The sequence below is a fragment of the Syntrophobacterales bacterium genome, assembly GCA_031274925.1.
GTDB lineage: Bacteria > Desulfobacterota > Syntrophorhabdia > Syntrophorhabdales > Syntrophorhabdaceae > PNOM01.
In genome coordinates, this window is sequence record JAISPL010000015.1 from 1 (window position 1) to 54,672 (window position 54,672).

At 46.8% G+C, this 54,672-nt stretch carries 41 protein-coding genes, 1 tRNA gene and 1 pseudogene; 19 read left to right on the top strand and 24 right to left on the bottom strand.

Annotation, left to right across the window (positions count from 1 at the left end; all coding sequences use genetic code 11):
- The first annotated feature begins 659 nt into the window (after positions 1-659).
- On the top strand, positions 660-1,007 hold the full coding sequence (locus tag LBQ00_02785; GenBank protein ID MDR2017792.1) for a hypothetical protein: 348 nt from the start codon (positions 660-662) through the stop codon (positions 1,005-1,007).
- A gap of 692 nt (positions 1,008-1,699) precedes the next feature.
- Here the strand turns inward: LBQ00_02785 and LBQ00_02790 are convergent.
- Both LBQ00_02790 and LBQ00_02795 read right to left on the bottom strand, forming a co-directional pair.
- Positions 1,700-2,191, bottom strand: a complete 492-nt coding sequence (locus LBQ00_02790) for a hypothetical protein (protein MDR2017793.1) — start codon at positions 2,189-2,191, stop codon at positions 1,700-1,702.
- A gap of 15 nt (positions 2,192-2,206) precedes the next feature.
- Complete coding sequence (locus LBQ00_02795; GenBank protein ID MDR2017794.1) at positions 2,207-3,352, bottom strand: sodium ion-translocating decarboxylase subunit beta; 1,146 nt, start codon at positions 3,350-3,352, stop codon at positions 2,207-2,209.
- A 521-nt stretch (positions 3,353-3,873) separates the two neighbouring features.
- Here LBQ00_02795 and LBQ00_02800 point away from each other — a divergent pair.
- Positions 3,874-4,212 carry a hypothetical protein gene (locus LBQ00_02800; protein MDR2017795.1) on the top strand — a complete coding sequence of 113 codons (339 nt, stop codon included), beginning with the start codon at positions 3,874-3,876 and terminating at the stop codon, positions 4,210-4,212.
- A gap of 85 nt (positions 4,213-4,297) precedes the next feature.
- Here LBQ00_02800 and dusB read toward each other — a convergent pair whose 3' ends face one another.
- The 4 genes from dusB to LBQ00_02820 all read right to left on the bottom strand — a co-directional run bounded on the left by dusB (position 4,298) and on the right by LBQ00_02820 (position 8,169).
- Positions 4,298-5,263, bottom strand: coding sequence for a tRNA dihydrouridine synthase DusB (gene dusB, locus LBQ00_02805; GenBank protein MDR2017796.1), 966 nt, complete (start codon positions 5,261-5,263; stop codon positions 4,298-4,300).
- A 115-nt stretch (positions 5,264-5,378) separates the two neighbouring features.
- A complete protein-coding gene (locus tag LBQ00_02810) occupies positions 5,379-5,678 on the bottom strand; it encodes a hypothetical protein (protein ID MDR2017797.1) in 300 nt (99 codons plus the stop codon).
- 315 nt (positions 5,679-5,993) lie between these two features.
- Complete coding sequence (locus LBQ00_02815) at positions 5,994-7,430, bottom strand: 4-hydroxybutyryl-CoA dehydratase (protein ID MDR2017798.1); 1,437 nt, start codon at positions 7,428-7,430, stop codon at positions 5,994-5,996.
- Between the two features lie 37 nt (positions 7,431-7,467).
- Positions 7,468-8,169, bottom strand: a complete 702-nt coding sequence (locus LBQ00_02820; GenBank protein ID MDR2017799.1) for a GntR family transcriptional regulator — start codon at positions 8,167-8,169, stop codon at positions 7,468-7,470.
- 394 nt (positions 8,170-8,563) lie between these two features.
- Here LBQ00_02820 and LBQ00_02825 point away from each other — a divergent pair, with 394 nt between their 5' ends.
- The 3 genes from LBQ00_02825 to LBQ00_02835 all read left to right on the top strand — a co-directional run bounded on the left by LBQ00_02825 (position 8,564) and on the right by LBQ00_02835 (position 11,036).
- Positions 8,564-9,703, top strand: coding sequence for a succinate--CoA ligase subunit beta (locus LBQ00_02825; protein MDR2017800.1), 1,140 nt, complete (start codon positions 8,564-8,566; stop codon positions 9,701-9,703).
- 71 nt (positions 9,704-9,774) lie between these two features.
- Positions 9,775-10,647, top strand: coding sequence for a succinate--CoA ligase subunit alpha (gene sucD / locus LBQ00_02830; protein MDR2017801.1), 873 nt, complete (start codon positions 9,775-9,777; stop codon positions 10,645-10,647).
- A gap of 80 nt (positions 10,648-10,727) precedes the next feature.
- Positions 10,728-11,036, top strand: a complete 309-nt coding sequence (locus tag LBQ00_02835; protein ID MDR2017802.1) for a GIY-YIG nuclease family protein — start codon at positions 10,728-10,730, stop codon at positions 11,034-11,036.
- 223 nt (positions 11,037-11,259) lie between these two features.
- On the opposite strand, the gene LBQ00_02840 is transcribed toward LBQ00_02835, so the two are convergent.
- The 3 genes from LBQ00_02840 to LBQ00_02850 form a co-directional block, all read right to left on the bottom strand.
- Positions 11,260-14,835 carry a DEAD/DEAH box helicase gene (locus LBQ00_02840; protein ID MDR2017803.1) on the bottom strand — a complete coding sequence of 1,192 codons (3,576 nt, stop codon included), beginning with the start codon at positions 14,833-14,835 and terminating at the stop codon, positions 11,260-11,262.
- Positions 14,836-15,878: 1,043 nt separating this feature from the next.
- Complete coding sequence (locus LBQ00_02845; protein ID MDR2017804.1) at positions 15,879-17,243, bottom strand: HD domain-containing protein; 1,365 nt, start codon at positions 17,241-17,243, stop codon at positions 15,879-15,881.
- A gap of 10 nt (positions 17,244-17,253) precedes the next feature.
- The gene (locus LBQ00_02850; protein ID MDR2017805.1) at positions 17,254-17,556 is read right to left on the bottom strand and encodes a hypothetical protein; all 303 of its coding nucleotides are present in this window, start codon (positions 17,554-17,556) and stop codon (positions 17,254-17,256) included.
- Between the two features lie 536 nt (positions 17,557-18,092).
- Between LBQ00_02850 and mnmG the strand changes: the two genes are divergently transcribed.
- From mnmG to carB, 4 genes are read left to right on the top strand one after another with little or no spacing between them, the layout of a single operon-like run.
- Positions 18,093-19,955: a tRNA uridine-5-carboxymethylaminomethyl(34) synthesis enzyme MnmG gene (gene mnmG, locus LBQ00_02855; protein MDR2017806.1), complete on the top strand. Its 1,863-nt coding sequence runs from the start codon at positions 18,093-18,095 to the stop codon at positions 19,953-19,955.
- Positions 19,956-19,957: 2 nt separating this feature from the next.
- Entirely contained in the window at positions 19,958-20,629 is a 672-nt protein-coding gene (locus LBQ00_02860; GenBank protein MDR2017807.1) for a hypothetical protein, read from the top strand.
- The gene (gene carA / locus LBQ00_02865) at positions 20,626-21,723 is read left to right on the top strand and encodes a glutamine-hydrolyzing carbamoyl-phosphate synthase small subunit (protein ID MDR2017808.1); all 1,098 of its coding nucleotides are present in this window, start codon (positions 20,626-20,628) and stop codon (positions 21,721-21,723) included. The genes LBQ00_02860 and carA overlap by 4 nt, the downstream gene beginning before the upstream one ends.
- Positions 21,716-24,952 carry a carbamoyl-phosphate synthase large subunit gene (gene carB / locus LBQ00_02870; protein ID MDR2017809.1) on the top strand — a complete coding sequence of 1,079 codons (3,237 nt, stop codon included), beginning with the start codon at positions 21,716-21,718 and terminating at the stop codon, positions 24,950-24,952. Before carA ends, carB begins: the two co-directional genes overlap by 8 nt.
- A gap of 73 nt (positions 24,953-25,025) precedes the next feature.
- On the opposite strand, the gene LBQ00_02875 is transcribed toward carB, so the two are convergent.
- The 6 genes from LBQ00_02875 to LBQ00_02900 form a co-directional block, all read right to left on the bottom strand.
- A complete protein-coding gene (locus LBQ00_02875) occupies positions 25,026-26,795 on the bottom strand; it encodes a phosphoenolpyruvate carboxykinase (GTP) (GenBank protein MDR2017810.1) in 1,770 nt (589 codons plus the stop codon).
- Between the two features lie 189 nt (positions 26,796-26,984).
- A complete protein-coding gene (locus tag LBQ00_02880) occupies positions 26,985-27,809 on the bottom strand; it encodes an ATP-binding cassette domain-containing protein (GenBank protein MDR2017811.1) in 825 nt (274 codons plus the stop codon).
- 18 nt (positions 27,810-27,827) lie between these two features.
- Positions 27,828-28,772, bottom strand: a complete 945-nt coding sequence (locus tag LBQ00_02885) for a ketoacyl-ACP synthase III (protein MDR2017812.1) — start codon at positions 28,770-28,772, stop codon at positions 27,828-27,830.
- Positions 28,773-29,749: 977 nt separating this feature from the next.
- Positions 29,750-29,914, bottom strand: a complete 165-nt coding sequence (locus LBQ00_02890; GenBank protein MDR2017813.1) for a hypothetical protein — start codon at positions 29,912-29,914, stop codon at positions 29,750-29,752.
- Positions 29,915-30,260: 346 nt separating this feature from the next.
- Positions 30,261-30,350, bottom strand: a tRNA-Ser gene (locus LBQ00_02895).
- Between the two features lie 47 nt (positions 30,351-30,397).
- On the bottom strand, positions 30,398-31,384 hold the full coding sequence (locus tag LBQ00_02900) for a ketoacyl-ACP synthase III (protein ID MDR2017814.1): 987 nt from the start codon (positions 31,382-31,384) through the stop codon (positions 30,398-30,400).
- A 232-nt stretch (positions 31,385-31,616) separates the two neighbouring features.
- Here LBQ00_02900 and LBQ00_02905 point away from each other — a divergent pair, with 232 nt between their 5' ends.
- Positions 31,617-32,594, top strand: a complete 978-nt coding sequence (locus tag LBQ00_02905; protein MDR2017815.1) for a flippase-like domain-containing protein — start codon at positions 31,617-31,619, stop codon at positions 32,592-32,594.
- A gap of 239 nt (positions 32,595-32,833) precedes the next feature.
- Here LBQ00_02905 and LBQ00_02910 read toward each other — a convergent pair whose 3' ends face one another.
- From LBQ00_02910 to accD, 8 genes are read right to left on the bottom strand one after another with little or no spacing between them, the layout of a single operon-like run.
- A complete protein-coding gene (locus LBQ00_02910) occupies positions 32,834-33,547 on the bottom strand; it encodes a UDP-2,3-diacylglucosamine diphosphatase (protein ID MDR2017816.1) in 714 nt (237 codons plus the stop codon).
- Positions 33,544-34,383 carry a dTDP-4-dehydrorhamnose reductase gene (gene rfbD, locus LBQ00_02915; GenBank protein ID MDR2017817.1) on the bottom strand — a complete coding sequence of 280 codons (840 nt, stop codon included), beginning with the start codon at positions 34,381-34,383 and terminating at the stop codon, positions 33,544-33,546. The genes LBQ00_02910 and rfbD overlap by 4 nt, the downstream gene beginning before the upstream one ends.
- Positions 34,384-34,385: 2 nt before the next feature.
- A complete protein-coding gene (gene rfbB / locus LBQ00_02920) occupies positions 34,386-35,399 on the bottom strand; it encodes a dTDP-glucose 4,6-dehydratase (GenBank protein MDR2017818.1) in 1,014 nt (337 codons plus the stop codon).
- Positions 35,392-35,847, bottom strand: coding sequence for a dTDP-4-dehydrorhamnose 3,5-epimerase family protein (locus LBQ00_02925; protein MDR2017819.1), 456 nt, complete (start codon positions 35,845-35,847; stop codon positions 35,392-35,394). Before LBQ00_02925 ends, rfbB begins: the two co-directional genes overlap by 8 nt.
- A 13-nt stretch (positions 35,848-35,860) precedes the next feature.
- Positions 35,861-36,592, bottom strand: a complete 732-nt coding sequence (locus LBQ00_02930; GenBank protein MDR2017820.1) for an NTP transferase domain-containing protein — start codon at positions 36,590-36,592, stop codon at positions 35,861-35,863.
- Positions 36,589-38,733 (bottom strand): LPS assembly protein LptD, encoded by a 2,145-nt coding sequence (lptD, locus tag LBQ00_02935; protein ID MDR2017821.1) that lies wholly within the window; start codon positions 38,731-38,733, stop codon positions 36,589-36,591. The genes LBQ00_02930 and lptD overlap by 4 nt, the downstream gene beginning before the upstream one ends.
- Positions 38,717-39,982 (bottom strand): bifunctional folylpolyglutamate synthase/dihydrofolate synthase, encoded by a 1,266-nt coding sequence (locus LBQ00_02940; GenBank protein ID MDR2017822.1) that lies wholly within the window; start codon positions 39,980-39,982, stop codon positions 38,717-38,719. The genes lptD and LBQ00_02940 overlap by 17 nt, the downstream gene beginning before the upstream one ends.
- Positions 39,979-40,842 carry an acetyl-CoA carboxylase, carboxyltransferase subunit beta gene (gene accD, locus LBQ00_02945; protein ID MDR2017823.1) on the bottom strand — a complete coding sequence of 288 codons (864 nt, stop codon included), beginning with the start codon at positions 40,840-40,842 and terminating at the stop codon, positions 39,979-39,981. Before accD ends, LBQ00_02940 begins: the two co-directional genes overlap by 4 nt.
- A 52-nt stretch (positions 40,843-40,894) precedes the next feature.
- On the opposite strand from accD, the gene LBQ00_02950 reads away from it, so the two are divergent.
- The 9 genes and pseudogenes from LBQ00_02950 (at position 40,895) to LBQ00_02990 (ending at position 54,009) form a co-directional block, all read left to right on the top strand.
- Positions 40,895-41,533: a hypothetical protein gene (locus tag LBQ00_02950; protein MDR2017824.1), complete on the top strand. Its 639-nt coding sequence runs from the start codon at positions 40,895-40,897 to the stop codon at positions 41,531-41,533.
- A 702-nt stretch (positions 41,534-42,235) separates the two neighbouring features.
- Complete coding sequence (locus LBQ00_02955; GenBank protein MDR2017825.1) at positions 42,236-42,847, top strand: lytic transglycosylase domain-containing protein; 612 nt, start codon at positions 42,236-42,238, stop codon at positions 42,845-42,847.
- 278 nt (positions 42,848-43,125) lie between these two features.
- Positions 43,126-46,293, top strand: a complete 3,168-nt coding sequence (gene mfd / locus LBQ00_02960) for a transcription-repair coupling factor (GenBank protein MDR2017826.1) — start codon at positions 43,126-43,128, stop codon at positions 46,291-46,293.
- 117 nt (positions 46,294-46,410) lie between these two features.
- A complete protein-coding gene (locus tag LBQ00_02965) occupies positions 46,411-47,433 on the top strand; it encodes a peptidylprolyl isomerase (protein MDR2017827.1) in 1,023 nt (340 codons plus the stop codon).
- Positions 47,430-48,356, top strand: coding sequence for a peptidylprolyl isomerase (locus LBQ00_02970; GenBank protein ID MDR2017828.1), 927 nt, complete (start codon positions 47,430-47,432; stop codon positions 48,354-48,356). The genes LBQ00_02965 and LBQ00_02970 overlap by 4 nt, the downstream gene beginning before the upstream one ends.
- A 17-nt stretch (positions 48,357-48,373) precedes the next feature.
- A complete protein-coding gene (pdxA, locus tag LBQ00_02975) occupies positions 48,374-49,312 on the top strand; it encodes a 4-hydroxythreonine-4-phosphate dehydrogenase PdxA (GenBank protein ID MDR2017829.1) in 939 nt (312 codons plus the stop codon).
- Between the two features lie 9 nt (positions 49,313-49,321).
- A complete protein-coding gene (locus tag LBQ00_02980) occupies positions 49,322-50,629 on the top strand; it encodes a replication-associated recombination protein A (protein ID MDR2017830.1) in 1,308 nt (435 codons plus the stop codon).
- A gap of 509 nt (positions 50,630-51,138) precedes the next feature.
- Positions 51,139-51,718, top strand: a pseudogene (locus LBQ00_02985) (histone deacetylase family protein).
- Positions 51,709-54,009 (top strand): DNA internalization-related competence protein ComEC/Rec2, encoded by a 2,301-nt coding sequence (locus LBQ00_02990; protein MDR2017831.1) that lies wholly within the window; start codon positions 51,709-51,711, stop codon positions 54,007-54,009. The pseudogene LBQ00_02985 and the gene LBQ00_02990 overlap by 10 nt, the downstream one beginning before the upstream one ends.
- 183 nt (positions 54,010-54,192) lie before the next feature.
- Here LBQ00_02990 and LBQ00_02995 read toward each other — a convergent pair whose 3' ends face one another.
- Positions 54,193-54,438 carry a hypothetical protein gene (locus LBQ00_02995; GenBank protein ID MDR2017832.1) on the bottom strand — a complete coding sequence of 82 codons (246 nt, stop codon included), beginning with the start codon at positions 54,436-54,438 and terminating at the stop codon, positions 54,193-54,195.
- Between the last annotated feature and the right edge of the window lie 234 nt (positions 54,439-54,672).

Consider the following 54,672-nt stretch of genomic DNA (forward strand, 5'->3'; position numbering starts at 1 on the left):
TGATTTATGCACTATTCCATTGGGATACGCTGATTGACAGCCAATAAACACCAATGTTACAATAATTGAAAGTGTAAAAATTGCACGGCGAGTTTAGATAAATTTTCTACAAATTGCCCAAATGGGCTTCTACCGAGGAGGTAGAATTATTCACAACAAAATATTTTACGGCTTAGGTCATTAAAAATACCTGTGCAATTTTGGACAGGTATCGACCCCAACCCACCGCGGGGCACCGAATATCTCTCGTCTGAGAGTCGTGCAATTTTGGACACTTGTTTACCAATTTTCACTCTTGTGAACTTTTTACATTCTAAATCGTTTTAGTATAAGTGCGGAGATGTTGCCTGTGAAGAAAATTATTTTTAGTTAATATTTATAGCCCATGTATTTGCCGAGAAGGTTGAATATCGTAGCAATGGGCAAGTTAGCTCCATAAGCAATGAACAGGTTGAATACCATTCAAATGGTCAAAATACGTTCAATCGGCAAGTAATTTTTCGTGCTAAATATAGAAAAAAGTTTGGTAAAGATGAATGCATCGCCAACAGGAGGCAAGCCCGCGATGTCAATTTCCCGAAACGGGCAGAATTCCTACCCCAGGACCACCCGTAAAAAACCCCCCGAATTTCTCTGGACTATGCTATACTGATCTCCTGATGGACAATCGAAAAAAGACTGGCATAATCTTCATAATAATAGGTGTTTGTATTCCATTGCTGGCCTTACCGTTCGTTTCTGGATATTCGAAGGATAAGGGTTTTATCGACAACTTTTACAAAATAGGGATTCAAATCAGGGGAGATGCAGAAAGCAACATCGGTAACAAAGGATTCGCAAACCTTGAGAACATTAAAGGAAAGCGGCCAAAATTCTCCAAGCTCATTCCAAAGAGAATACCTCTCAGGCTTTTTTTTGTTATCACGCTGATCTTTCTGTACATGGGTATTACACGTATCGCGCCCCCTGGCCGGGAACACGACGAAGAACCGACAAAAAAGGGATAGATCGGCAACATCTCTCAAAAACGCTCCCGGACGTTCGGCATGTAAGTCTAAAAGGGACGAAGATAACCAGGCAAGTATCCTACTATATCTAGCTTAAGAACCCCCTGCAGCAAGCTGCAGGGGGTTCTTGTTTTGTATTAATGTGGGATGGACAAGAGCACTGTTAGAATAAGGATACCACTAGGGCATGGCAGATTCATTACCATATAGTGTGTTCCAGGTAAAGTACAAGGAAATCTTTTTCTGGATGACAAGGTTGGTATAGATAAGAAAAAGAAACTGCCGCGGGCGCAGAAGAAAGAGATGGAGTGGGGGTTTGTAATTTCAGGCTACGCATCACACCACACGTAGAAAGCCTTAAAAGCGCTTTTAAGGTGGTAAATTCTGGACGGATGAATACTCTTATGTGGCAACGGTCGGAAAAGAGAGCTTAATGGAAGAGTACGTTGAAAAACAAGGGGCACCAAAGAGAGGACTTTAAGCATGCTTTTTAATACCCTGCAAGCTTGCAGGGTGCATTCTCCTGTTTAAGGTCTGCCAAAACAATATACAGGCGTCACCAGTTTCGCCGGGAATCAGTCCTCCCCCTCCCTATGACTTGATTCTGTAAACGTAACAACACGAAGCCCTTTTCCTATAAGGAAAAGGGCTTCGTTTAATAGCTCGCACTTTATCTTACTTCAATAAAGATATTATGCTTTCTTTGCTTTCTCTGGGAACAATTTCTTCATGGCAAAACTGTTAATATTCAGAAGAAGCCATAGGATACAGAGGACGATGAAGACGCCCGCAAACCGTATAAGAAGCGTGCTCATAATCCACGTCATGTTATCTCGTGTAATCTTCACTGACGTCTTATCCCCACCAGTCTTTGAGATACCGATGGAGTGCCAGTTAGCCCCCCCTTGATCCTCAATATACATCTGTTCCTTCCAGTCCCTGTACTTTAAATCTTTCTCTTCCTCTTTTAGTGATTCCTTGTACCATTGCAGAACGTTTTCATATGGCTGATTATACTCTATTACCTGAGACGTCTTCTCCGTGCTCAACACCTTACCTTCCGGCATCACAGGGGCATCCCAAGGCGCCTCGCCCTTTGCCCATGCATGCAAAGATGATGGTAAAAGAGCTACTCCTCCCAACATCAGGCTGACGATAAATATTATATAGACAATTTTTTTCATATATACCCTCCTCATTTACTCAAACATAGACAGGAGCATGCCGGCAGCGGCCGGTGAGCCGATTGACCCGGCGAGACAGGCGGCCATTGCATGCATGAGCAGGTAGTTTTTCTTGTCATACTGCTGTCCAATGATCTGCGAAAGTCTGGGAGCCATCGGGATCGCTGAAACACCTGAGTTACCGATCAGAGGATTGACCTTATCTTTTGAGACCATGTTGATGATTTTTACCGTAATGATTCCACCGGCTGTACATACGACGAAATCAAGAAGGCCAAGAGCGAAAACAAGCATGGGTTTGTAGGTCAGGAATACATGAGCCTGCATAGAGGCTCCAACACTTAAGCCCAGAAAAATAGTCACAATGTCCATCATAGGATTTGCGGCTGTATCTGTTAGACGTTTCACCACGCCGCTCACTCTCATAAGGTTACCGAACAGGAGCATACCCATTAAAGGCATAACCATCGGGACCATCAAAGCAATGATGCCACCGCAGATAAGAGGAAAGAGAATCAATTCCGTCTTGGAGCATTTTCTTCCTATCTTCATCCTGATGAGCCGCTCTTTCGGGGTCGTCATCATTCTCATAACGGGCGCCTGAATAATGGGCACCATGGACATGTAGGAATATGCGGCCAGCGTATTCGCACTGAGAAGATGTGGGGCCAACTTGGCCGTAAGATATATTGTCGTCGGACCGTCTGCGCCACCAATAATACCGACGGAAGCAGCTTCTTTAATCGTGAAACCCGCCAAGATCGTTCCTGTGAAAGTTACAAAAACGCCCAACTGTGCCCCAGCGCCGATAAGGAGCATTTTCGGGTTGGAGATCATAGGTTCAAAGTCCGTCATCGCCCCAAGTCCGAGAAATATAAGGCAGGGGATTACCTCCCATAGAATTCCGTATTTATAAAAAAATTGCAGCAGTTGGGGCTGGCCGCCTTCCTCAAACCCAAACAGGGGGGTATTTGGAAAGTTAACCAGGAATATTCCAAATCCGATGGGCAGAAGAAGTAAAGGCTCAAAATCCTTCACTATTGCCATATAGAGGAAAAAGCACCCTATTGCCCACATGACGACATGCTGCCAAGTCAACGTCGGAAACCCCGTCGTATGGAGCGTGCCAATAAGCAGATCCCAAATTTCGTTAAAACTCATCAATAACCTCCTTAAAGTAAAAATTTTCGTGAAATAATTCTAGTCCCAAAGTGACCAAATCCAAGGGCAGGAGGAGCCCGGACTCAATCACCGAACCAGAACTTTGAAATCAGCAAATCAGCATACTATTGTTGATATTAATGAAATATTTCACTTATCTATTTTTGTTTTAACGATATATTATTCCGCACCCCATGTCAACTTTTTATTTTCGGAATCTTACTGCAATTTTCTCGCATACATTCCATTTGGCGAAAGACCTGATGATTTACTCCGATTTCAGTCGGACGGGCATCCGAAAGGCGTATCACGGCGAGCTATCTAAAAAGGAATCGATAAGTCGAGAAAAAACAGGCTTAAGACATAGATACCGGCAATTCGATATGGCACCTCCCATTTGAATCATCCGTCCGTTCCGTGTTACAATTATTCATGCGTTACAGAACTGATTCCACGATCTCTGCCAGTTCAACCGGGGAGGACGGACCACATTCCGTGACTATCCTGAAAGCAGCGACAGAATGAATCCATCTGTACGCCGTTCATTTGTGCGGGATTTGATCATCTTCTGGCTCGTGGTATTTCTCGTGGTCCTGACTTGGCGCCACAATATGGCAGTCATGGCGATCCTGGTAGCGGCCTACCTGACCAGATTCTATTTTTGGCCAGATAAAGAGGATCATATCTTCTATCTGGCAGGAGCGATTGTAGGACCGGCCGCAGAGATTGTCGCCACCCATGCGGGCATATGGAGCTACACCCTGCCTTCCTTTCTTAATATACCTGTGTGGCTTCCCTTTGCATGGGGTTTTGCAACGGTCATTATAATAAGGATCGGGCAGGCTTTCGTAAAAACATGACAACATGATAAAGGTGTGCTGTTCGGATCAACAAGAGCAAAGAGCCAAATGGTTTCCACGAAAGAAAGGATAGCCCTTTCTAGGATTAAAGGCCAGTCACTTCCTCAATCACACCGAGAAGCGCTTCGCTTGTTTTCTCCCTGAATGCTTTGTCCCGAAGAGGCTTGGCCCCCGGCAGCCCCCGTGTGTACCAGATGAAAAATTTTCGAAAACTGCTCACCCCCCGGCTCTCACCGTGGTGGGCCACAACCAGATCAAGATGATTCTTCATTACCGCCGCTACTTCCCGGGCATCAGGCCGGTAAGAAATCCGGTCATTCCGAAAGAACCCGATTATCTCCTTGAATATCCATGGATTGCCTAGCGCTCCCCTGGCGATCGCGACTCCGTCGCAGCCAGTTTCGTCAAACATGGTTTTTATTGAGCCTATGGTAAGATTGTCCCCGCTTGCGATGACAGGTATTTTCAACGCCTGTTTCACTTCTCTGATTATGCGGTAGTCGACAGTTCCGCTGTAGCCCTGCATCTTCGTCCTGCCATGAATGAAGAGCGTACCAATACCTGCGTCTTCCGCAAGAAGGGCCACTTCTTTTGCATTTACTGAATCGGTGTCCCACCCTGCCCTTATTTTCACGGTCACCGGAATATTCGAACGGCGAACAAGCCCCCTAAGGATCTTCTTTAGGTTGTAAGGATCTCTGAGCAACGCAGCGCCCATACCTTTGCGTGTGACTTTTGTTGTCGGGCAAGCCGCGTTGAAATCAAGAAGGTCGAATCCACCTTCGTGCAGCAGATCAACGGCCCTCCAGAGATAATCTTCATCATTACCCACCAGTTGAACGCCAAGGGGCCTGTCATCCTGGCTTGAGGAGAGCATGCGACAAGTCCTTTTGTCGCCATTGCTCAACGCCTTTGCATCAATCATCTCCGTAAAAGCAAAGGGAGCCCCAAAACTGCGCGTTATGGCACGGAAAGGGAGATCGCTTACACCCGCCATGGGCGCGACCATACATGGGACAGGCAAAGCGAGGCCGCCAATAACCAGCATCATCTATTTTAGACCGGAATAATTAAGACGTCAAATACAGAAGAATTTCAGACGGCAATCCCCACAAGGACCGGCCATGGTGGCCGGTCCTTTATTGCCTTCAACAACCTCAACCTGCTTACGGGTATGCGTATGCCCTGGGCGCAGGTGGATAGTAATAGGTATGGGGAGCGGGAGGGTAATAGTATGCTGGGGGCGGAGGCGGCGCGTAGTAAACCGGAGGCGCCATAGCGGCTCCGATAAGTCCGCCCAGTACGAGTCCTCCCACCACAGCGCCGGCAACACCCAACCCATGGGCGCTGTGGTGCCCGTGATAATAACCGCGCCCGTATCCAAAGCCCCGAGCCTCACTCATGACTGGCACGCTCACCGCGAAAAATATGGCCAAAAGAGAGGTAATTACAAGTGTCTTTCTCATGCGAACCCCCTGTGGTATCGTAGTGGCGACTTCAATGCATCCGCCATTGTTATTTAAGGTTGCAAAAAAAATGCCATATACCTTACCATGCATAATTGATTCAAATTACGCGCAATGTCCTAAAATATTGTCTCCCGGGCACTACGAAACAGGAAAGAATTGTCGAAATCAATAGATAGGGGCGACAAGATCGTCGCATGACGACCGTTATGATATTTGTGAAACTGCCGAGTCCAGCACAAAAGAATAAAGATGGGAGGGATTCTGCTCCGCCCCATCCTTTAATTGTAACGTGAATTAACCCTTATCGTTCAGTCAATCTTTGATGCCAGCCAGTCGCTTTGCTGCCCGTTTCTTGCTCTCCAAGTCGGTCTCGCGGAGAATTGTTACCCTGTGGGCTTCCGGTGAACCTCCACCATGGATATCGGATATGGTATCCGCACTTTCCATCGCCATCTTCTCGACCAGCCTGTACATTTTAACCCTATTCTCCGTCGGTACATTGCCCACACCCTTGAGATACTTTCTCAACAAATCACCGATCTCTGGGTTGTCAAAATCTCTGTCCGACGGCAGATCGGCGACGAACCCTCCGGCAGCGTCTACCATAAGCCTTATGGCTTCCGACATCTCCTTGCCTTCATGAATCTTAGAGGCATTCGCGAGCACTGTATCGATAAAGTATGTCCCTGAAGGCTGCTTCTTTCCCTCATATGAGGAAGCAAGGCAACAGCCGTAGAGAGTCTCTGCCCTATGGACCATGTCGACAACTTTTTGTTTCAGGTGCCCCGCTTTCGCGGTTCCGTTATAATCCATCAAAGTAAGGGCTGCACCGACCATGCAATCAATCTTTCCGGATTTGCATCCGCCGTGACTCTGGCGATGGAGGGAGGAAAATTTCACCACCATATCCTGAGCAAATTCCGTCTCACCGCACATAAACACTCTCTCCCAAGGTACGAATACATCATTAAAAATAATGGTCGGGCAGTATTTTGAATAGTATACATTACCGATATCGCATCCGTCTAACTCGCGCATATCCAGAGTTGACCTCCCCACCACATGGATCAATCCTTTAGTGTCGGAAGGTACAGCAAATGACACGGCATAGTCCGTGTCGGCTTTACCCATTGCTCTAGTGGGAAGGACAATAATCTCATGGGACGAGAGGGACCCAGTCTGATGGGCTTTTGCTCCTCGGACTACAATGCCGTCGTCGCGCTTCTCAACAATGCGGAGAAACATATCTTTGTCAGGCTGTTCATGGGGATTAAGGGAACGGTCGCCTTTTACGTCCGTTACGCCTGCATTGCCCGTGAGGTCGTTCTTCTGCATATATTTAAGAAATTCGGTAAAATTCTTGTGATAACTGGTACCGTATTTCTTGTCGATATCATAGGTCACAATGGAGAGGCTCGACAGACAGTCCAGACCCGTACACCGCTGGTGGCAGGTCCCCACAAAATTGGCCATTTTACGATTGACCTTAACTCTTGCAACAAGGTCTTCAATGCTTGAAGGGGGCAAATTGAACCTGCTTACCGGCTCGTTAATAAGGGGGCTTACAGTTACGAAAAGGTCACGGTTTTCTTCTTTGCCAGCCATTTCATACGTAGCTGCCGTCGCCTCAATGCCGGCGCGGAGCCTGGGGTTGTCCACTATGTTTGTCAGGCGTTCGCCGAACATATATGCCGTCGGTTTCAGAGCTCTTATTGATTCGATATACTCCTCTTTTGTTTTAAGACCCATACCTGTACCTCCTTAAATGTTTAAACTCTTATATCCTTTAAAATTCGGATCGTTCCTGTTCCGCAAGCATCTTCTTCACACTTGACAGAACCTGCACTTTCACATTAGTGATGTGGTTTTTGACAATGGTCTGGGCTCTTTCCAGACTCCTGAGAGCGACGGCATCATATATTTCCTGGTGCGCCTGGTCGGTGGAAGTAAGCGACGCTACCGGAAAATAATTTCCGCCATACTTGAGGAATAACATTTCGAAGACATTCTGCAGTATTCTTATCTGTGTGGCTTTTCCGGAAAGGGAGGCCAGCGTCATATGGAACTCCCTGTTTTTGAAAAGCCGCTCTTTCAAATAGAATTCCCTTTCCGCCGACAAATGAGCGTCCAGTGTGGTCTTAAGTTCCCGTAACCCTTTCTTGTCAATGCGCTGGATAATGGCTGGAACTAAAGAAGGCTCAATAAGCTCTCTCAATTCATAGAGTTCCTCCATTTCCTTGAGACTGAAAGGTGCCATGGAGTAGCCTCGGTTCGGTTCATGGCACACAAAGCCCTGCAACTCCAGCCATTTCAGGGCCTGTATAATAGGTGTGGGGCTCAGTTGGAGCCGCTCGGCCAGATCCCTGTAGGCTATCCTCTGTCCCGGGATAAGCTCCTTACTATACAGCATCCGCCGGATCCCCTGATAGGCTACCTGACTGCTATCTTCCTGTGATTTCGTATTAGGTTCTGTCTTTCGCTGTGCCATGATTAATTATAATTCAATTAAATTAAATTTGCAATTATATTTTTGTTTTTTTCGTTCTTTATTTGTAGCCGGACCTGTCTCTCCTATCATGGGATACTCTCATTCTCGCCTGATAGACCACCTCCGCATCGGCCCGTGACGGCTCACCAATCTATATGTCTGGTTGTTGGCCGCGAATACCTGCTTTTTTAGAATGGTGAAGCCGAGGTGGCCCACTTATTCAAATAAGGCGGGTGGTCCGAAAGGTATGGGATGTGTGACATGAATATAATTAAATATTAAATTTTCTTTGTCATTGACTTTCTTCCAAGACAATCATATAATTACGGGATATTGTGAGGATATGCATACTTTGGATATATCCGTAAAATTAGCTTGTAAGGAATAGATAGCTATGAGACTTCATGAATACGAGGCGTTAGATATTTTTGAGCAATTCGGTATTCCCGTTCCACGGCGGGGCCTGGCAGGAACAATGCACGAGGCTCTTCACATGGCGGGAGAGATAGGATATCCGGTCATGCTGAAAGCCCAAGCGCTGGTCGGCGGGCGAGGCCTTGCCGGAGGTATTAAGACGGCAGCCTCCCCGGACGAGCTGAAAGACGCAGCCGATGCACTCCTTAATTCCGATATTAAAGGGTTACCTGTCCGTAAGATTCTTGTTTGCGAGAAAGCTGAAATTGCCAAAGAGCTTTATGTGGGTATCACAATAGACGGCTATTCCGGCAAACCAATTATCGTAGTAAGCACCGAAGGCGGGGTACGTATCGAAGAGACAGCCATGATGTCCCCTGAAAAGATTGCGGCAATTCATATCGACCCTTCTTTCGGGTATTATCCTTATCAGGCACGATCTCTGCTCCGGATGCTCGGACTCAAGCAACAGCTCATAACCGCCTGGACCAACGTAATCGGTCAATTATATGAAGTAGCCTTGCGTTATGAGTCTCTTATCACGGAGATAAATCCCCTCGTAGTCCTTCCCAACGGAGGGTTACTGGCTGTCGATGCCGTTCTGGAAGTAGATGATTCTGCGCTCTCCAGGGTCCGACGACCCCTACCCGACCGTATCGACAGGATTGAAAACCCTCTAGAGAAGAGAGGCAGAGAGATCGGGGTCACATATGTCGATCTCGATGGAGATATCGGGATTATCTCATCAGGAGCCGGACTCGGGATGGCATCCATGGACATCATCAGGGAAAAGATGAAACCCGCCAACTTCCTGGAAACAGGAGGTGGGATCACGGCAGATCTGCTTTATCGGTGTATGGAGCTAATCATGAGAAAGCCAAGGCTCCGCGGTATACTGATCAACGTTTACGGCGGCATCAATCCAATACATGAAGGCGCCAAGGGAGTCGTCCGCTACATTCAGGAACATAATGTGAAGCTGCCTATAGTCGCCAAGGCTTTGGGGAACAGACAGGAGGAGACATGGGAGATTTTTCGATCCGCCGGTGTACACGTGGTGACCGAGACGGCCACAGAGAGGGCTGTAGATAAATTATACGAGTTGGTAGGAGCAGGTTGAAAGCATATCAAATGCCATTAAAATCTGTTTTTATATTGAAAGTACTAACAAAAATTAACTGAGGTCTATTCATGGGCATATTGATTGACGATTCCACCCGTGTCATCGTACAGGGGATCACTGGCCGCATCGGGAGTACACAGACTCACTGGATGCTCGAATGTGGAACGAAGGTTGTGGGCGGCGTTACCCCGGGCAAGGGGGGGTCTACGGTGGAAGGGGTACCTGTCTTTGATAGCGTTCAGGAGGCTGTGAAAGAAACAGGAGCCAACGCATCCGTTTTTTTTGTCCCAGCGGCATTCGTCCTTGATGCCTTCCTTGAAACCATCGACGCAGGAATAAAGCTTATCGTGATAGTTCCAGAACACATCCCCGTGAAGGATGTAATCAGGATGCGCGACTACGCCGCACAAAAAGGAGTCTTCGCGCTCGGTCCGACTACACCCGGTATCCTTGTCCCAGGAAAGGGTAAAATGGGCATTATGCCCACCTCTCTCTTTGCTCCGGGCCGCGTAGGCATCATCTCCCGGAGCGGCACGCTCTCCTATGAATTTGCCGGCATCCTCTCGGAGTGCAATGTAGGCCAGAGCACCGTTATCGGTATGGGCGCCGACCCCGTTGTGCTGAGAAATCTCGCCGACATCCTTGAGCTCTTCGAGGAGGATGAGAACACCGACGCCGTGATCATTGTCGGAGAGGTAGGAGGTGAACAGGAAGAAAAGGCGGCCGGCTTTATATCCAGAAAAATGACAAAACCAGTTGCAGCATACATCGCCGGACGATATTCACCTCAGGGGAAACGCATGGGCCATGCAGGCGCCATCGTCAGAGGTTCTTCCGGCACAGTAGAAGGGAAACACGATGCCATGCGTGCCGCAGGGGCTGAGGTTCTTGAAAGTCCTATCCAGGCCACCGACTGGGCCAGGAAGCATAAACTCAGGTAGAACGCCATCATTGGGTTCGGCAGTTTAGAACATCAGCGACAATTCTTCAAAAGAACAATGAATAGAAGTTTTCTGGAGTCATGACCCCAAAACCAAATGCCACTTGGTGTGTCTATGTGCTTCAATGCAGGGACGGTTCTCTTTATGTAGGTTTGACCAACAATCTCGCAAAACGGCTCGCGTGTCACGACACCGGGAAAGGCAGCAAATACGTTAGGTCACGACGGCCTTTCCAGCTTGTGAAGGTGATTTCATGCCAATCAGCTCGGGAAGCATATCAGTTGGAGTACCATTTAAAAAAGCTCACGAGGGAAAGAAAGATAAGACTGCTCTGTCTTGGCGATTCAATCCCTCCGGCCTCCGTCGCCGATGAAACCTCCGAGGCTTAAAGTGAAAGAAGCGTTGCCTCTCGACTGGCCCATGTTGTGGCCTTTTTGATTTGAGCCTATTTAGGCTATACTTAAAGATACTGCAACATTCAGCGGTCAATTCTTATGAAAATCTTTCTCTTTCCAAGCCCTACTCCCGCTCATTTGGTCGTCAAGAGCTTCACCTGAGTGATACTTCCTTCTGTAATATCATTGGATGCAATCACTCTCCTGACAGGGTCCATCAGTCCAGTCCAAGAAGAAAATTGAAATCTTCGCGCGTTATGGCCTTACCGGAGCTTCGCTCCGGAGCATCCATAAGAACACGGTAAAGACTCAGCTTTCGCTGTTTGAGGGCCATCATCTTTTCTTCCACGGTGTGTCTCATGAGAAGTCTTGTCACGATTACCTTGTTTTTCTGACCTATTCTGTGAGACCTGCTCGAAGCCTGACTCTCCACCGCTGGGTTCCACCAAGGGTCAAGGTGAAACACGTAGGCAGCCCGGGTCAGATTCAGCCCCTGTCCTCCGGCTTTCAGACTGAGAAGAAAGACCGAGGTACCTTCGCATGCCTGAAACTCTTCGACGATTTCCTTTCTCTTAATGACTGGTGTAGTACCGTCGAGTCTAAAAATACGAAAATCTTTCGCCCGTAATTCATTTTCCACGAGGTCGAGAAATGAGGTAAACTGAGAAAAAACAAGGGAACTGTGAGATTCTACACCCAGTTCTTCCAACTTATCCACAAGGAACTCTATTTTGGGAGACAATTCTTTATGGGTATGGGCAAGAAGGTCGGGGCTCAGGCATATCTGCCGGAGTTTCATGATAGCTGTCAGCGCGATGATCCGTGCCTGAGACGAGGTCTTGCTACTGTAGGCCTCATCAATCGTCGATCTTACCTCTTCCACTGTCCTGTTGTAGAGCTTTTTCTGACGCTCCGTAAGCTCCAAGTATACATCATATTCGACCTTATGGGGCAGATCCTTCAGGATGCGCTCCTTGGTCCTCCTGAGCACAAATGGTCTTGTCCGCTCTGTCACGACAGGAAGAAACGACCCCATTTCCTGCCTGGCCTGTCTTTGAAACTCCCTGTACTCACCCAACAAGCCAGGTAAAACAAGGTCCATAATCGAAAAATACTCACTTATGTGATTTTCTACAGGGGTTCCGGTCAAAGCTACTTTGAAAAACCCTTTTAACTGGCGAACCGCACCTGTCGTCCCTGCAAATATGTTCTTGATTGCCTGCGCCTCATCGAAGATGATAACGTTAAAATGAATATTTTTCAGTTTTTCAATATCTCTCCTGACAAGGCCGTAGCTGGTCAGAACTACATCATACCCTTTGAGAATCGTGGAACGTTCTTTGCCACGATACACATATACTGTAAGGTCAGAATAAAACCTCTCGATTTCTTTTTCCCAGTTGAACAGAAGGCTCGGCGGCATGACTACCAGAGATGGATTGGAATCGTCCGCAGTTGCCAAAACTTTCCGTTCCTTTATGGCGCCGAGAAGGGCGAGCGCCTGAATCGTCTTCCCAAGCCCCATATCATCCGCCAGGCAGGCTCCGAACCTATGCTCATAAAGAAAACTCAACCAGTAATACCCCTCTTTCTGATACTGCCTCAGTTCCGATTTGAGGCCCGAAGGTTGGAGCTTCTTCTCAATCTTGTCGAACTGGGTGAGGCGTGACATAATCTCCTTGTCAAGTGGCGTAAATCTTACAGAAATACCTCTCTTCTGTAGCATAAACAGTTCTATAATCCTCAGTCTAGGGACGGAAACGATCTCCCTGGCCGAAGAATTTTTTCCGGCTTTTCCGGATGTATCGCCTAGGCAGGCAATGGCCGAAAGGTTCTCCAAGACCTTCCTGTCGAGGATTTGCACGACGCCATTACGGTAAACAACTCCCCTTCCTAGAATCGCCTTCTCCCAAACCTCCTTATCAAGGATCAGTCCGTTACACCGTATCTCAGGTTTGAGTTCAAACCAGTCGATTGTCCCTTTCGTCGCATCAATCTCTATCTCCCACTCGGCAGACTCAATCGGGTGGTCGTCCACCCTAACCTCAATGCCATGCTTTTTCGCGAGACTGTCAAGAGAGTAAAGATGTCCGATAAACTCTTCCTCTTTAACTATCATCATTGAATCATCGAGAATAACGCGTTCGAAAATCTCGGAGCCGAATACCTGGAACGGTATGTAGAAAAGAAACAGTTCTTTCGCTCTATCCGGCGTCAGGAATTGCCAGCTCTGCTCCGCGGAATGCAATCGAACCTCCGCAGTCTTCGTTTGCGCGGAGGCTTCCCTGATCAACCTGCGAGCCATGGAGGCAAATTTGGTTTTACCGAATGTCCTTTCGTTGATCGCCTTCTTTAATGTCTCATCCAGCGCTTTACGATTCTGGTCCAATGTCAGAGCCTGAAAGAACATCTCGTAAAGGATGGGTTTTCTTTTTTTTGTGCGTAGCGAAACCGGTATCCGTCCCCATTCCACCGCCCTTATGAATGACAAAACTCCTCTTGAAGGTTCGAATGAGTAACCTCCCACTCTAAACTCAGGCTTAATAACAAATTCTCGCCCGTTATCCCCATGTCTTGAAACCATTAATCTGTAATCTGAGACCGGCGGAAAAACAGGTTCCGATTCCACCCCTTTTACTTTAAACACCGCAGACGGGCCCATCCCTCCTTCGGTCAAGCCGGAGAAAGAAAGATAAAATTTCCTGAAAATGTGTTTTGGAATACGAAGAACCCCATCTTTCACGTCTTTGTCTGCCGTTGATATGCAGGGGTCATGACGACAGAGATCCCTTATTGAATTCCACAGTTCCCATCCGTGTCTCTCTTTTACGTAACACATTTTCGTACGGTCCGAGTTAAAGGCAAAGTTCCCGATGAGAGCCGACGGGCGTGAGTCTCCGGCCATGGAGCATCCTTTTCTCACCAAAATATCGGTCCTGGAAGTATCAAACTCCGTCCATGTTGTGCAAACCAGATTATCATACCAATCAATCCTGTGCACCGCATTGCCGTCATCAAAAAAAACGGGATAATCTTTCCCCCATTTTCTCAGGAATATTGAAAGAGGAAGAGACATATCCTCTCTCCGTATGAAACTCACAAGATACGCAAGTTCTGCTGGCAACAACTCTGTGTTTGACGTGGAATCTACCCGCCGACCGTCTCTTTCCACGTAAGCCTTGAGCCTTCCGCTAACACCCTCAAGGATGATCTTGAATAAGGGTACATTCTCCGCCGATACACCTTCAAGTTGCCCAGCCGTCTTCATAAAAGGAAGCCTCGAGGAACCCGTCCGGTTCCTCAGAGAGACTCCCCATGACTTTCCCAATGGCTCCTTTCGTAGACCTGCGAGCAGGTGTTCCCTGTATTCCAAGTCCTCAACCGTTATCTTGAAAATATTCGGCTTCAGGAGATGAATTATAGTGAGAAGAGCGCACACCGTATGCTCGCAGCTACTCTGAGAAATATATGTCTTGCATGAGCAGCGCGGCAACACTTTCGATGCTTCCAGGGAGATGTGAACGGATATTCCATTCCCGTCCGCCACATTCACCGTCAGAACCCCTTTGCCCTCAACCCATTCGATATTCTCAACCTTGTCCCCTGCATAAAGCAGGAAACCCTTGAAGATCGTTCTCTTCTCGACGTTAGCATAGACGGTGTTAGGGGGCAACGACTTCACGGCATTAAGAAGGGTATTTTCCGGGTCAGTAAATATCATACTCGACTTATTCTCAAGGGTAAGCGTTATATTTAACATATCCATTGCCCGTTTTTCAATTGCACCCTCCATTCCCCTGTCCCCCCTCCACTCCCGACCATCTATTCCCCAATATCACCCTTGCATCAAAGGGAGAGGGATCTTTTCTCTCCCGTTTCTCTATTACGGCAATACGCCTCTTCTCTGTGGGAAGCGGGATCTCTTCGCTTCAGGGCAAATTGCAATCCTGCTGAACCTACATTTCATCTCGCATTTCATCCAGAGGATATGGTCGTGTTTCTGAAGAATCTCCTATTCAAAGGAAGTTGGAAAGAGATTCCTGTAATCGCTGCAATCCAAACAGGGTTTCGTGTAAGTTTTCTAAAGATGGAAAATCCGCTGCACGAGCCTCAGAAAAGTTCCGAGAATGCAAATACTCCAACATCAGTATCTCTTTTTATGTCTTTTAAAAAAAGAAAACGAAAGAGATATGAATCAAGAAGATAAAATGTCTCTTTTGGATGGAAGGATAGTCTTTGAGAATGATGTAGGCAAACTTAATGTAATCCTTTTTTCTCTGCAAGTGAATATTCCCATACACCCACTTCATGATATACCGGAAGATCGGATATAGAAAGAAAGTGGGTACGCAGACGAGCATGGGCAATGGGGTCAAAGATGCCCAACAAGGCTTACATTGAAGATAGCTGCAAAAAGTAAGGGCAGAAAAAGATAGTGTTTTTAATAAGAACAATAGGGTTTCTTTTTTTATCTTATCCGTCAAAAAATCTATTTGGATTGTTCTCAGCGGATCAATCCACCAGCAAACTTCCCTATAATTGCGGAAAAACAATCATTAAAGAATGCCCTGAATGAGAAGAACGGTCACCTCTTTTCGGCAATAAGGAAACTCGCAACCACGAGTGGATCAATCTTGAAGAAACTGTTAATCGCTAAAACATCTCATCTTTCCTCCGACTCGGGGTCATGAACGGTCGTCGCAACTGTTACATTTTCGGGCGTGAGACTGAAGAAACCTGCGGTGCACGATCGGCTATAACGATATCGGATAACTCGCAAGACTGATTATGAACAATTCCGGCAAGTCCTTGTCGAAAATTCCGACAATTATTTGATCATGATGGTGATCTGAGAAATGTTAAGGCATACTGCAATGCTTCGCTTTTTTCGCGGATTTCGCCGGAGATCTGCTTCTCCCGGATATCGGCCAACACCATCCCGACATACGGTCCGGAACGAAATCCCACCGACAAGAGGTCATCGCCGCTGACGAGCCTCGGTAATGGCTGTTTTTTCCAATCATAATACATCTTGAGGATGGCACCGCATTTTATCTCAACCTGCCTCGTCGACTCATTCTCCGAGCCTCCGGAGCTGCCAAACATATCGCACATGGAGTGCACTATGAGCATAGGAGTAAGGTCCTCCATTTTGTAGACCAGTCTCCGTACAGCCCTTTCCGTGGCTTCAGGGCCGCTTATAAGAAAGATTCTCATGTGACTTTCTATAAGAGCGACAACATTCTTAATCTCGCTGGAACTGAAGCGCAACGTCTCCATTATGGATGTGGCAATCTCTCGTGAATGTCTTTCGTGATAGAAGAAATGGACGGCCATCTTGTCCTTGTCATACGAAAACGTCCGAGCCTTCCCCAAATCATGAAACAAAAGCGCGTACCCAACATTTCTAAGAGCTTTTTCGTTGAGATCATATGTATCCCCGTACTTTCTGAGATACTTGAATCCGTCTATCGTATGGCCGTATGTCGTAAGAACAAATCCTTTTTCCTCATCCAATTCCCTAAGTCTCTGAAGGCCGGGGAAGAGGTCGAAAAGAAGACCTGTCCTCTCCATGACTTTCATCCCTTCAAAGGCTTTATACGAGGTTATAATCTGATCCAATTCATACTTGATCCTTTCGGGAGCGGACTGATGAATAAGCTCTTTTGAATTCCGGATCGCCTCTTCCAGATTAGCGTCAAGAGAGAAACCGTTAAGTGTGGCGAGGTGGCGGACAGCCTTCAACATCCTAAGGGGGTCATCACCGATCACCTGTTCCCCGGTATGCCTGATGATCTTTCGCTCAATGTCCGCAAGCCCTCCAAGAGGGTCAATTATCGTACCATTTTTCACATCGTATGCCATTGCGTTAACTGTGAAATCCCTCCTGGATAGGTCTATTTCAATGAGGCCCAGGTGAAAGCTTATATCCAGAGAGGTATCCCTCGCGACGATCCTGTGGGTTTGGATAGGTTTTTTTCCGAGGATGAAAGAAGACGCAGAGAATGCAGCTTCGAAAATTCTAAGGTCCTTCTCGTTATTGATGACAAAATCATAATCTTTAGGAGAACCGCCAAGGGCGATCTCTCTTATTGCACCGCCCACAAGGTATACGTCTCCGTGGAATTGTTTTTCAGCGATCCTGGATATGATTTTTTCCCTTCTAATCCTCTCTCCGAGGTTGGCGAAAAATGAGTTCATGAGGATAACGTCAGACTTTTCCCGAGAAGGATACCAATCCCTTGGCAAGCCTTTTCAGAGAATCGGTCATATCAATATAGAGATAAGATGCTTTGGACATAAAGACACCGACAATCAGCCTGTCCTGACGTATAACGGTATATTCGCCCGCCATTCTCAGGATATCCTCCTGGTCCTGACGAACCACCGTCTTCATATGGAGATTTCCGTTGAGAATATAATCTTTTATGTCTGTCCATTGCACCTCAATAAATGCAAACAGCTCATTAAGTTCTTTTAACGCTTTATTGCCAAAAATGGTCTCGGTCCGCATCAATTTAAGATTTGTCCTTATTCGCCGGAACGTCCGGTCTGGTGTAGGATCGCAAACCTCCCGAAAGTGGGCTTAGGGACCACTACCCTTTTATGGTCTTCTGGAGGATTTCGCCCAACTCTCCAATATTTGTTGGCTCAAACGTCATCACATAAGCACAGTACCCTATCTTTACTTTTCAGACTCCGCTCCTCGGGCTACTTCATCGTCCGGAACTGTTCCCTAGGGGCGGTGAGACCCCTGACCATATCTGTCTCTGGACTTGTATTCATCCTTCATGGATTTGGCAAGTACCGCCGGTTACGATTCCATCTCGTCGCTGATGCCGAAAATTATAATTCCCTTTTATTATCTTGTAAATAGTTTGTAAGCAGCTTTTTCCTCGTACAGAACCTTCAAATGGCTCGCTTAAGAGGAGGCTTAAGATGGCCGCATTTCTTCCTGTGGGTAAAATTTGCAATATGGGCGATCCCTTACAGACCTATGGCAAATAATCTCAATTCCTGCTAAAATATATGAAATTCTTCGGTATAAATATGGATACATATGATGTGATTGTTATTGGGGCCGGCCATGCCGGTTGCGAAGCGGCGCTAGCTGCATCCAGAATGTCTGGCAAGACCCTTCTTCTTACAATGAACTTGGACCATATCGCGTACATGTCCTGTAATCCAGCCATTGGGGGCCTAGGCAAAGGACATCTCGTGAAGGAGATAGACGCCCTGGACGGAGAGATGGCAAAGAATATCGATGCCACAGGCATTCAATTTAGGGTCCTGAATATGAAAAAAGGCCCTGCGGTCCGCTCTACCCGTATCCAGGCGGATAAGGCGCTATATGCCGCACGAATGAAAAGCAGGCTTGAAGAACAGGAAAATTTGGCCATAAAACAGGGGACTGTGGAACGGTTGCTCACGGATAACAATGCAGTTATCGGGGTTGAGACAAAATGGGGCGAAAAATTTCGAGGAAAGACGGTTGTGGTCACCACCGGCACATTCCTCAGAGGTCTCATCCATATCGGGCTTAACCATTTCGAGGCTGGCAGAATGGGTGATTTTCCGTCAATTAGTCTTTCGGTCTCCCTTCAAGCGCTCGGATTCGAGATCGGACGGCTCAAGACAGGGACGTGTCCGCGCCTTGACGGACGGACTATTAATTTCTCAAAACTTGAACCCCAGCACAGCGATGACCCTCCCAAACCATTCTCTTTTCTTACCCCATCAATAACAAACAGACGCGTGCCATGTTGGATCGGCTACACAAATACGGTAACCCACGAGGTACTAAAGTCTGGCTTTGACCGCTCCCCCCTCTACACCGGAAAGATAAAGGGCACCGGTGTCAGGTACTGCCCTTCCATTGAAGACAAAATTGTCCGGTTCAAGGACAAGGAAAGGCATCGTATATTCGTAGAACCAGAGGGTCTCAATACGGTAGAGTATTACCCTAACGGCCTTTCCACGAGTCTGCCCCTCGATATACAGCTTGCCATGCTCCGGACCATTGAAGGCATGGAGTCAGTGGAGATTACCCGTCCAGGATACGCCATCGAATACGACTTTATCCCTCCCACCCAACTTTATCCTACTTTAGAGACGAAAATGGTAAAAAACCTGTTTCTTGCGGGTCAAATCAACGGCACAACGGGATATGAGGAGGCGGGAGCCCTCGGATTGATGGCCGGGGTTAATGCCGCATTAAAGGCGTCGGGCAGAGATGGACTGATCTTTGGACGAGATGAAGCCTACATAGGGGTGATGATTGACGACCTTGTGACAAAAGGCGTTGATGAGCCTTACAGAATGTTTACATCACGGGCGGAGCACAGGCTTTTTCTGCGCGAAGACAACGCGGATCTAAGACTCACAAAAAAAGGCTACGATATAGGCCTTGTGAACCTGGAAAGATATTCAATGGTACAGGAAAAAAAGTCAAAGATCATGGAGACGCATTCAATACTCAAATCCATCAGGCTTACACCCACAAAAGAAACTAACATACAGCTTCAGAAGGCAGGATTTGAAAACATCAAGAATCCGGTTACCCTCGAAGAACTACTCAAGAAGCCGGGTTGCACTTTTCACGAGATTACCGGCCTCGAAAAAAAACTCCTCAATGTGGAAGAAAATATTGCTTATCAGGTAGAGTTAAATGTAAAATACCAAGGCTATACTGACAGGCAACGCAAGATGGTAAAGAGAACCAAGAAACTTGAGGACCAGAAGATCCCTCCAAATATAGAGTACGAAGAAATTTCGGGGCTTTCGAGAGAGATGGTGGAGAAATTTTCACGAATCAGGCCCTTTTCTCTTGGTCAGGCTTCAAGGATACCCGGAGTTACCCCCGCTTCAATCACGGCCCTCCTAATCCATTTCAAGAAGAAGGGCATGTTGTAAAGATGATTGAGGAAGACAAAAAGGCAATCGTATCATATATCTCGAACTTTGACGTGGATGTGTGGGGGATAGCCGATTTCACCGCCTACGATAAAGAAATGACGGGCGTTGACAAGGATGTGTGTTTGCACTATCGCCGTGCTATTTGTTTTGGATTGGTCTTATCCAGAGAGGTACTCTCCACAGTCCTAGACGGCCCGAACCCTCTTTACCTTCACCATTACCGGCAATTAAACAGCCGACTCGATACGATTGCCTACTACGTCTCAAGAGAAATCGAGAGAAAAGGATACCGAAGTCTGCCCTTCGCGGCCTCACAGGTTGTGGACTGGCGGAACCAAAAAGCTCATATATCTCACAGGCATATAGCCGAGCTGGCCGGTATAGGATGGATCGGAAGAAACAACCTGCTCATCCACCCTTCTCTTGGCGCTCACGTGAGGTACAATACGGTGCTCACCGATATGCCTCTCGACGCGGGAAAGCCTCTGGATACGGCCTGCGGAGAATGCAAGAAATGCATCGCCGTCTGCCCCGCCTCCGCAATAAAAGAGGACGTATCCGATTTCAACCATATGGAGTGTTGCAATATGATCACGCAGCTCAAAAACAAAAGAAATGTGGGACATCACATCTGCGGAATATGCGTAGAGGCCTGCAAGGGGGCAAGATGAAGGCACTGATTGCACTGGAAGACGGAACCATATTCGAGGGAAAAAGTTACGGGGCCCCGGGCGAAAAAGAAGGAGAGATCGTCTTCAACACGAGCATGACCGGGTATCAGGAAATCATGACCGATCCATCGTATAAAGGACAGATTGTGGCCATGACCTACCCTTTGATCGGGAACTATGGAGTAAATGCCGAAGACGTCGAGTCAGATAGTCCTAAAGTTGAAGGTTTTATTGTCAGGGAATTCAGTAAAATCACTAGCAACTACAGGGCCGAAGATAACCTCTTAAATTACTTCAAAAAGCACAATATAGTTGCCATTGAGGAAGTGGATACAAGAGCCCTCGCCAGACACTTAAGGGTCCGGGGTGTCATGAAGGGGATAATCTCTACCGTCGATCTTGACCCTTTGAGCCTTGTGGAAAAGGCGCGGAATTCCAAGGGGATCGTGGGAAAGGACCTGGTAAGAGAAGTCACGTGCAATGCCCCTTATGTGTTCGGCAATGACGACGGTGATTTGAGATGTGTTGTCATGGACTTCGGTGTAAAAGACAATATTCTGAAAATGCTCAAAAAAGAGGGTTGCCATGTCACAGTGGTTCCCGCCAAAATAAAAGCAGAAGATGTCTTAGCCATGAGGCCTGACGGAGTGTTGCTCTCCAACGGCCCCGGCGATCCTGAAGCCGTTACCTATGCGATTGAAGAAATAAAGAAGTTCCTTGGAAAAGTACCCATATTCGGCATATGTCTCGGGCAGCAACTCCTAGGACTCGCATACGGAGGCAATACATATAAATTGAAATTCGGCCACAGGGGAGCAAACCAGCCTGTAAAGAATCTCCGTACGGGACGCGTCCATATTACATCGGAAAATCATGGATTTGCCGTGGATATCAACTCAATAACGTCGGCATCGGTGAGAGTCACCCACGTCAACTTGAACGACAATACCGTGGAAGGCATGGAGCATGAGGTCTACCCCAATTTCTCTGTTCAGTTTTATCCGGAGGCATCTCTTGGACCTCATGATCCGTATGGTTTGTTCAGAAAATTTAGAGATATGATGGAATCATTCAAAAAGGAGAAGTATGCCTAAGAGAACAGACATTAAGAGTGTCCTGATTATAGGATCCGGTCCAATTATAATAGGACAGGCGTGCGAATTCGATTATTCAGGAAGCCAGGCATGTAAAGCCCTGCGGGAAGAAGGTTACCGTGTAATCCTAGTGAACAGCAATCCCGCGACGATTATGACGGACCCGGACATGGCCGACAGGGTATACGTCGAGCCTCTTATCCCCGAGATCCTTGAAGAGATAATCCGGATAGAAAGACCGGACACACTCCTTCCTACGATCGGCGGCCAGACCGGCCTCAACCTCGCCACAATTCTCTCTGAGAGGGGAGTTCTCGGGCGCTATAACGTAGAGCTTATAGGAGCAAATTACGCTGCTATAAAAAAAGCCGAGGACCGGGAAGAATTCAAAGCCGCCATGGAAAGGATCAACCTTGAAGTCCCGAAGAGTGGTCTGGCCCATAACATGAAGGATGCCAAGAAAGTGGCAAAAGAAATAGGGTTCCCGCTGATCATAAGACCGAGTTATACACTCGGAGGTACCGGGGCCTCCGTCTGCTATAACATAGAGGAGTTTGAATCCCTAGCCCAGCGAGGTCTTGAGCATAGCATGATAAACGAGATCCTCATAGAAGAATCTGTCCTCGGGTGGAAGGAGTATGAGTTTGAAGTAATTAGAGACAAGATAGATAACGTGATAATTATCTGTTCCATTGAGAACTTTGATCCCATGGGCATCCATACGGGTGACAGTATTGCTGTGGCGCCTGCACAAACGATGAACGACAAAGAATACCAGAACATGAGGAACGCTTCAATCCGCATCATCAGGGAGATAGGTGTGGAGACAGGCGGTTCTAACATACAGTTCGCCGTCAACCAAGACACGGGAAGGATGGTGGTTATTGAGATGAACCCGAGGGTATCGCGGAGTTCCGCTCTGGCGTCTAAGGCTACCGGGTTCCCTATCGCGAAAATAGCGGCAAAGCTGGCGATAGGCTATACCCTGGATGAGATACCGAACGACATCACGAAAAAGACGCCTGCGTCTTTTGAGCCTGCAATCGATTACTGCGTGGTGAAGATACCAAGATTCACCTTCGAGAAATTTAAGGGAGCCGATGAGACGCTGACTGTTTCCATGAAATCGGTGGGGGAAGTCATGTCCATTGGCAGAACATTTAAGGAAGCCCTGCAAAAAGGTCTCAGGTCTCTGGAGACAGGGGTCTTCGGCCTCAACGACGAACGTCTTGCCGGGATCAACGACCACGAATGGATCAAGCAAAAACTAATCAGACCCAACAAGGACAGGGTTTTCTACATACGTCACGCCCTACGGGCCGGTTTCGATATTGATGAGATCTATGCCATATCGGGCATTGACAGATGGTTTCTTAAAAATATCGAGGATATTATCGAGTTCGAAAGAGAGCTTGAGCTATATCGGAAGGACCGCCCCCTATCCTCTGAATCGAAGCACAGTCTCCCTGAGGAGGTCATGCTCAAAGCCAAAAAATATGGTTTCTCAGACAGACAGTTGGGCGACATAGTTGGCCACTCAGAAGAAGAAATAAGGGCTTGGCGTATCAGTAAAAACATACGGAGCGTTTTCAAGCTCGTGGATACATGCGCGGCGGAGTTCGAGGCATATACACCTTATTACTACTCCACCTATGAGACGGAGGATGAGTCAAGAAATTCGGATAAACAGAAAATCATGATATTGGGCGGCGGACCGAACAGGATCGGACAAGGGATTGAGTTTGATTATTGTTGCGTCCATGCTGCATTCGCCCTAAAAGACCTCGGCTATGAGACCATAATGGTCAACAGTAACCCGGAGACGGTCAGCACAGACTATGACACATCCGACAAACTCTATTTCGAGCCCCTAGCCTTGGAAAATGTCCTCGACATCGTGGAAAGGGAAAAACCAGCAGGTGTAATCGTTCAATTTGGAGGCCAGACCCCACTCAACTTGGCAGTACCTTTGAAAAAGGCTGGAGTCCACATTATCGGTACCACACCAGAAAGCATAGATATTGCCGAGGATCGGGACAAGTTTAAGACACTGCTCAAGAAGCTGGATTTGACACAGCCCGAAAACGGCATAGCCGTCTCCTTTGAGGAAGCAAGGGATGTGGCTAATGTTATCGGTTATCCGGTTGTTGTCCGTCCGTCCTACGTTCTCGGAGGCAGAGCCATGGAGATCGTCTATGGTGAAGAAGACCTGAAATCCTTTATGGTGAAAGCGGCGGAAGCATCCCCCGAACGGCCCATCCTGATAGACAAGTTCCTTGAGGATGCCATTGAGATTGATGTAGATGCGGTGGCCGACGGCGAAAAATGCGTGGTTGCGGGCATCATGGAACATATTGAAGAGGCTGGTATCCATTCCGGCGACAGCGCCTGCGCCTTTCCACCGTACTCCCTTGATGATACCGCAATTGAGAAGATAAAGACCTATACGTATAAACTCGCCAAAGAGCTGAACGTAATCGGTCTCATGAACATCCAGTATGCGGTCAAGAACGACATAATCTATGTACTTGAGGTAAACCCTAGGGCAAGCAGGACGATTCCGTTCGTAAGCAAGGCCACAGGAATACAATGGGCCAAGGTGGCAGCCAAAATGATGGTAGGATTAAAGCTTAAAGACCTCGGCATCGAAAAGGAGATCGAAATCAAACATATAGCAGTAAAAGAGTCCGTCTTTCCGTTCAATAAATTCGCAGGGGTGGATACCATACTCGGCCCGGAAATGAAATCCACCGGCGAAGTGATGGGTATTGACGATAATTTCGGAGCCGCTTTCTGGAAGGCCCAGCTCGGAGCAGGACAAGGTCTTCCGTCCAAGGGTAATGTCTTTGTGAGTATAAAGAACAAAGACAAGAGAAATGTCATCTTCATCACAAAAAAACTATCCGACCTCGGTTTCAAGATCTATGCAACCCGAGGCACAGGCAAAGTGCTCGCCAACAACGGCATTGAAGTGAAGTTCGTCCACAAAGTATCTGAAGGAAGACCTCACATTGTGGATATGATAAAAAACGGCGAAATCAGCTTCATAATAAACACACCCAGCGGGCGAAACCCGAAACAGGATGAGGTGCTTATAAGGTCGGGAGCCATACAGTACAATATTCCGTATACCACCACCCTTTCTGGGGCCCAGGCGGTAGTAAACGCTATAGAAAGTATGAGGAAGGAGAAACTACGGGTCAAGGCCTTGCAGGATTATTACATCTGACGCACGATAAACAGGCTAAACAGGCTAAAAAATGGGGAGCCCTTGGGCTCCCCATTTTTTCTAAAGATTCCTTCTAAAAACTTTTTTTCACCTTTTCAAGATGGTCTTCCAGTTCCTTGGGTATCCTGTCGCCAAACCGGCTATAAAACTCGACGATCCCCTCCACCTCTTTTTTCCAGTCATCACTTTTGATTTCAAAAAGCTTCTCAAGTGTATCGCGAGAAAGATCAAGGCCCGACAGATTGAGGTCAGCATGGTAAGGCAGAAGGCCTACAGGGGTCTCCATCGCCGGAACCGTGCCTTTTACCCTATCCATCATCCATTTAATGATGCGAAAATTATCACGGAAGCCGGGCCAAATGAACTTGCCCTGAACGTCCTTCTTGAACCAGTTGACGAAGAATATCTTGGGAGGGCTCGTAAGTTTGCTCCCAACGCTCATCCAATGTTTGAAATAGTCGGCCATGTTATAGCCACAGAATGGCAGCATCGCCATGGGATCACGCCTCACCACACCAACTGCGCCCGCTGCGGCGGTCGTGGTCTCGGAACCGAGAGAAGAGGCCTTGAAGACCCCGTGATTCCAGTCAAAGCTTTCGCACACAAGAGGGATAGTATCGGACCTTCTCCCTCCGAAAAGGATGGCCGAGATGGGAACACCATTCGGATTGTCAAATTCGGGGGAAAGCGTAGGACAATTACGCGCTGCCACGGTAAACCTGGAGTTGGGGTGGGCAACGACTTTGCCGGATTCCGGCCTCCATGAATTTCCCTGCCAGTCAAGGAGATGTGCAGGAGCTATGTCGGAGAGACTTTCCCACCATGGAGAATTTGTATCCGTGTCCAACCCTGTGTTTGTGAAAAGAGTGGGGAAAACTTTGCCCGCCTTCAGGGTTTTCATCATCTGAGGATTCGTTTTATCTGAGGTACCAGGCGCAACTCCAAAAAAACCTGCTTCGGGATTGATGGCGTATAACCTCCCATCCGGCCCGACGTTGATCCAAGCAATGTCGTCGCCGAGCGTCGTTACATTGTAACCCTCAAGGATCGGGTCAATCATTGCAAGATTCGTCTTGCCGCATGCCGAAGGAAAGGAGCCAAGAACATACATGATCTCCCCGGTCTTTTTATCTTCCACGCCCATGATAATCATATGCTCTGCGAGCCATCCTTCTTGGCGGCCTTGATATGATGCGATCCTCAATGAAAAACATTTCTTACCGAGCAGGGCATTCCCGCCGTAGCCGGAGCCTACACTCATCACGAGATCTTCCTGAGGGAAATGCATGATGTAGCGTCTTTCGGGATTGAGGTCGGCGATGGAGTGGAGACCCTTCACGAATTTGTCGGAGCCTCCGATCCGTTCCAGAGTAGCCTCACCCACACGGGTCATGATGTACATGCTGACCACTACATATATAGAATCGGTGATTTGTATACACGGTTTGGCGTAGGGAGAGTTAGGATGGCCCATCATGTAGGGGATCACGTAAAGGGTACGGCCTTTCATGCATCCATCAAAGATTCGAGAAACGGTCTCTTTCGCCTCCCTGGGTTCCATCCAGTTGTTATTAGGACCCGCATCTTCCCTGTCAGGCGTGCATACGAAGGTGAGCTGTTCCGTCCTGGCCACATCGTTAGGATGGCTTCTGTGGAAGTAAGAGTTAGCAAAAACTTCATGGTTCAATTCCCTGAACGTCCGGTTCGACCCCGTCATCTCCTTCTCAATCCCGATCCTGATAAGGTCGCGCATTTCCTGTTCCGTTCCATGAACCCAGTATATTTTGTCCGGTTTGGTAAGCTTCGCCTGTTCTTCGACCCATTGTTCGACAAACGTAGACATAAAAATCCTCCTTAAAGATATAAAATTACCTTGCTAATATGTAGCATTATCATTCCAGACGATTCAACAAAAAAGAGGTGGAAGGGATCGAATTTTATAGCCTGTTTGGCGACAAAAAGATTGCAGTTATGTACACCCTGCTTCGTCCACCCGTTATGATAGGGGACGTTGATAATAATCCAATCAGATTTACCGCAGACCCGGCATGGCTTGATAAAATCCGTTTATATGAACCACTTCTACTGGAATGTCAAAAAGATCAGTCAAGTTCTCACTCGTCATAACATGGGCCTTGCCTCCGTCAGCTGCAACTTTTCCGTCTTTAAGAAGGACAACTCTTTCAATTCCAGGTGGTATCTCGTGCACATGGTGGGTGACGAGAACTACGGTTTTCCCTGATGCAATAAGGTCTCCGATGATGGTCAGGTATTGAAAACAGGCCCTTATGTCAAGTCCACTCGTAGGTTCATCCAAAACGAGTGCTTCAGGCCCGTTGATCAGCGCCCGACCTAGAAGAAGTCTCCGCTGCTCCCCCGTTGACATCTCTCGAAACTGTTTCTTCTCGCAATTCGATACCCCAAGAATTTCCAGCATACGTCCGGCACGCTCCAAGTCCCGCACGGTAAATTTCTGATGGGTCCATATTCCGATGCTGGAGTATAATCCGGAGAGAAGAACGTCAATCCCCCGCACATCCCCCAAATACTCCGCCTGAAGGTCTTGAGACACTACACCCAAATGGTTTCTGATGTCCCACACATTCCAGAGGCCATGACCAAACACTCTGACATAACCCTCCCCTTCTTGCAAAGGATATATCTCTCTAGTCAGAAGTTTTAGGAGTGTGGACTTTCCGGCGCCGTTCGGTCCCAGTATAGCGGTATTTTGCCCCGCGGTTATCTTCAGGGAGAGTCTCTCGAATACCATAGTCTCCCCCCGATAGACGGTGGCATTCTTAATCTCCACTATATTGCGTACATGGGACAATTTCAGGATGTCTCCGTTTACACGCATTTCACAGAGTACTGCGTCTTATCTCTTTAAAAGCATTGCACCGCTTGAATATCCACCACCAAAAACGGTCACGACGATCAGTTCATCACTCCGAAATCTTTCCCAGTTCTGGGAAATCGCAATGGCAGTACTTGCGCAGCCTGTGTTGCCAGTATTCTCGATATTCATAATCAATTGCTCGTCCCGGAGTCCCAAGGTCGCCCCAACATGGTTGATAATCCTCAAATTGGCCTGGTGCGGTATTAGGTGTATAATATCGTCAAGACTAAAGCCGTTACGCGCCAAAATCCTTTCCACTTCGGAAACCATGTATCTGGTCGCGTAAACAAAAATGTCTCGTCCGCAGGGCATCCTCAATCCGCTCTCATTAGGCCTAAGATACACGGCATCCAGACTTTTCCCGATATCACCGAGACCAGTAGTATTCACATCAAGAATCTCTATCTCATCGCCTGTAATCTTTTCTTTCGAGATGAAGACAGCGCCTGCCCCATCACCCCATAGGTGACCTGACTGCTCATCTTGATCATCATTGTATGCGCTGTTGTGCTCTGAAGCAATGACGACCGCCCTGCGAGCCTTGTTTGCCGCGAAATAACCTTCCACTATTTCTATGCCGTTCAGAAACGACGAACACGCAGATGAAATGGAGACAACTCTTGCACCGCCGATTCCAAAATAGCTTTGTACGGCGTGCGCAAGGGTTCCGACGGTGTCATAAGGGGTGTAAGTCGCCCCCACAACGAGATCAATATCTTTCAATGGATAGGGAAGCCTCCCAATGGCTGATTTCACCGCTTCAATCGACATAGTGTTGGTATTCTCTTCCGGCTGGACTTTAGTCCTCTTCCTGATCCCCGACCGTTTAAAGATCCAATCGTCGGTAAGCCCGAGTAACTGCGTATAATATTCGTTGGGGACGAATGTTCCGGGCAGATAATGAGAAGCGGCATTGATATACATGGCTGTTATATAAACAAACCCCCTTCATTTTTTAATAATAACAATCGGGTGCACAGTCCAAAATCTCTCTTTCCAATGATTGCGGAACAGCATTCAAATAAGCCAAGAGAACCGCTACAGGAAGTGATCCGGGCGAACTCATTCGCTCTCTTCACGATAAACCATTCATATGAGAGGTAACTATATCAACAATGCAAGTCCGTGTCAACTGTGGAAGCGCAAAGCCCGCGGTGGTTAACGGTCAGGACTGACCGAAACACACCTCAACAGGCAAGATGTCGGTCGTCAAAGGACTCGAATCGTGGCGCCTCCTTATCTTCATCCTGGAGGATTACGAGGTCTATACCTAGTCCGTGATCTCCGAGATGTTTCATCATGAGTTTTGAGATATTTGCGAGAGTCTGGGCAAAAGATTAAATGTCGTAGAATCTTCCCTTTGAATCCCAGCAGAATATCGATTTAAGCTCTTCAATCATCTGTGCTGCCTCTTCCTCGCGGAGGGGACATGTGAAGGACAGAGTCAGCGTACATTTCTGGAAATATTCCGCCTATTCCACATAAAACACATGGGCCGAATCCTGGGTTAACCACGCTCCGCTATAATCACTTTCCATACCAGGCAAACTATCCTCTGAAAAAGATACGAATCGGCCTTCATGATTCCAAATCCCCTTTCCACGAAAAGTCCCGTCACCTATATCAAACATCACCCTTCCCTGCTTCCGCAAATAAGACTGCATATCTTCCAAATGGGCGACAGCGACCTCTCTTTCGGCGATGAGAAAAAGAAGGCTTTCAAGGCCTCACTCATCCTTCTTAAGATTCAAAGCCCTGTGAACACCGGTCTAACTTGCCGCTATCTATCTAGCGGTCTCCCGAAAGCACGGAAGTGTGAAATCTGGCAACTTCCCGATTCCCAAGACTTCCGTTGGCTTCAAATAGAACAATGGGTTTAGTCGGTATATTAGACAGATACATTAACCTCCTTTGGCATTGATGGTGTCCACGCAATCCGGCCTTATGATTTTTATGCCCAACCGTAAGGACACACCAAGAATTTTCTGTCCAGCTTTTCGATCCTCCCCTAACCCCGAAAACCAGCCCGCCTCAATAGTAGCCCCCAGGATTCCTTTTTTCCTCATGATTTCAAGAATGTCCGACAATCCTGACGCTGGAATAAGAATGGCCGCTAGATCAGGAGAGAAGGTACATCGCTGACCGTAATGCTTTCAGAAAAATATATGGCTTCCATAAAGAAACCTTAAGGGTTCTTTATATCGCGGTACATTTTTTTACATCTCTTTATTGTAATTTGAGGGTCAAAAAATCGTCAGTATATACAAATACAAAGAGAATACTGCATGCGCAACTTTTGCCTGGTGTCACGCTTTAGGTCGTCATAAGCTTCAAAATAGGGTAAAACGAAAAAATGGACGTCACGCTTAATAATGGAGAAAGCCTGCAACCTCTTGCGGTTGCAGGCTTTCGTGGCGGAGGGAGTAGGATTCGAACCCACGGGGCGCTTGCACGCCCAACGGTTTTCAAGACCGCCGCTTTCGGCCGCTCAGCCATCCCTCCGGTGAAGACCGTAATGAATACTACTCAGTTTGCAACTCCCGATTTTACTACCATCTTATGAGGCTGCTGCCCCATGTGAGGCCACCTCCAAACGCAGTCAGCAAAACCAATTTGTCCTTGGTTATTGTACCGTCTCTTACCGCTTCGTCAAGAGCAATCGGCACGGTAGCCGATGATATATTTCCATATTTCTCAATGCTCATGTAAACTTTATCCATAGACACTTTCAACTTTTTGGCCATACCTTGAATTATCCTTAAATTGGCTTGATGGGGGATGATGACATCCACATCATCAATCGTGTGCCCGTTAAACTCGACTGCTTCCTCGCATGCCTCGGCAAACCTGGTAACCGCCACCTTGAAGGATTTGCTGCCTTCGATCAGTTTCAGGAAGTGAAGCCCTTTGTCGACGCTCTCGTGCGATATAGGGGTCGTCTTAGAGCCACCACCAGGCATCAGCAGGGTATCTCCGTTTGCCCCGTCCGTATGGACATGGGTCGAAAGCACTTGCGCCCCGCCATCCGTCTCGGTAATGACCGCTGCTCCTGCACCGTCTCCCCAAAGGATACAACTCTCCCTCTCCTTCCAGTTCACCACTCTCGTCATTATTTCTCCTGCCACGACAAGGGCAGTCTTGTTTGATCCCGACTTTATCATCCTGTCCGCCACGTGTAGTGCAAATATGAAACCAGAACATGCCGCAGTCACATCAAAAGAGATGGCTCTGGTACACCCTAATTTCGCTTCCAGCCAGTTTGATCCGGAGGGACAGTGAGTGTCCGGGGTTATTGTTCCAAGCACAATGAGGTCAATATCATCTGCCTTGATGCCCGCCATCTCTATAGCCCGCAAGCCCGCCTCCTTACATAGGTCTGAGGTAGCAACCTCAGGGTCCGCGATTCTTCGGGCTTTTATACCTGTTCTTGTATAAATCCATTCATCAGAAGTATCCAGAAATTTTTCAATATCAAAATTGCTCAGAACCTTCTCAGGAAGATACGAGCCTGTTCCTACAATTCCAACCCTTTTCATTAAAAGCTCCTTCTTAAACCTTTTAGACATAGAACATTTAACAGGGCAATAGCCAGTGACCTTAGTAGACCAAAAAAGTCGGGAAATTGTCAAGGGCTAATATATCGAAAATATCACTTGACATGTCGGCCATATGTCTCTAAAACTGTTCCCTGATGGCAGACTGGATGCACAGATTGAAGAACCTAAAATGGCCCATATGGCGCGCATGTACTCTACTGGCAATTAAAACATGAAGAAACAATGGATCGTCACCGTTTTTGGGTTCATCATAAGCGCCATGCTCCTCTATTTTTCACTGAAAGGTGTCAGCTTCGGAGAAATACTAAAGACTTTCCGTACGGCTCATTATGGGATTATCTTTATCCCGCTTTTATTTGTGGCCTTTGCGATCGCTGGTTGCGCTTTAAGGTGGTCGAAAGTGTGCGGCGGAAAGGTGAAGTTTCGAGATACTTCGACCGCTCTTCTCATAGGACTCTTCGTAAATAATGTGCTTCCCGCCAGGATCGGTGAAGTAGCGAGAGGATACGTCCTGTCAAAGAGGACTGGCCTGTCGCTTACTTACAGCCTCTCCACGGTACTTGCAGACAGGTTTTTCGATCTTGTCGGTCTTCTAGCAATTACCTTTCTCTTTTTTCCTGAACGGTCCCTGCCCCAGGATGTCTCTAAGGCAATATTGTTGCTCGTCCTACTCCTCATATTCTGCATCACAATCATGCTTATAATGAGCCAACAAAAATATGCAGACAGGGTCGCGCAAATATTTCACCGCATAAAAAAACCATTCTTTTCGAATATCGCTCACAGGATACTTGAGATCCAAGAAAACCTCAAGCGCATCAATTCGCCCTTGAACCTCCTGATTTTCATCACCTTATCACTCTTCACTTGGCTATCCATGAGTACCGCCCTTTATTTTGTCACCCTGGCGCTCGGAGTATCGGTCAATTTCAGATATATACCTTTTGTCTGCGCCCTCCTCAACATGGGCCTCACTGTCCCCACGGTCCCCGGCTACATCGGGGTCTATCAGTTTCTTCTTACAAACCTTCTTATGATTTTCGCCGTGCCGAAGACCGAAGCGCTTTCCGTTTCCATCCTTTTTCACGCAACATGGTACATACCGTACAATATTATTGGAGCCATACTGCTGGTCAAAGAAAAAATGGGGTTCAAGGAGATAAAAAGCCTTAAGGACAAAAAACAATAGATATCAGCCGCTTTTTTAGAGCTATTCGTCTATGCTTCGCTGATTACTATTCACTGCCTTCAAATATTCACTTCACGGATTTTGCTGAGGCCAAATTGGGAGGTGCCAGCACATATTCTATCTCGGTCTAGCTTCCAGGCAGAGCGAGGGGGGATTTTGTTCAAGTATTCCTGTTCTCACTATAGCTAGAGAGGTATCGCTAACGACTAATGACGAATGGTCAACAACTGCTTTTAAGATTATTCGCTACCGATTATCTTCTTGATTTCGAAACCTGACGTTCTCTCGTATGAAATGTAGGTTGCATGTTTGATAAAGTCCCCTGCATTCAGGTAGACGACCTTTCTTCCTCCTGAGGTATATTCAAATCGGTCTGGCATGTGCGAGTGCGCCAGTATGACCGCATCAAATCCTTCATCAAGTATCTTTAGGGCATACGCCCGAAACCTGTCGCGCACCTTTTGCTTGTATTCCTTCTTTTTTTTCGAAAGGAAGATTCTCGCCCCCATGGCAATTATCCATGTCAAGCGAGGACCGAGGATATCCATCATACGGCCTGTCAGACGGGATTTTAGCACAGTCCTCACAAACCCCCCGGCCAGTTCGTCCCCATGGGACACGAATACCCTCTTGCCATCAATGTCAATGTTCATACTTTCTCTGCATACTACGCCGGTATAAACTTCAAAGAATCTACCCACGCCAAACTCGTGGTTACCTTCAAGGAAGTAAACAGTAACGCCACTGTCCGTCAATTTCTTCAGAGCATCGGCAACACCTTTGAACCACGGGTATATGTAATCACCGTGTCCATGATAAAATTCGAAGAGATCGCCAAGAACAAATACCATGTCAGCGTCGCTACACGCTTCCCTGAGGAAGTTTTTCACGATCTTCTGTTTTTTCTCATCTGTTTTGTCGAGGTGGGTATCGGAAAAAAAAATTATTTTCATCGCTGGCAAGTAAGATATTCCCCAAGAGCCTCCTGCCAACTCCTCATGGCCATACCTGTGTCGCCTTCAATCTTTAAACAGTTAAAGACCGAATACTTCGGTCTTGTCGCTTTTCTGTCAAGGTTGGAAGACGTGACCGGAGTAAGAGAGACATCCATGCGAAGGCGTGAAAATATCTCCTTGGCAAATTCATACCAAGAACAGGAGCCCCTGTTGGCCACGTGATAAATGCCGGATTCCCCTTTTTGTATGAGACGTGCGAGCGGAGCGGCTATGTCCTTTGCATAGGTAGGCGTACCCCATTGGTCATTCACAACCCGGGCAGCGCCTGTTTCATTGGCTATCTTCATCACCTTGGTGATAAAATTGTTCCCACCACAGCCGTAAATCCATTCAGCCCTCAAAACCACGGACGAGGGAAGTATGCGGAAAATGTTCTGCTCGCCCGTGAGTTTGGTCTTTCCATACACGGACAAAGGATTTGGCTGATCTTTCTCCGTGTATGGAGTCCCTTTCTCGCCGTCAAACACATAATCCGTGCTGAAATGGACAAAACGGATCTTATTGGCTTTACACAGTTGAGCGACTATCGCCGGTCCGTCGCTATTCAGCTCCTGAGCCTTGTCCGGTAAATCCTCACATCCATCGACATCCGTCATTGCTGCAAGGTTGACGACAACGTCTGGCCTGTGATGCCGGATGACCCGACCGCCCATCTCAGCGTCCGTGATATCCCACTCCATGATATCAAGCGGCACGACGTCAAAATCATGGGCCAGAAGGGGAATAATATTTGTGCCTACAAGGCCGAGACTGCCGGTAATCAGAAGTTTCATGCCTATCTATTCTTGTACATCCGGTCATAGTACTCAAGGTACTCACCGCTTATGATCCTCTCCCACCAGGATCTGTGGTCCATATACCAGGCCACTGTCTCTTCCATCCCTTTTTGAAATTCCATTTTTGTTTCGAAATTAAGGAAGTTCTTGATTTTCGTGGAATCAATGGCATACCTTCTGTCATGGCCCGGCCTGTCCTTCACGTAACGTATCAAGCTTTCAGGCTTCCCAAGGATGTTGAGAATAAGCTGGACAATTTCGATGTTGGTTCTTTCGTTTTCTCCGCCCACGTTATAGATATTGCCCGGCTCCCCCTTATGGAGTACCAAATCGATAGCCTCGCAATGGTCCGTCACATATATCCAGTCCCTTACGTTCATGCCGTCTCCATAGACCGGCAACTCCTTGTCATGCAGGGCATTACTAATGATAAGGGGAATCAATTTCTCTGGGAACTGGTAAGGCCCGTAATTATTGGAACATCTCGTTATGACCGTGGGGGTGCCATATGTTTTGTGGTATGCCATGGCGAGCAGGTCCGCCGATGTCTTGGACGCCGAGTAAGGACTGTTTGGGGCAAGTGGAGTATCCTCGCAAAATTTTCCCTCTTTCCCGAGAGAACCGTACACTTCATCGGTGGATATCTGGATAAAACGTTTCACACCTTTTTGCCTTGCCTGCTCAAGGAGCATAAAGGTGCCGGAGATATTCGTCCTCACGAAGGCATCAGGTTCCATGATACTTCTATCCACATGGGATTCTGCCGCAAAATTCACTACTATATCCACTCCATTGTTGAAAACCAAGGCTGTGTCTTCTTTCCCCGCAATATCTCCCCGTATAAAGGTATAGCGAGGATCATCCTCAATATCCTTAAGGTTTTCAAGGTTACCAGCATAGGTAAGATTGTCAAAATTAACGATATAATACTGATACTTGGATAACATATGCCTTATGAAATTGCTCCCTATAAAGCCACAGCCTCCAGTAACAAGTATACGCATGTTATCCATCTTTCCTCTCCCATTTATAGGGTACGCCGTTCACATGAGGGTCAAGCCTATACTCGTCGGGATTCTCTCTATTATAGGGCTCGGTGGGAACATTGATCACGAGAGCCTCCTCGACGCTCACACATTTCCAGCCGTGATACACCATCCGAGGTACTTTCACAATCATGGGATTATGATCTCCGATAAAGAAATCATTAACCTCACCTCTGGTTGAAGACTCTTCCCGGTCATCAAAGAGGGCTAGTTTCAGCATCCCTTTTACGCACGTGATAAAATCGTCCTGTTTTTTATGGTAGTGCCATGCTTTCACGACTCCAGGATATGTAGTCGTGAGATAGACCTGGCCAAAGTGGACAAAAAAATTATCGTCATTTCTCAATATTTCCATAAGTCTTCCCCTTTCATCGGGGATAAGTCTTAATTGTCTCGTAATTACACCATCAATCATGCCCGCCTCTCTCTTAATCTCTATTGTTTGCGCCGGTCTGCGACACGAGAATATTGGCCCTAAGTAGCGACTCGAAAGTGCCTGCATCCGTCCACCATCCCTGAAGCATCTCCCAAGTCATGGTCTCCTCCTTCACGTACGCGTTGTTCACATCAGTAATCTCGAATTCCCCTCTCTCGGATGGTTTCAAAGTTTTCACGATATCGAACACTCGGCCGTCGTACATATAGATGCCGATTACCGCCAGATTGCTCTTTGGCTCCTTCGGCTTTTCCACAATATTTACAAGCTTGTCATCTATAATTTCAGCGACACCGAACCTTTCGGGATCAGGCACTTCCTTGAGGAGTATCTTGGCCCCTTTCCCCTGAGCTTTGAAGTCTTCTACGGCTTTTATGATATTCCGCTCTATGATATTATCGCCGAGAACTACGCAGATCGGCTCGCCATCGGCAAAGTACTCGGCAAGAGCCAGAGCATCCGCAATGCCGCCTTCACCTTCCTGGTATGTGTAGTTTATATGTTTCAAGCCGAACTCTCTGCCGTTTCCCATGAGTCTGAGGAAATCGCCGGCATGATTGCCTCCGGTGACGATCATGATATCCGTAATACCAGCCCTGATGAGAGTCTCAATAGGGTAAAATATCATGGGCCTGTCATAAATAGGCAGCAGATGCTTGTTCGTGATCTTTGTGAGGGGGCTCAGCCTTGAACCAAGGCCTCCCGCCAATATTATACCTTTCATGGAATTATGCCTCCTGTTATCATCCCTCCCGGCCCTGAGGTCCTCGTAATTCCCGCGAGATCGACAGACAATCTGACGGTCGTATCCCGGGGCCTCACTGATTGAATTAGGGACAGATTTAAGGCCCAGCATCCGGGATGATAGACGATCTGGTAAAGGGTATTGATCCACGTCTGATCCGTGAAAGAATACCGTATATGATAACGGAGGTCAAACGACTTGTAGGTTGCCCCCATATCGAATACAGCCTCGTTGTTGTTGAGCGCTGTGCTGTATGTATGATAAATATTCATGAAATATTGTTTGGGGACACTGTAATACAGGCTATTTATCATCGAAACAAGACCCTGTCCTCCGGTGCTCCAAGTTGTCTGGTTCACATATCCAAAATCTTTCCATGGATGCAGTGTTAACTTTGAATTGATGTCTGAAAACCTTCCTCCGGAGCCTTTGTAATCCAAGGATGGGTCTAGATTCCCCGAAAATCCGTAAGTCTGCGATACCTCAAAGACGGAAATCTCCTTCGAAGTTCCTGAAGTCAAAGCATAGAGGTAGTGATTGAAAGAATAGGTGATCGTATTCTGTTGAGTGATCCTGTCGTAGGGATCAGCCGAAGAAATATTACTTGATGAACCGTTAGGAATGAACGTATACTTGAGTCGCGGCTTTATCAAGCTCTGCATCTGACCGAGGTTAAGAAAATCAAGATTATAATTCCTTATCAGTTGTATGTTCGCGTCTCCCTCCACCTTCATGGCATGACGCTCCGAGGTCGAACTCCCGCTTTCATTGGCGGCATGGTCTATCAAGTAAGCCGTTTCATAAAAGGTTGCATTGAAAAGGAAGTTTACCCCGTTCCATGAATATGGCAGTCTAACCCTCGGTTCAAAGGCAAGCCTTGTAAACGTGGTCCCCTGTTCCCGATAAAAATTGTTCAAATCAAAGTAGAAGTTGGTATAGAACTTGTTTTTCATGATGGGAATATATTCGGTAAAAAAGGTCGCGCGAGGCAGGTATTTAAACGTTGCGTCGTTATCTTTCACGGTCAGGTTTCTGAAATATGCCGCTTCTACAGTGAGAAGTGACGCAGTGAAAGGCTTTTCTACGTACGCAGTTGATTTCAAAAGGTGCTCCGCCCTTTTTGCCGGTGTGATGCCGAAGTCAAGGACAACATCTTTATCCGACACGAAGTCAACGTTAGCCTTAAAAGTAAGATCTTTCCCTATCAGTTGTTCATGCCTTCCAGTCAATTCCCATCTTGTATTGCCGTAGTCACGGTCGGATATGATCTTGTAATCCCACTCGCCCTTCAAATCTTGCCGGATAAAATATCTGAATTCAGAACCCAACAGAACTCCTCTGTTTTGAATGAATTGAGCGTAAAACGTCGCATCTTTATCTTTAGAGATGGCCCAGTAATACGATTCCTTAAATTTAAAGCCATCCCTGCTTGATGTTACGATTTCTGGAAGGAGAAACCCAGATTGTCTCTCAGCCTTCACCGGAAAAAAACCGCCGGGTATATAAAAAACTGGCACGTCCAGGATATAGAATTTCATGCCTTTTGTCCTTGCAAAGCCCTCCACCGTCACCTTGGTGTTGTCGGCAGTAAACTTCCACGCAGGCGCCGAAGGTCCTTCTATATTGCATGCGGTAAACTGGCCTCTCTTGATCTCGTATTCATTCTCCCCTAATTTCTCTATTTCACTGCCCACAATACTGAAATTGCCCTGTTTTATAAGTATCTTTCCTTTTTCTATCATGCCGGTCTTAGTGGCGAGGTTTAAATACATTTTATCCGAATAAATCACGTCCTCCCCTTCCCTGAACACCACGTTGCCCTCTGCGTATACATCTTCAGTAGCCTTGTTGTAGCGCACGTAATCGGCAGTCAATTTCCTTATTCCTTCTTTTATCTCCACGTCACCCTTGGCTACATAGGTATCCACCTCCTTGTCGTACTGAAGAGAGTCAGCCAAAATGTCGACAGACCCTGTTGCCCTTGCCTGAGCACTATCGGGCTTGGCAGGTGAGGAATATTTTTTATTGAGGGCGCCAAATTGCCCATAGACGGTCAAAGGGATCACCATGATACCTATGAACAGAATTAAGAGGGTGATTCTTTTAAATTGAACCGCCAATAATTGACCTCGCCTCTCCTATGGTATACATTGATCCGGTAACAACGATGAGATCCTCGTCACCAGCTGCACTTTGCGCCTCGGCAAGTGCGTCTTTCACGCTTTCAATAATGCGGGCACCTTTTACATAATCCTGGAGACAAAACGGGGAAAGAGCCCTTTCTACATGAGGTCTAGTAAGGATCACAATATCAAACAAAGGTAGTATCTCGTTCAATATCTCCTCATATGCCTTATCTCTCATGACGCCGAAAACAAGAATTTTCTTCTTCCCCGAGTAATGGCTCCGTAAATAATCCTTCAAAGCGCGTGCGCCATGAACATTGTGCGCCCCATCAAATAATACGGTCGGCCTCGACTTCACGACCTCCAATCGCCCTGGCCACTCAACATTGGAAAGCCCGGCCCTCACGTCTTTTTCGTTCAGACAAAAACCTGATAGCGTCAGACATTCGGTTGCTGCGAGAGCCAGCGCCCCGTTTCGAAGCTGATGATCGCCTTTGAGATTTACAAAAATATTTTTGAATCTTTTGTTTAGGCTCTCATAGGTCATGCACTGGTCGGACTCTTTGCTGCAACGGAAATCCTTGCCAAGCGCAAATACTGCACTTCCCTTGTTGCGGGCCTCCTCTTCTATCACTCGCAGCACAAGGCCGTAGGCTCCCGTGACCACTGGTACGCCACTCTTTATGATACCCGCCTTTTCCCGGGCTATATCGAAAATTTCATTGCCAAGGCAGTCCATATGATCGTAGTCAACGTTTGTGATAATGCTCACCAGAGGCAACACCGCATTAGTGGAATCAAGCCTACCTCCGAGACCCGTCTCAATAACACAAATATCTGTCTGTCTTTCAAAAAAAAATTCAAAAGCAAGGGCAGTCGTAAAGTCGAAATAAGTAAAGAACTTCTCCTCGTCGGTTTCTCTGACCTTATTTCTTAACCAGTTTGCAATGTCTGCTACTTCTTCTTCCCTGATCTCTACTTCGTTAACCGAAATTCTTTCTGTAAACGAGACAAGATGGGGGGACGTATATTTCCCCACCTTATACCCTCCCTCTAACAGCATACGGGAAAGCATGGACGCTACTGAACCCTTGCCGTTCGTTCCAGCCACATGGACAGTTTTTATGCGTCGGTGTGGATTATTGAGAAGATTAAGAATCCACTCTATATTTTCAAGCCCAAATACCGCCCCGAACTTCTCAAGGCCGGCAAGATACCTAAGGGTCTCTTCATAGCCCTTCATGTAACCAGCGATAACAACGTGTAAAGCTTCTGTTTCAGCTCTTTTCTCGGTACTATCATATCAATCATGCCATGTTCTAGGAGGTATTCAGCTCTCTGAAAGCCTTTGGGCAACTCCTCTTTTATGGTATCCTTGATCACTCTTGGGCCAGCAAAACCTATCATCGCCTTCGGCTCGGCAATGATGATATCTCCAAGCATACCCATACTCGCGGTCACCCCTCCGAGAGTCGGGTCCGTGAGCACTGAAATATACGGAACACCAGCAGATTTCAGCCTGTAAATTGCACCTGACACTTTAGACATCTGCATAAGGGACATAATGCCTTCCTGCATTCTCGCCCCCCCCGAAGAACAAAAAAGGATCGTGGGTATTTTCTTGTCCGCCCCCTCCTCCATGATTCTCGTAATTTTCTCACCAGCCACGGACCCAAGGCTGCCGCCCATAAAGGTAAAATCGAATATAGCAACCAAAACCTCTATCCCTCCTATCTTTCCTTTGCCGCAGTATAACGAATCCTTTTTCTTCGTCGCCTCTTGGGTCTCTTGGAGCCTGTTCTTGTAAGGCTTTGTATCCTTAAACCGGAGAAAATCTACAGGCTCTATTTTTTTGAATAGCTCCGCAAAAGACCCTTTATCAAAGGTAAGGGATACTCTGGTTTCAACCGTAATAGGAAAATGATACGAACACTTCAGACAGACGCTCTGATTACGTTCCACCTCTTTCTTGTACAGGAGTTCTTGGCACGAGCTGCATTTAATCCAAAGCGATTCCTCGCGAACCGCTTTTTTTATCTCTTTTTCAATATCTATTTCTTTGTGAGGCTTAGTCTCACTTTCTTTCTTTCTGAATAATCCCATTGTTCAATTTCCAGTTGATTTTTTGTTAGAAAGCTACCAAAATAAGTATGTCATGTCAATAAAAAGGGTCACTATACCAGCTCATTACAACCTTGAAGGTATTTTGAGAACAGGAAGCCGCGGCGCAGGTGTAGTGATATGCCATCCCAATCCGCTCTACGGAGGAAGCATGTTCAATAATGTGGTGGATGCCATTGAAGAAGGATTCTCGTCAAAGAATTTCACCGCCCTGAGGTTCAATTTCCGGGGAGTGGGAGAGAGCGCTGGAGTTTACGGCGGCGGAGACGGTGAGATAGATGATCTGACTGCTGCTCTCAGCTTCCTAAAGAGCCATTTATCATCCGACGCACACGTGACACTTGCCGGTTATTCCTTCGGGGCTTGGATCTGCAGTCGCGCTGCAGCCCGGCTTGGTAATATAGACCGCCTCTTTCTTGTGGCATATCCTTTTGCTTTTTATGGGACGGAAGAATTGAAGGCCTTTTCGGGCAAAATCTATCTTGTCGGCGGCACCCGAGATGAACTAGGCCCCAAAGAGGCTCTCCTTGATTTTTACCAAAACCTGGCGCTGATTGACAAATACCTTAAAATCATACCCACTGACCATTTTTACTGGGGGAAAGAGGAAGAAATAGCGCAGCTCATAAGGGAACAAGTGGGTCTTGAAGACCAGTCCGGAACCGGAGACTAAAGTTCCCATCTATTCAATCCTCATAATAAGATAAAGATTCGTGACGGACTTGTCTTTGTCTTCCTGCACGCGGCAATCGCTCATAACAATTTTTGCGGACCCGATTTCTTTGGCCTTCAGACGCTACACGTTCCAGATCAGGCCCACCGATCCAGCCCGCGCGCCACTATTGTCTCCTTGAAAGTTACTTCAAGACGCTTCTTATAAAAGTACTGAACTCATCAAATTGCCTTAATAGCCTGCCGTCCCGACTACACGGCGCGAACGTACATGTCATCACGATAGAGACATAGCTGGTGTTCACCCCCACATTAAAATGGTTTGGATCACCTGTAAATCTTTCAGGTTCAAGCGTCCATATATTTCTGATAAAATCATAAGGAGATTTTGCTTATAAGCTTTTCAAACGACTTACCAGATTGTACGTCAGGAGAAATGTATGGAGGTGTTCTTTTAAGCTCTTTATGACTGCCATAAAGAGCTTAAAAGAACACCCACCAATTTCCCGCCCTATCTCAAGAAGTCCGATCATTGTTTTGAATCTAGGACACCATCATTTTCATGAAAGATCTAAACCCATCAATGACCTTATGTATCATAAAATAACTATCCATTATTTCATTATGTTACAATTCAATATGGTACTTATTTTCAAAATATGAGGTTGACAAGATATATGGATCTGTTTATGTTAAGTGCAATATGAATGCTCTCAGAAAAGCAGCAGCCGCGTCCATTCCCCTTACCGTGCTCTTATGTTTTACTTATGGACATTTCCATCAAGTCAAGATTTCGACTCCCCATGAGGCCACAAAAGAACAGATTGTCCAAAAAATAATCCAACACATGGAAAACGAAAGTGTGAGCTTCGAAGACGAAGCACTCTGGAGTAGCGCAGAGATTATTTACGAGGAATCAAGACAGAAGCGTATAGACTACAGGCTCGTACTGGCAGTCATGAAGGTAGAGAGCAATTTCCAGCATGACGCGGTATCCAACCGTGGGGCAAGGGGACTCCTTCAACTGATGCCTTCGGTGGCCAAATTTATTGCAAAAGACGCGGGAATTCAATGGCATGGAGTGAAGACCCTTGACGAGCCTACGAAGAATATAAAGATAGGCATCCATCATCTTTCTAGTCTGCTTGATGACTTTGAAAGTCTGAATCTCGCCCTTCATGCGTATCATGTGGGACCCACCAGACTAAAGGAAATTCTCTCGGAACAGCATAAGCCTGACAAGAAATTTCTCAATCTCGTTCTTAAGGAATACAAAAATAATAAAGCCTCCCTCCCCGAACCCAACCTCCTTTAAAATATTTTCATAAATTGGTATAATAGAGACACTCCAACTTCCTGGATTCGGGGTCGGTAATACTTTCGGACGGCTTTGTCACATTTTATTCGCCATCTCATAGGGAAAATGAGGTATCAGTATTTACCTGCCACCGCGGATACCGATCTTCTCTTCTCTTAGAAGTCTCTCCGGGAACAGAGGACAGACCGACAGACCACGGTGACGCTTCTTACGGACGAGGTACCGACAGGACCGGATACGTTCCGGCCAGATGGATGACGATATAAGGTTCTTCTATGTATAATCCTGGCAAGAATGGGTTCATTTACCTAAAAGGGAAAATCGGTTCGTTCGTCTCTTTCTTTCTCTCCCGCATCGACCGCAAGACGGTGCTCTTTTATGAGACAGATGGTGAAGCGCTGTTACTGAAAGAGGAACTGGAGTTTTTCACAGGAAGAGATGTCCATCTTTTCCCTCCGTATTCGAATAAAGTATTCGAAAAAGAGGATGAAATGAAGAGGACAGGTTTCCTCTCGCACCTGGCCTCGGATGATGCTTTTTTCGGACTGTTTCCCTATAGCGCCATAAACCATCCTTTGAGTCCCGTTCAGGCATTTGAGGACCAAAAGAGACAGATCAGCTTCGGCGATACAGTCTTTCGGGAAGACCTCATTCAGCACCTCGACAAAATGGGATACGAACTTACGACTCTCGTGCGCGAGGAAGGGGAATACGCAAAAAGGGGCAGCATCGTAGACGCATTTCCTCCTTCTTATGGAAAGCCTGTGCGTATAGAGTTCCTGGGAGATGAGATCCTTTCTTTGCGCTCCTTTGATCCCCTTACACAAAGATCTCACGGGGAGCTGGAAAAATGCAACCTCGTGCCGGTGAAGACCAACGGCGGAGAAGAAGCTGCTCTTTCCGATTACTTTGACGACAATATGGTCTTTGTCCATAAGGGGCTCCAAAACCTCCTCCTGGTCGTAGAAAATGTGAATCATAAAGAGCAGTTGCGACAGCGATGTCTGTCAGGTCTCAATATTAATGTGTCCGGCATTGAAGGCGATGAGTCCGACACATTGATTGAGGCGGTTTCGAATGAAGACCTCAGACTGCTCCTTGAAACAAAAAAGAGTGAAATGTTCAGGATCCTTTCGGAAAAGATGACAAGAGAGTGGCATAAATACCGGTACGTCTATATTTTTGCCAGCAGCATGCGCCAGGGGGAGCGGCTCAGGGATATTTTCAAGAACTATGGCATTTCTCTACCTATATTGAATGCCATCTCTTTTTCGACACGAGAAAGGGAGAGTGGCATAGTAATAGGGCCTCTAAGGAGAGGATTCAGGACATCAGATATCGTTCTCCTCACCGAAGAAGATATCGTAGGCCCGAAGAAAAGGGTGGTCAAAAAGCGGAAAAGCAACGGTATCGATGAGTTTATTACTTCTTTCAAGGACCTCCAAACAGGTGAATGGGTGGTCCATGTAGAGCACGGCATTGGAGTTTACAAGGGACTTACTGAGTTAAAAGTCGCGGGGTATACCAAGGATTTTCTTCAAATAGAGTATCAGGATAGCGATAAGCTGTACGTTCCCATTGATGACCTTCATCTGGTGCAGAAATTTATTGGCGGCGAGAAGGCCAAACCGAAGATCGATAGACTCGGATCACAATCCTGGAAAACGACGAAAAGGAAAGTCAGAAAACAGGTAGAAGACATCGCCAAAGAACTTCTCGAAATTTATGCAGAGAGGGAAATGGCTGAAGGCTATGCGTATCCACCTGAGGATGAGCTTTTCAGAGAAATGGAGTCCCGGTTTGAGTTTGAAGAGACGGAAGGGCAGTCCGAAGCCATCGAGGCTGTTCTCAATGATCTGAAGAGCGCAAAGCCGATGGACCGTGTCATATGTGGAGATGTAGGATTTGGAAAAACGGAGGTGGCCATCAGGGCATCTTTTAAAGTCGTCATCGAAAACCGGCAGGTAGCCCTTCTCGTTCCTACCACGATCCTCGCCCAGCAACATTTCAAAACTTTTCAGGGAAGATTCGTCGATTACCCGATAAACATCGAAATGTTAAGCAGATTCAGGTCCAGAGAAGAGCAAAAACACATCGTGGAGAGAGTAAAGAAGGGTTCAGTAGATATTATAATAGGCACACATCGGCTGCTCCAGAAAGACCTCGCCTTCCGGGATCTTGGTCTCCTGATAATCGACGAAGAACACAGGTTCGGCGTGAAACATAAGGAATTGTTGAAACAGGCAAGAAAGAACGTGGATGTCCTTACTCTGAGCGCAACACCAATTCCGAGGACTCTCTACATGGCAACATCCGGCATAAGAGATCTGAGTGTTATCAATACCCCGCCCCTCGACAGGTTAGCGGTGAAGACTTCTGTGGTCAAGTTCAAGGACAACCTGATCCACAAGGCTGTGATGAAGGAGTTGGAGCGAGGGGGACAAGTGTTCTTCGTCCACAATTTCATTCATAATATAGGGGTCGTGCACAACCACTTGTCGAAACTCGTCCCTGATGCGAGAATTGTCGTGGCTCACGGCAGGATGGACGGCAAGACCCTTGAAAAGATCATGTTCGACTTCATCGATCGGAAATATGATATCCTCCTCTCGACCAATATCATTGAGTCCGGCCTCGACATTTCTAACGTGAATACCATATTCATCAATAACGCCCACAAGATGGGCCTTGCCGAATTATACCAATTGAGAGGCAGGGTCGGAAGGAGCACAAAGCAGGCATATGCGTACCTACTGGTCCCAAAAGATGAAACCCTGAAAAAGGATTCGCTTCTCAGACTCAAAATCATTGAGGAGTTATCGGAGCTCGGCTCAGGCTTCCATGTGGCAAATTACGACCTTGAGATAAGGGGGGCGGGCAACCTTCTGGGAAAGGAACAGTCGGGCAATATAAATCTTATAGGCTTTGAGCTCTATTGTCTCATGCTTGAGGACGCCATCACCAACCTCAAACATGAGGGGACCGGGGTCCGGCGCGAAGAGGAAATCGTACCGGAAATCAACATCCCCGTCGATGCATTCATCCCCGACACGTATATTGAAGACCCTGCCCAAAAACTCCTCATATACAAAAGACTCTCCAAAGTGCGAAGCGGGTCTGAGCTCATAGAGATGGAAAACGAGTTAAAAGACCGATATGGTGAAGTTCCGGGACCACTCGAAAATCTTCTGGAAATCATTTCTCTCAAGGCTCTCCTATTCCATTTGAAAATCAAGAAGATAGAACATTCCTCAAAACAGTTCATGCTTCACGTCACGGAACGCACACCCATCAACATGGAAAATCTGCTTCATCTCGTGAGAGAGGGAAAAGAGAAGATCAAGCTTCTTCCTGACGGAAGGATTATAATCGAAACGGAAAAGAAGGGCCGTGACGCAATTGTGTTCACCAGAAACATATTGATGCGTATTGTTACAATATGATATAATAAATGGGAAATTTGAATAAAAATGAGCTGCAAGGACAAATGCACTTTTCGATTTCCCTCGTCATGACAAAATCTTGCAGCCAAAAAGACTTCAAAGGGATGGGGTGAGTAGATGAAAAAGATTTGTATTCTTCTGTGCGCAGTGTTGCTTATATTTTCATGTTCTAAGAAAGAGGACGGGAAGGTTCTTGTGACAATTGACGGAGAAAAAATCACTCTCAATGAGTTCAACAATGCGCTCGACAAGATACCTATGAATATGAAAATGCTTGTCGCTACAGAAAGCGGCAAGAGAACCTATCTTGACAATTTTATTACCAAAAGACTGCTTCTCAGGGAGGCCAAGAAAGAGAAAATGGACAGCGACAAGGAATTCCTTGAAAGACTTGGGGAGATTAGAGATCAGCTCCTCATGGAATCCTTGCTGAAAAAGAAACTCACCCTTGAGGGAAAGGTGACCGATGAGGACTTAAAGCAATACTACGCCTCTCACAAGGAAGAATTCAAAAAAGAAGGTGAGATCAATACAAGGCATATTCTCCTGAAGACGGAAGACGAGGCTAAGCAGATACTTGTCAGACTTCAAAAGGGAGAAGACTTTATCGAACTTGCCAAACGATATTCTATTGATCCCAACGCGAAAGCATCCGGCGGAGAAATAGGATTTCACCCCAGAGGGTCCCTTCTCCCAGAATACGAGGCCCAGGCTCTGAAATTGAAAAAAATTGGACAGATAAGTGGTATCGTCAAGACCAAGTTTGGCTACCATATTATACAGCTGGAAGGTATAAAACCGTCGGCTTACGTGCCCTTCGACGAGGTCAAGGAATTTGCAAAACAGCAGATGGGGCAGGAAAAACAAAAAGAGCTTTTCGAACAGTATGTTCAAGACCTCAAGAAATCCTCAAAAATAACGATAAACGAGTTGCTGCTGAAGACTGAAGATAAGCCTAAGGCGACATCGCCTAGCGAGAAACCGGAGACAAAACTAGAAGAAACCGCCGGGCCTCAGAATGAAGAAACAAAACCAGTGGCTAAAGAAGATAACCAGGCGGAACAGAAGAAAGACGCGGCGAAGTCTGAAGGCAAGCAGGAAAAGTCTGCAGTGAAGGAGGAAGGACAACTAAAAAAATGAGTATTCTCTTATCGGTCTTCATAGCTCTTTCTCTGTTTTGGCCTGCCTTGTCCCAAGGAGAGGTAATAGATAGGGTGGTAGCAATCGTAAACGATGATATTATTACGCTCAAGGAGACCGAAAAATACGTTCCTATCGAGAAAAAAGACAAATTCGTGTCGATAAACGAATACCTGCAGGGCCTGAGACTGAAGGAAAAAATGGATTTCATGATTGACGACTTGCTTATCAGGCAGCAGGCAAAAAAACTGAACGTTTTTGTATCAGATAAAGACGCCGATGCCATAGTAGACAATATAAAAAAGCAGCACCTTATCACGGAAGAGGATCTGAAGCAGCAGTTGGCAAAAGAACATATCAATTACACTGATTTTTATGAAGGCTTGAAATCGAATCTTCTTCGCACGAGAGTCCTTACGCGTATCATTTCCCCTGACGTGACCATCACGGAAGCAGATTTGAAAGATTACTACAACAAACACCTGGATGAATTCAAAGATGAAGACTACAAGTTGCAGCATATTTTTATATCAGGGAAAAGATCTGATATAAAGGACCGAGCCATACGAGCATACAACCTCCTTAAAGAAGGAGAGTCTTTTGAGGCAGTGGCCAAGGAGTTCTCGGACGACCCGTCAGCCGATAATGGCGGCGATATAGGGTTTGTCCGGAAAGAAGATCTTGTCCCTGAATTCAGGGGAGCAGTCACTTTTCTCACCCCGGGAACATACAGCAAGATCGTACAGTCGGCATACGGAGTCCATATCCTGAAGCTTATTGAGGTGAAGGCCGGCGGCACATTACCCTACGAGGCAGTCAAGGTACAGATTCAGGAAAAGATCGTTTCAGATTTGTCCCAGAAGAGATATAAAGAATTTATCGAAAAGTTAAGAAAATCATCCTATATTGAGGTAAAGATCTGAAAAGGATCGCGATCACGATGGGAGACCCCGCCGGCATAGGCGGAGAAATCATTCTGAAATCTTTACCCCATCTCCGTAAAGACAGCATCCCCGTTGTGATCGGGGATTTTATTGCAATGAAAGCCCACGCCGGCTCCATTTTTGGTGATACCGCCCTTCCGTTCAAGGATTTCGGAGAGGGCCGCACCGGTGACGCAGAATTCATAGACTTATCGCTTATTGACAAAATAGAATTCGGCACAATCAGTGCAATGTATGGTGAAGCTTCCTACAAATATGTCATCGAAGCTCTCAAGTATGTCTTTTCCGGAGAAGTTGCCGCAGTTGTTACCTGCCCGATAAGCAAGGCCGCCCTTCGCTTGGCCGACGTTCCTTTTGCAGGCCATACCGAACTTCTCGCTCATTACGGCGGTACAGAAGAGTATGTCATGATGATGGCAAACAGGGATATGAGGGTCTCCCTCGCAACAATCCACATTCCCTTAAAAGATGTGCCGGAAGCACTGAACGCCAATGAGATCCTGAAAACAATCTCTATAACTCACCGTTCGCTGAAAGAATATTTCGGCATCAAGAACCCCTCCCTGAAAGTCTGCGGCCTAAATCCACACGCAGGGGAACAGGGTTCCATAGGCGTCGAGGAGAAGTTTATAGAAAAAGCCGTTACATTCGCACAATCCCAGGGCATTGATGTAAGCGGTCCTTTTTCGGCGGACACCCTTTTCTACCATAAGGATTGCGATGCCTTTGTAGCCATGTACCATGATCAGGGACTTATTCCGATAAAGACCGTCGATTTTGCAGGAACCGTGAATATTACGTTGGGACTTCCCTTCATACGTACCTCTCCTGGCCATGGCACAGGTTTCGATATTGCAAGCAAAGGGCTAGCAGACCCAACCAGTCTGGTAAGGGCCTACCGTATGGCCGAGAAAATGATAACCCGCCTCGATTAGAGGATTTCTATGGATTTATTCGACTATATCCCACCCGATCAACCGACTGGAAAACCGCTTGCAGATAGGATGCGGCCGCGGACTCTGGAAGATTTCATGGGGCAAGAGCATATTCTCGGAGAGGGCAGATTGCTCAGACGCCTCCTTGAAAAAGGAGATATACCATCCATGATACTCTGGGGACCGAGCGGCGTAGGGAAAACGACTTTGGGATGGTTGATGGGACGCTACATGAAACTCCCCTTCATCACCCTGAGTGCCGTAAGTATCGGCATCAAAGAGGTGAAAGAAGTAATCCGGAAATCCAAGTTCCATAAGATCATCCTTTTTATCGATGAATTTCACAGATTCAATAAACTTCAGCAAGATACATTCCTCCCTCACGTTGAAAACGGGGACATTACCCTCATCGGCGCAACCACGGAAAATCCCTCTTTCGAAATCATTGCCCCCCTTCTTTCAAGGATGAGGGTACTTACCCTTAATCCTCTGACGAAGGATGACGTGACGGCAATTCTCAGAAGAACATTGAAGGATGATCAGGAGCTTAAGACCGCCTCTCTTTGGATAGAAGAAGATGTCATTTCGGAGATTGCAGCCCTTTCGAATGGAGACGCCCGAAGAGCCCTCAATCTTCTGGAGTTATGTTACATAATGGTACGAGAGACTGGCGAAAAAAAAGAGGGGATCACTCACGCCATCGTGAAGGAGGCTTATCAGAAAAACATCGCCGTATACGACAAAAAGGGTGAAATGCACTATGACCTAATAAGCGCCCTTCACAAAAGTATGAGGGGTTCCGACCCAGACGCGGCCCTTTACTGGCTTACCCGAATGATTGAAGGAGGCGAAGACCCTCTTTACATACTGAGAAGGATGGTCCGGTTTGCCTCAGAAGATGTGGGCAATGCAGACCCTGCAGCTCTGACTCTTACCGTCTCGGCAATGGAGGCATTCAAATTTATCGGTCCTCCGGAGGGACTCTTGGCACTCGCACAGGCGTGCATTTATCTCTCCCTTTGCGAAAAAAGCAATGCGGTGTATGTTGCATACGGGGCTGTACGATCGGATATGAAGACTCTTTCTGAATATCCTGTACCCATGCACATAAGGAATGCCCCAACGAAATTAATGAAGGAACTGGGCTACGGTCACGATTATCTATATCCTCATGATTTCGAGGATGCCATCGTGAAACAGGATTACCTGCCTGAAGAACTACGGGGCAGGCAATACTACCATCCTACAGACAGAGGATACGAAAAGCAGTTAAAGGTATTTCTGGAAAAAGCAAGAAGAATGTTCAGAGGGGATTAGGCAGTGTCGACGCTTTCATCCGTCAAGGAGTCTATCGGCAAACCGATGTTAAAATTTAACATTATCGGCATCGCATCCAAATTATATACTTGAAATATAAAAAATCTCAAATCGGTTAATGTCATGGCGGACGGCCAGATTCAGTTTCTCTTATCCTATTTGCTGGTTGGTATGAAAATACTCTTTTTACCTTAAACGGGAATTTTTGCAGCATTCTTGCTGTCAAGAAAAGACAGACCGCGATTTTATGATTGACGTTGCATGGCGGGAAAATTTATTATTCTTTTTGATCAGTATAATCGGTACTTTTAGAAAGCGAGGTATCAGACTGACTTGGGTAAGCTCTTCGTCCCATACAGCAACGACTTTGAGATAAATTACGATACCATCGACTTTGAAAACTCACACAGGGTGGTGGAGATCTGGTAAAGATAAAGGAGATAGCCGAATTCGCCGAGGTCGATCCCTGTACGGTTTCCGACCTCCTTCTCTGCCATAGCCAACGGCTCGTGAGTATTGTAGAGGCAAACGACGAGGTCTCTGTTGCCAGACGGGCGGCGGGAGGAACCGTCCTGGCCGCAATGGCGGCCTTGTCCGGCCGACCGGCCTTTGCGCTCATACAACCTCCGGGCCATCATGCCGGCTATGATTTTAACGGCGGCTTCTGTATTATTTAACAACATGGTAATTGCCCTCAAGAAGCTGCTATCGGAAGGGCTCATCCGAAACGCTCTTGTCGTGGATATTGACCTTCACTATGGAAACGGAACTTTCGACATAGTCAAAGATGATGACAGGATTACTTTCAGGAATATTCTCGCTACCTCCAGAGAACAATTCTTTAAAATTTTTGGGGATGCACTTAAGGATGCTGCATCATTCGACCTCGTCGGGTGCTCAGCAGGGTTCGACACATATATAAAAGACTGGGGCGCCATGCTTCTCACTGATGATTACAGGAGGATAGGAAATCTCCTCGTTTCATCGAATCCGCACGTCTTCTCCATTCTTGAGGGGGGCTACTACATAGAGGACCTTGGGATAAATGTCCTTTCATACCTGAAAGGCGTGCAGGAAGCTTGTTCATAATCGTAGTTCTTTCTTTCGTCGCAGGTATTTACCTGGAGGCCGTGTATCCCTGCCCGCCGGCCCGCCTGTTGCTCATCATTCTCGCGCCCCTTCCTTTCATCCCTTTTCTGATCCCCAAAAAACCGACTCTCGCTTCCAGCCTCATGGTCGTGTTATTTGTATTGACTGGGATGCTGCGCCTCGCGATAGTGACATCGAGTCAGACATACGTTGTCTTTGAAGATCAAAGCGAGGTCTATGAAGGAGTCATCGTTGAACAATCTCCAAACACAAAGGTCGTAAGAATTGAAAAACCCCTTGATTTTCGTGGCATGAAGGTTATATTCAGAACAACGGACCGGCTCCGGATAAACGACAAGATAAAGGTCTTCGGGCAACTGAGAGAAATGGCTCTCACGCACAACAACCCTTCACTCATTTCATGGAAATGGACCAAGAGACTCGAAGGGATATCCCATGAAATACGAGGTACCATTATTGCAACCTCTCCTGGCACGAATTTGATTCACTGGTGGAGGGACTTTCTGAGCAGGAGGATCGAGGCATCCGGTGCCGCAAATCCGGGTATCATCAAGGCACTCACGGTCGGTGATACCACAGGTATCAATGAGGAGACAAAAACCCTTTTCCAAAAAACAGGGACATCTCATATTCTTGCTATCTCTGGCTCGAATATAGGCATAGTTACCGGCTTCTTCTTCTTTATCACCCGCGCTCTAATACGAAGGTCATCCCGACTAAGACAAAGGGGGGATGATATACGGTACGCCGCCCTCTTATCAATACCTTTTGCCTTCGCATTCATGCTTACAGCCGGATCAAGTATCCCTACCATCAGGGCCACGATTATGATCACCGTGTTTATGATAGGCCTCTTTTCAGAGAGAGGCAAACATATGATCAATACCATCGCATTGAGCGCTCTCGTCATCCTCCTCATATATCCTCATTCCCTTTTCTCACCCTCCTTCCAGCTTACCTTTATGAGCGTGTTGCTTATCGTGATATGCTCGGAGCGGTTCTATCCGTTAAGGACTGAGAGCAAGATCCTAAGATGGTTTGCCTCATCCATCCTAATGACAGTGGCCGCGACCATCGGTTCTATGCCAATCGTAATATATCATTTTTACGGGTTTAATCCCTTTTCCATAGTTTATAATCTGATTGCAGTGCCTTTGATGTGCGTCATTGCCATGCCTATAAGCCTCTTGGGACTCGTTCTTCCATGGGGTGAATATCTCCTCCGATTCTCTGGAGTTGTGTTAGACTTCACAGTACATACTCTCGAATATCTGAACACCGGCTACATCTATCCCGTAGTCCGCCCTACCCTATTCGAATGCCTGCTCTATTTCTCTCTTGTTCTCCCTCTCTTTTATGTCAAAAAACGCATCGTCCTTGCCGGTCTCGTCTTCTTCCTGATCCCCAGCGCTTTGGGGTATTCCTGGTACACGTACCTTGAGAGGTTTCATAACCGGACTCTCTGCATTCATTTTATTGATGTGGGACTCGGGGACGCAATGCTCGTGGAAGCACCTAGAGGAATACGGATGCTAGTGGATGGAGGCGGTGGGTACAGAGATAATAATGACGTGGGCACATCAATCATTACCCCCATACTCCTTTCCAGGAAGATCCAGACCATCGATTACGTCATAAATACTCACCCACACGGTGACCACATAGGCGGACTGCTTGCCGTGCTCAAATCTTTCAGGGTAAAACATTTTGTCACAGGGGCTTATTTCGGGAAAGAAACCAACTTCTTAGATCTTCTCGTCTTGTTAAAGGAGAAAGGTATACCCCTCGAAATCTGGAAGAAAGGCGAACGGTACGCCTTCAAGGAAAATATGGAAATTGATGTCCTCAATCCGGGAAAGGATATTTCTTCCGACAATCCGAACAATGCTTCTCTCGTCCTGAAACTGACCCATGGAGATAATTCCTTTCTTCTCACCGGAGACATTGACCGTCAAGTCGAGGAAAAACTCATCCTCACCGGCACTCCGGTCCGATCAAGGGTAATCAAAATACCTCACCACGGCAGCCACTTTTCGAACTCCATCTCCTTCGTCCAGGCAGTCAAACCCGACATGGCGGTGCTTAGCGTAGGTAAAGGCATCAAAGGTTTGCCGGGAGATGGTGCCCTCGACACCTATAAAGCCCTTTCCGTGCCTGTGTTTCGGACAGACCAGCATGGTCTCATCAAGATTTGCTCGGACGGCAGGGGCTTGACTTGCAAAATTTTAATCCATGACACCGGCAAAATGGCTCCATACTCCTCACCTTAGCTCTCCAGGCGCCTAAACTTTTTCATAAAGGGAAGCAAATATACTCCGTTCTCGCTGCCCACAAGCTCATCTGTTTCAAAGTGAGCCATAAAAGATTATGCTATGGGGTAGTGCATCCTCTAACTCCATACCTTCCGATTCTGCTTCTCTCGTTTATGATCACTCTTTTCTTAGTCTCGGCGATCATTCCGCCGATATATTTACCGCCATATACAGACTGTAAATACCTCTCTTGTCGCAGAAGTCGAGGCCGAAGGTGATGCCTCCCCGCCATATTGGCAACGATCCATGGTTCCCACAATGCTGCTCCCCCTCTGTCGTCAAGAGGGCCGCCACGGTTGCTTTGAGATACCTGATCAGGTTCTGCTCCTCCCGGAGAGATCCGCACTCCTGCTCTTTTGTACACCCACCACTCTTTGTGTAAAGCAAGTTCTCGCTCTGCTTTTCATGATCATGATTTAAAATACCAAGCCCTTTCTTTACCTATTATACCAATTTGACATAACGTATACTTATTATATAATGCAAGCAACGAGAATAGAGAGGAGAATATTTACATAGCGATATATTTATAATACACCTCCTCTTATTGGAGGTGTATTATGCCGAAGTGTAAGAATTACGACTCAGAACGAACTATAAAAAATGGAATAGTAAGGGGTA

Bases quoted from the DNA above. Each gene is read 5' to 3' on its own strand.
- LBQ00_02785 (MDR2017792.1), top strand. From the start codon at position 660: ATGGACAATCGAAAAAAGACTGGCATAATCTTCATAATAATAGGTGTT.
- LBQ00_02790 (MDR2017793.1), bottom strand. From the start codon at position 2,191: ATGAAAAAAATTGTCTATATAATATTTATCGTCAGCCTGATGTTGGGA.
- LBQ00_02795 (MDR2017794.1), bottom strand. From the start codon at position 3,352: ATGAGTTTTAACGAAATTTGGGATCTGCTTATTGGCACGCTCCATACG.
- LBQ00_02800 (MDR2017795.1), top strand. From the start codon at position 3,874: ATGAATCCATCTGTACGCCGTTCATTTGTGCGGGATTTGATCATCTTC.
- dusB (MDR2017796.1), bottom strand. From the start codon at position 5,263: ATGATGCTGGTTATTGGCGGCCTCGCTTTGCCTGTCCCATGTATGGTC.
- LBQ00_02810 (MDR2017797.1), bottom strand. From the start codon at position 5,678: ATGAGAAAGACACTTGTAATTACCTCTCTTTTGGCCATATTTTTCGCG.
- LBQ00_02815 (MDR2017798.1), bottom strand. From the start codon at position 7,430: ATGGGTCTTAAAACAAAAGAGGAGTATATCGAATCAATAAGAGCTCTG.
- LBQ00_02820 (MDR2017799.1), bottom strand. From the start codon at position 8,169: ATGGCACAGCGAAAGACAGAACCTAATACGAAATCACAGGAAGATAGC.
- LBQ00_02825 (MDR2017800.1), top strand. From the start codon at position 8,564: ATGAGACTTCATGAATACGAGGCGTTAGATATTTTTGAGCAATTCGGT.
- sucD (MDR2017801.1), top strand. From the start codon at position 9,775: ATGGGCATATTGATTGACGATTCCACCCGTGTCATCGTACAGGGGATC.
- LBQ00_02835 (MDR2017802.1), top strand. From the start codon at position 10,728: ATGACCCCAAAACCAAATGCCACTTGGTGTGTCTATGTGCTTCAATGC.
- LBQ00_02840 (MDR2017803.1), bottom strand. From the start codon at position 14,835: ATGGAGGGTGCAATTGAAAAACGGGCAATGGATATGTTAAATATAACG.
- LBQ00_02845 (MDR2017804.1), bottom strand. From the start codon at position 17,243: ATGAACTCATTTTTCGCCAACCTCGGAGAGAGGATTAGAAGGGAAAAA.
- LBQ00_02850 (MDR2017805.1), bottom strand. From the start codon at position 17,556: ATGCGGACCGAGACCATTTTTGGCAATAAAGCGTTAAAAGAACTTAAT.
- mnmG (MDR2017806.1), top strand. From the start codon at position 18,093: ATGGATACATATGATGTGATTGTTATTGGGGCCGGCCATGCCGGTTGC.
- LBQ00_02860 (MDR2017807.1), top strand. From the start codon at position 19,958: ATGATTGAGGAAGACAAAAAGGCAATCGTATCATATATCTCGAACTTT.
- carA (MDR2017808.1), top strand. From the start codon at position 20,626: ATGAAGGCACTGATTGCACTGGAAGACGGAACCATATTCGAGGGAAAA.
- carB (MDR2017809.1), top strand. From the start codon at position 21,716: ATGCCTAAGAGAACAGACATTAAGAGTGTCCTGATTATAGGATCCGGT.
- LBQ00_02875 (MDR2017810.1), bottom strand. From the start codon at position 26,795: ATGTCTACGTTTGTCGAACAATGGGTCGAAGAACAGGCGAAGCTTACC.
- LBQ00_02880 (MDR2017811.1), bottom strand. From the start codon at position 27,809: ATGCGTGTAAACGGAGACATCCTGAAATTGTCCCATGTACGCAATATA.
- LBQ00_02885 (MDR2017812.1), bottom strand. From the start codon at position 28,772: ATGTATATCAATGCCGCTTCTCATTATCTGCCCGGAACATTCGTCCCC.
- LBQ00_02890 (MDR2017813.1), bottom strand. From the start codon at position 29,914: ATGAGGAAAAAAGGAATCCTGGGGGCTACTATTGAGGCGGGCTGGTTT.
- LBQ00_02900 (MDR2017814.1), bottom strand. From the start codon at position 31,384: ATGAAAAGGGTTGGAATTGTAGGAACAGGCTCGTATCTTCCTGAGAAG.
- LBQ00_02905 (MDR2017815.1), top strand. From the start codon at position 31,617: ATGAAGAAACAATGGATCGTCACCGTTTTTGGGTTCATCATAAGCGCC.
- LBQ00_02910 (MDR2017816.1), bottom strand. From the start codon at position 33,547: ATGAAAATAATTTTTTTTTCCGATACCCACCTCGACAAAACAGATGAG.
- rfbD (MDR2017817.1), bottom strand. From the start codon at position 34,383: ATGAAACTTCTGATTACCGGCAGTCTCGGCCTTGTAGGCACAAATATT.
- rfbB (MDR2017818.1), bottom strand. From the start codon at position 35,399: ATGGATAACATGCGTATACTTGTTACTGGAGGCTGTGGCTTTATAGGG.
- LBQ00_02925 (MDR2017819.1), bottom strand. From the start codon at position 35,847: ATGATTGATGGTGTAATTACGAGACAATTAAGACTTATCCCCGATGAA.
- LBQ00_02930 (MDR2017820.1), bottom strand. From the start codon at position 36,592: ATGAAAGGTATAATATTGGCGGGAGGCCTTGGTTCAAGGCTGAGCCCC.
- LBQ00_02940 (MDR2017822.1), bottom strand. From the start codon at position 39,982: ATGAAGGGCTATGAAGAGACCCTTAGGTATCTTGCCGGCCTTGAGAAG.
- accD (MDR2017823.1), bottom strand. From the start codon at position 40,842: ATGGGATTATTCAGAAAGAAAGAAAGTGAGACTAAGCCTCACAAAGAA.
- LBQ00_02950 (MDR2017824.1), top strand. From the start codon at position 40,895: ATGTCAATAAAAAGGGTCACTATACCAGCTCATTACAACCTTGAAGGT.
- LBQ00_02955 (MDR2017825.1), top strand. From the start codon at position 42,236: ATGAATGCTCTCAGAAAAGCAGCAGCCGCGTCCATTCCCCTTACCGTG.
- mfd (MDR2017826.1), top strand. From the start codon at position 43,126: ATGTATAATCCTGGCAAGAATGGGTTCATTTACCTAAAAGGGAAAATC.
- LBQ00_02965 (MDR2017827.1), top strand. From the start codon at position 46,411: ATGAAAAAGATTTGTATTCTTCTGTGCGCAGTGTTGCTTATATTTTCA.
- LBQ00_02970 (MDR2017828.1), top strand. From the start codon at position 47,430: ATGAGTATTCTCTTATCGGTCTTCATAGCTCTTTCTCTGTTTTGGCCT.
- pdxA (MDR2017829.1), top strand. From the start codon at position 48,374: ATGGGAGACCCCGCCGGCATAGGCGGAGAAATCATTCTGAAATCTTTA.
- LBQ00_02980 (MDR2017830.1), top strand. From the start codon at position 49,322: ATGGATTTATTCGACTATATCCCACCCGATCAACCGACTGGAAAACCG.